Raw genomic sequence first — 54603 nt, 5'->3', positions numbered from 1 at the left:
CATGATATTAAGCAATTGTTTGAAGAACATGGCATTCAGCCTGACATCCGTTTTGAATTAATGGATGAAAGTGCTATTTTATCGATGGTTACGCATCACTTAGGAATTAGCATTTTACCTGAAATGCTTTTGGATTCGATCCCTCAGGAGCTGCGTGCGATTCCGTTTCAAGTAGACAGCTACCGTTCAATTGGTCTAGCTACTCGTTATCATCTTTCACCTGCAGCCAAAAAATTTGCTGAAACAACGCAAGCATGGCTGCAGGATTCGGATAAGTAGGAGATTATTTATAGAGCAAAATCGGTTAATTCATAAGACTCTTAGGAACTAAGCGCATCTTTGTGCTATAATAAAGCTATACAATTACCTATTAGTCATCATTGATGACTAATTTTTTTTGGAGGATAATATGGAAGATTTATTACAATTAAAGAACAAGAACTTTGTTATTATGGGAGTTGCCAACGACAGAAGTATTGCTTGGGGTGTTGCAAAAGCCCTTCATCAAGTAGGAGCAAACTTAATTTTTACATACCGTAAAGAACGTTCACTAGGAAAATTGAACAAGCTGTTAGAAAAAAATGAAATTCAAGCGACATTAATTGCAGAATGTGATGTAAACAGCGACGAAAGCATTGAAGCAGCTTTCAAAAAAATCGGAGAAGAAGCAGGCACAGTTCACGGAGTGATTCACTCTGTTGCGTTTGCTCACTCAGAAGATTTAAACGGTGAGTTCATCAATACATCAAGAAGCGGATATGCATTTGCTCAAGATACAAGCGCTTATTCATTTATCGCCGTAGCGAAAGCAGCAAAACCTCTTATGACAGAAGGCGGTTCTCTTGTAGCGATGAGCTATCTTGGTGCAGAGCGCGCAGTTGAAGGCTATAACGTAATGGGCGTAGCAAAAGCAGCGCTTGAGTCTTCAGTAAAATACTTAGCATTAGACTTAGGGAAAGACAATATCCGCGTAAATGCGATTTCAGCAGGCCCAATTCGTACACTTGCAGCGAAAGGCATTTCTGACTTTAACCAAATTCTTCACCATGTTGAAGAAAAAGCACCTCTTAAGCGTAACGTAACGCAAGCAGAAGTTGGCGACATGACGGTTGTATTACTGAGCCACCTTTCACGCGGCGTAACGGGAGAAATCGTACACGTAGACGCTGGTTACAATATTGTAGGTTAATTCCTAGACACCTTCTTAAATGAGAAGGTGTTTTTTTGTGCCAAGTTCAGAAATTTAATGCCTTTTACTCTATTAAAATGATCAGTTCTTTTTATTCACAATTGAACTATATAGCTGTAAAGCGTACTTTTTTTATAACTGTCAATATGAATACATAAGAAATCAAAACGCCCATATTTAAGAAAAGATAAGCTCTAAATCAAAGAATGAACATATGATGTGGCAAAGGAAAAGGAGTTGAAGAAACATGCATCAAGGACAGCAGCATTATGTTCCATGGGAACAATGGCACAAACAGCATCCGCACGGCACGTGGAATCAATGGCATCAGCAACATCCCCACGTACCTTGGGAGCAGTGGCACAAACAGTATCCGCACGGCACATGGAATCAATGGCATCAACAACATCCATACACACCTTGGCATCAGTGGCATCATCAGTATCCGCACGGCACGTGGCATCAGTGGCACCAGCAAAATCCATATGTGCCTTGGAATCAATGGCACCAGCAGCACCCACACAGTTCGTGGAATCAATGGCATAATATCTATCATCAAAGCTAATCAGCTTTTTACCATAAAAGGTCCGGTTCTCCTTAGGAACTGGACCTTTTGTGTGTAGACGTGAATGACGCAGTAAGCTTGATTTTCAGCCCTATATACGAGCGACGATGATGAAGAATACGTTTGTTCGATAGGGTAGGGGGTACACAAATACAGCGAGTCAAAGACCAACATTCATAAGGTCTAAGCTGTATAAAATGGACTAGTTCGCGGTAAAGAAACTATGTAAATAAGAAAAATTAAATATAATTTTCTTACTTGACAATATACCTATAGGGGTATAGTATAAAGCGTGTAAACAACATCAATTCAATAGCAAGGCGGTGATTGTTATGCTCTATATAGCAGTGTTGTTGCTTGCTATTTTATTTATTGCATACAGACGTTATTATCCTGTTAAAGGGATACAGTGCATGCGTGAATCTGAAGGGAAAGAACTTGGGCGAACGGTTGTAGATATTCGCCATTACCATGAAGTTCATGATTCTAAGGGGTTAGTTATTCCGTATGCTTACCTTAAACGCTTTTATTCAGAAATTCCACAGGGCAGCGTTCATCTAATTGCCGGAGATAGAGTGGAATTAAATGTAGGCGTAAGGTTCTTACGAAAAAGAGGTTTTCAAGTGCGCAGCTATGAGTTAGCAGCGTGTAAGTGTAAAAGTAAAGGAAAGAAAGGGGTATTCGATTATGGAGTATAACCAACAAGTGAAAAATCGCCTGCGCCGAATTGAAGGGCAGCTAAAAGGTGTGCTCAGCATGATGGAGCAAGAAAAAGACTGCCGAGACGTCGTGACTCAATTATCCGCTGCAAGAAGTGCTATTGATCGCACAATGGGAGTCATTGTGAGCAGCAATCTTGAACAGTGCGTCAGAGAGAGCCTTCAGCAAGGAGAGCCAACGGAAGGTTTAGTGAAAGAAGCTGTACAGCTGTTAGTGAAAAGCCGCTAAGTGTCATCACCTTATTAAAGTTGACGAATATCATTATTTAGTATAATATACCCTTACAGGTATATGTATATAAAAAGGAGAGATAAATACTATGAAAATTGATCAAGTTTTAGATGCAAAAGGATTAGCTTGTCCAATGCCAATCGTAAAAACAAAAAAAGCAATGGATACTTTAACAACAGGCCAAGTATTAGAAGTGCAAACGACAGATAAAGGTGCTAAAAGTGATTTAACAGCGTGGGCAAAATCAACAGGACACGAGCTTATTGATTTTAAAGAAGAAGGCAGCATATTTATCTTTTACATTCAAAAAGGCTAATTTTTTTTAGAATTAAATATACCCCATAGGGTAATAGGAGGGGCAACATGACTGAACAAAAGAAACGAACAACGATTGTATTATTTAGCGGGGATTATGATAAAGCAATGGCAGCTTATATTATTGCCAACGGAGCGGCTGCTTATGATCATGAAGTGACGATATTCCATACGTTTTGGGGATTAAATGCGCTGCGTAAAGAAGAAATGGTACCCGTGAAAAAAGGATTTTTAGAAAAGATGTTCGGCAAAATGATGCCGCGCGGTGCGGATAAAATGGGCTTATCTAAAATGAACTTTGCAGGTATGGGACCTAAAATGATTAAAAACGTAATGAAAAAGCATAATGCTCTAACCTTGCCGCAGCTTATTGAAATGGCGCAAGAACAAGATGTGAAGCTAGTAGCTTGTACGATGACGATGGATCTTCTAGGATTACAGGAAAAAGAGCTGCTAGATAATATTGAATATGCGGGCGTAGCGGCGTATTTAGCCGATGCAGAAGACGGAAACGTAAACTTATTCATTTAGACAAATCAAAGAACTACATTGTCGTCTGTCGTTCTGGAGGCAGAAGCGGAATGGCAGCTCGTTTTCTTGAGCAGCAAGGCTACAGTGTAACGAATATGACCGGCGGAATGATGGAGTGGAAAGGGGAAACGGTCTAATTTTTTTAGAGAAAAATATACCCCTACTAGTATTTAAACCAAGGAGGAAAAAGAAATGATGCAAGCAAACTTCGCATTAGATGCAAAAGGACTAGCGTGTCCAATGCCAATCGTAAGAACAAAGAAGAAAATGAATGAATTAGAAGCAGGTCAAGTGCTAGAAATTCAAGCAACGGATAAAGGCTCTACGGCGGACTTACAAGCGTGGGCAAAAAGCACAGGTCATGAGTATTTAGGTACAGAGACAGAAGGTGACGTTCTTCATCACTTTCTTCGTAAAGGCGGCGCCGAAAAAAACGTAACGCCAATTCCTGAAATTTCATTAGAAGAATTTGCGAAAAAAGTAGAAAGTGATGAACACCTTCATATTTTAGACGTTCGTGAAGTAGAAGAATATGATGAAGCTCATATTCCAGGCGTTGTTCATATTCCGCTTGGTGAAGTAGAAAAACGTTCGATTGAATTAAATAAAGAAGATGAAATTTATATTATTTGCCACTCTGGAAGACGAAGTGAAATGGCAGGGCAAACGATGAAAAAGCAAGGATTTAAAAACTTAATTAACGTGGTTCCTGGTATGCGTGACTGGACCGGTAAAGTAGAATAACCAATGAATCATAGTGAATTAAAAAATTTTGATATTTTATATACCTAAGGAGGTATTTTAATATGACAGTGCATGCACTTACTGCAAAAGAAGTTACATCTAAAATTATCAATAAAGAAGCGTTATTTATCTTGGACGTTCGTAACGAAAGTGATTTTAGCGATTGGAAAATTGAAGGTCATTACTTCGATCATTTAAACGTTCCATACTTCGATCTTTTAGACGGAGTAGAAGAAATCTTAGAAAAAATCCCTTCTGATAAAGAAGTAGTAGTTGTTTGTGCCAAAGAAGGTTCATCCGTGATGGTAGCTGAAATGCTTTCAGAAGCTGGTCTGACAGTATCGTACCTTAAAGGCGGTATGAAAGCGTGGAGTGAATATTTAGAGCCTGTTAAAGTCGGGAATTTAAAAGACGGCGGAGAAATTTATCAGTTTGTTCGTATCGGTAAAGGATGCTTATCTTATATGATCGTATCGAACGGTGAAGCTGCTATTATTGATGCGACGCGTATGGCGGATGTGTATATTAACTTTGCCAAAGAACTTGGTGTCACAATTAAGCATGTGTTTGATACTCACCTTCATGCAGATCACATTTCAGGAGGAAGAGTCATTGCTGAAGCAACAAATGCAGCTTACTGGCTGCCTCCAAAAGATGCAGAAGAAGTGATTTTTGACTACAAGGCGTTAGAAGAAGGCAGTGATGTCGTGATTGGTAACACAACGATTACGATTCAGCCTCTTTATTCACCGGGTCATACGATTGGATCAACTTCTTTTATCGTAGACGATCAATACTTGCTTTCAGGTGATATTTTGTTCATCGATTCAATTGGACGTCCTGATTTAGCTGGTATGGCTGAAGACTGGGTAGGCGATCTGCGGGAGACACTTTATAAACGCTATAAAGCATTATCAGGTGAGCTAATCGTATTGCCAGCTCATTTTATGATTATTGATGAGCTAAATGACAACGGCAGCGTGGCTGAAAAGTTAGGTACTTTGTTTGCTAAAAATCATGGATTAAATATTGAAGACGAAGCAGAGTTCAGACACTTAGTAACAGATAATTTACCGCCGCAGCCAAATGCGTATCAAGAAATTCGTGAAACTAATATGGGAAAAGTAAGCCCAGATGAAGAAAAACAGCGTGAAATGGAAATTGGACCAAACCGCTGTGCGATTCGCTAAGTAAAAAATTCAACCTAAATAAAGGAGAGAGAGAAATGGAATCAACTAAAGTACTAGATGCAAAAGGGCTGGCATGTCCAATGCCGATTGTTAAAACGAAAAAAGCAATGAATGAGCTTGAAGCAGGTCAAGTGTTAGAAATTCATGCAACGGATAAAGGTGCAAAAAATGACCTTGCAGCCTGGGCAAAATCTGGCGGTCACGAGCTTCTTCATACAGAAGAAGGCGACGTTTTTAAGTTTTGGATTAAAAAAGGATAAGAAATAATGGACGAAAAGGGTATCTCTTGTAAAAGGTACCCTTTCCTTATATGAAACGGAGCGACTATAGATGGATCTTACATTTATCATCACGCTTTTTCTTATTGGATTTATTGGGTCGTTTATTTCCGGTATGGTAGGTATTGGCGGGTCTGTTATTAATTATCCGATGCTGTTATATATCCCTCCATTAGTAGGAGTAGGAGCATTAACGGCTCATCAAGTCTCAGGTGCAGGAGCTGTTCAAGTGTTCTTTGCGACAATAGGCGGCGTATGGGCGTATCGAAAAAGCGGATTTTTAAACAAATCATTAATTTTATATATGGGCAGCAATATTCTAATCGGCAGCATGCTTGGAAGCTACAGCTCACATTATATGAGTGAACAAGGATTAAATGTTGTATATGGAGCTTTAGCTCTTATTGCGGTTATTATGATGTTTATTCCAAAGAAAAATTTAGATGAGATAAAAGAAGGCGAACTTCAATTCAATAAAGGATTAGCTTCTATTTTATCACTGCTTATCGGAGCCGTAGCAGGCGTGTTAGGAGCAGGAGGAGCCTTTATTTTAGTTCCTGTGATGCTCGTGGTACTTAAAATTCCAACTCGAATTACTATCGCAACTTCACTAGCCGTTACCTTTATTTCTTCCATTGGTTCGACGGTTGGAAAGCTGATAACGCATCAAGTCCCTTTTATACCTGCACTTATTTTAGTTGCTGCAAGTCTGATTGCTTCTCCAATCGGTGCGAAAATTGGGCAAAAAATGAATACAAAAGTGCTTCAGTGGATCCTTGCCGGTTTGATTTTAGCAACGGCAATTAAGATTTGGTGGGGGCTAATATAAAAAAGCTATGGATTCCCATAGCTTTTTTATATTGTTCCATTACTTTCCACATACGTTTCAAGCGCAGGATGAAATTCTTTTTGATAGTGGTTAGACGGACATACTTTCACAACAGTAGAGCGAAGAGCATTGGATTTTGATGTATTTAACACTTGCTTGCATTTAGGGCATCGTTCATTAAACAGAAAATGAAGCCATTTCACTTTTCATCACTCCTGTACTAAAACCTTTAAATCGTATCGAGTTAATAAGGATTATAAAGGGTTTTATAAGGTAGGTCAATGAAAAGGAAAGGAATCTTACAAAATAGTTTACTGAGATAAATATATTTGCATAAAAAATTAAGAATTTATAGAATTTATTGTTTATTTATTTGATTTTTATGTTATCCTTTTTAACATACATTAAATACAAGGCCATAATTATCGTACGACCTTTGATTTGTATTACAAATAGTGAATGAGAAAAATATGTACCGAAAGGAGAACGTGGCATCAAGAAGAAATGAATAGTCAGAGAGCAAGCAGATGCTGGTTGTCTATTAAAAAGGCATCTCCCAAGGCTTCCGCTTTAATTTTTCTGACTATTCGAATAATTAATTTGTTATTAAAAGTTTAAAATCTAGAAAAGGAATGATCATCAATGAAAGATAAATTTGCCCAACGAGCTAGTCTTGTAAAATCCTCTGAAACGCGCGAAATTTTAAAAGTAACGGAACGACCAGAAGTGATTTCATTTGCAGGAGGACTTCCAGCGCCGGAGCTATTTCCCGTTGAAGCAATGAACGATGCGTGCCGCGCCGTATTAAATGAAGACGGAGCCGCTTCACTTCAATACAGTACAACAGAGGGGTATATCCCTTTACGAGAAGCAATTTCTAAACGAATGCAGGATATCGGCATTGAGTCCACGGTTTCGAACATTTTAATTACGTCCGGATCTCAGCAGGCAATCGATCTTACCGGAAGACTGTTTCTTAATGACGGAGACGTGGTAATCTGTGAAAGCCCAACGTATTTGGCAGCTATTAACGTATTCAAATCCTACAATGCGACGTTTGTAGAAGTGGACATGGACGAAGACGGAATGATTATGGAAGAGCTAGAGAAAAAGCTTCAGGAAAATCCACAGGCTAAATTTATCTATACAATCCCAGATTTCCAAAACCCTACAGGGCGCACATTAACGCGAGAAAGACGTCAGCGAATGATCGAGCTTGCGAACGCATACGACGTTCTAATTGTAGAAGATAATCCGTACGGAGGCGTTCGATTTGCAGGAGAAACGCTGCCGCCAGTTAAGCATTTTGATACAGAAGGCAGAGTTATTTATATCAGCACATTTTCTAAAATCTTTGCACCGGGTCTTCGGATCGGCTGGGTGTGTGCAGATGAAGCTTTTATTGATAAGTACGTAGCGTTTAAGCAAGTGGCTGACTTGCATACGGACAGCTTTGCTCAGCGCGTAACGGCTAAGTACATGGAGCTTTATGATATCGAAGAGCACATTCAAAAAATTAAAGCCGTATACAAAGAGCGATGTACCCAAATGTTATCGTGCATCGAAGAATTTTTCCCGGAGAATTTGTCTTACAGTAAGCCAGAAGGCGGATTGTTTATTTGGGTGGAACTGCCCCAAGGAATTGATTCAGCGCATATCTTTTCAGAATGTCTAAAAAACAACGTAGCCTGTGTTCCGGGAACTCCTTTCTTTCCAAACGGAACAAGAAACAATGCGCTGCGCTTGAATTATTCTAATATGTCTGCTGAACAAATCGTTGAAGGCATGAAGCGCATGGGAGACGTATTGCATCGTGAATTGACAAGGGAAACGACTGTTTTATAAAAAGAATGGAAAAATCAAATAAAGCAATTTTATTGATTCATGAAATATACGGTGTGAACAATCATATGAAGTTTATGAAAGAGAAATTGTCTAAGTTAGAGGCAGATATTATCTGTCCTAACTTATTATCTAAAGACGCTCCTTATAGCTATGAAGAAGAACGAATGGCTTATCAAAACTTTGTTCAAAACATTGGTATTGATGAGGGTTCAAGACAAATTACTAACATGTTAATTCAACTAAAACAGGAATATGAAGAAGTAGGAGTTATAGGCTTCAGTGTAGGAGCCACAATATCGTGGCTATGCAGTGAAAACAATTTGTGTGACTTTGTGATAGGCTGTTACGGATCGCGTATTAGAGATTATGTAAATAGAAGCCCTGTTTGCCCAACTCTTCTTATTTTTCCTGCTGAAGAGCAAACATTTGATGTAGACTCTTTAATAAATTCATTAGAGCAAAAAAGAGATCCTCTTTTGGAAATTAAAACGTTTCATGGATTTCATGGTTTTATGAATCCTTTTTCACAAAACTTTAATAAAGAATCAGCTGACCAAGCCTTCCAAACCATAAGTGATTTTCTCGAAAAAAACTTAGCTGATAACTAGGGTTATACTGAAAGTGATACCTTACAATAAGTAGAAACTGACCCTTTTTCAGTGCGTATACATGTATTAACATTTTCTTTAGACGTATCGAAAAGGGGCGAGGTTATGCTAAAGTCAGTTGAAATTGTAGGAACAGCAGTAAAGCTAGTGCCGCTTGAAAAAATGCATGAGCAAGGACTCTATGAAGCTGCAAAACCGAAAGAAATTTGGGAGCACCTCCCGGTGAAAGTTCATAGTCTAAATGATATAAAACAGCTGATCAAAAGTGCTTTAATAGCCAAGCAAGAAGGAAGAGAGCTTCCTTTTGCTGTATTTGATATAGTGTCACATTCGATTATAGGAAGCACGAGGCTTTTAGATATATCACTTCCAAACAAAAGCCTAGAAATAGGGTGGACATGGTATCATCCATCCGTGTGGCGCACCCGGGTTAATACGGAGTGTAAGTATTTATTATTAAAACACTGTTTTGAAGAGCTGAAGCTTCACCGCGTTCAATTCAAAACGGATGTACGAAACAAGCGGTCCAGAGTGGCTATTAAACGCTTGGGTGCCACGCAAGAAGGCATCAGCAGAAAACATATGGTTTTACCTGATGGATACGTACGAGATTCGGTTATCTTCAGTATAATTGACGACGAGTGGCCGTTTGTCAAAAAGCGACTAGAAGGTTTTTTACATGCAGCCAGTCAGGGAAATAAAGAAAATGTCAGCAATTAATCGTTAAAGAGCTTCTTTAATAATTTTTTTATAGTAAAGAACAGATAAAATACCAAAAATAGAGTACAGGGCAGTATAGACAATCATCACGATGATCATAGGCGTCCAAAGTTCAGTTCCAAACAAGAACCAGCCGGATTGCACGGCAAAATAACTGTGAAGCAAGCCGATGACTAACGGTATGCCGAAATTAAAGAGCTGCTTTATTTTAATGCCTTTTAATAAATCTTTTTCGGTGAAGCCGAGCTTTCTAAGAATTGTATAGTTTGGCTTTTCATCTTCACTTTCGTCCATTTGCTTAAAGTAAAGAATACACCCTGATGTGATTAAAAAGGCTAGTCCTAGAAAAGCAACAATGAACATGATTAGACCCATATTTTGTTTTTGACTCACTGTCATTTCTATACGCGAGTCATTTAAGCTATTATCGCTGAATTTCATCTCTCCGAAAAGCTGATTTGCTTTTGGTAAGTCATCTTCTTTTGATATGTCTATTCCAGTGTAGAGAGAAGATTCTTTTTGAATAGAAGGATCCGCATCCTTTTTTAGCTCATTAAATACGTGATTGTCTACAATCGCAGTAGGCAAACCGCCGCCTGTAAAATAAATAGGTAGAAGAAACTTTCGGTTTAATCCTACAAACTTTTGTGGAATTACTTTTTGCTTTCCTTTTAGCTCAATACGCCCCGAATCTTTAAAGGCCATTGTTTTTTGAAGCATATTATTATAGCCGGTAAACAAGGTTTCGTTTTGAGCTAGATTTATGCCATTAACTGATTTTTCACTGATCATTGGAATCGTCATAGCGGACGAGTCCACCATTGGACTTTTTAGTTCATTTTCTAAGATGTTTTTTACGTTTGCTTTTACTTGAATGACGTCGATCTTTTTTTCCGTGTATGCTATTTTCTTTCGATCCAGTGCGGCTTTAAACGAAGCAGCGTCTTTTGAATTATTGATAGCAAAATCGTTAGGTACATAGTCTCCAGCCGACTTTTCAGCAGAGTAATAAGAGATATAGCTCAAGCACAACAGGCCAATGGCAAGAGCCGATACAGTTGTAATAACCGTTAGTAATAACGCGTTTGATTTCATTCGAAACATAATCGAAGAAAGAGATAATACATCGTTAATTGACAAATAGCCTTTTTTGCTTTTTCGCATAAGATTTAATAAAAATCGAACCGAGCCTTTATAAAACAAGTAAGTACCTATGATAACTGAAGCTAAAATAGATATCATTGCGATTGCTAAAGCATTCATGCTGGTAAAAGAGCCGTCAAATAATTTGGCGGAAATGTAATAGCCTGAAGCGATAAAGGTAATGCCGAGAATCCCAATAATAATTTCAGCTATACTGATTTTTTTTATTTTGCCTTCTGTCGATGAAGTGACTCGGAATAAAGCTAAAATAGTTTGTCTTTTAATAAAAAGGTAGTTCATCGTCATAATCAGCAAATAGATAGCGCCAAACACAATCAGCGTTTGAATCAAGGCTTCTTCAGAAAAATGAAGCTTGGCAATGCCTTTTGTATCGGTGATTTTAAACAAAATCATAATGACCGCTTTTGAAAACGAAAACCCAATTAAAATGCCGACAATCAGTGAGGCAAAATACAGCATAAAATTTTCAACGGTCAAAATACGGAAAATTCTTGTTTTGGTCATGCCAATTAGCTGAAATAAGCCAATTTCTTTGCTGCGTCGTTTGATGAATATCGTGTTTGCATATAATAGAAAGATAGAAACGATGGCTACAAGTAAAACAGAAGCGGCCCGAACCGCTGCGCCTCCTTTAATGGAACCTTTGGTTGCATCAAGAGCCGGATCATACTGCAGCGTTACAAAAGCAAAATATAAAGCAGCGCTGAAAACCAGTGCAAAAACGTATAAATAATAGTTTTTTACATTCTTTTTGAAGTTGCGGAAAATCAGCTGATTAATGTTCATGTTGAACTCCGCCTAGCACGCCTTGAGTTTTCATAATATCGTCAAAAAAGGCTTTTTGCGTTTGATCGCCTTTGTACAGCTGCGTATAAATTTGTCCGTCTTTTATAAAAATGACTTTGCTGCAGTAGCTGGCTGCCACTGGGTCATGCGTTACCATAACAATACTTGCGCTTCTTTTGTCATTAAGCTCGGTCAGTTTGTTTAACAAATCGCTTGCCGCTTTTGAGTCAAGTGCACCGGTTGGTTCGTCAGCAAAAATCATGCTTGGCTCATGAATAAAGGCTCTTGCAGCGGAGGTACGCTGTTTTTGTCCCCCGGAAATTTCACTTGGATATTTGTCTTTCAGCTCATAGATGCCGAGCTGTTTGGCTAGCGCGTCAAATTTTTTGTGAGCTACTGCTGAAGGAGTTTTCGCAACGGAAAGAGGCAAGAGGATATTTTCTTTCACTGTCAGCGTATCGAGCAAGTTATAGTCTTGAAAAATAAAGCCTAAATGTGTTTTTCGGAAGTTTGCTAACTGCTTTTCTTTCATTCTGCTAATTTCATTTCCTTCAATTTTGATGGTTCCTCCGTTGATTTTATCAATGGAGGAAAGCACGTTCAGAAGCGTCGTCTTTCCTGAGCCTGAAGCGCCCATAATTCCTACAAATTCTCCTTTCATAATGGTAATATCTACGCCTTTTAATACTTCTTGTCTATTAAATTTATTTCCGTAGCTTTTATGAATATTAGTTGCTTCTAATATGTTCATATGTATTCACTCCTTTAATCTGATACGTTTATTATAGAAAAAGGGCTTTAGCTTTTCCTTTGATTCACCGAACAAATAACGAAAGCATGTGACATTTTTGTCACATGCTTTTCATATCCACAAAATCATTTGATTTAGGAAAGGCAAGCGTAAACGTCGTGCCTTCGTTAAGAACTGACCGCACGCCAATGTGGATAAAAAGAGCATTCGCCGCTTTTTGAGCTAGATACAGACCCATGCCTGTGGCACGGCTGTCTTCGTGCTGCGTAGTTGAGGTGAAACCTTTCTCAAAAATGCGCGGCATATCTTGAGGAGAAATGCCCCGTCCGTTATCTTTTACCTCGATGTATACTTGACCATGGTGCTCGTAGCTTCTAATCATCACATCAGATTCTTCACTGTACTTGACTGCGTTTGTTAATAGCTGCCTCATAATAAACGAAAGCCACTTTGCGTCACAAAGTACACGTTCTGCCTGTAGGTCCACATCAAACCCAATATTTTTTTGCATGCACCAAGCTTGCAGCGTTTTGATTTCAGTGAAAATAAGGGACTCTAAATCCAGATGTTCAATATACATATCATTTTCGATAAAGAAAATGCGCTTTTGATGCAGCTGTTGATCAAGTAAAAAGTGAATACGGAGCCACTCGAACGTCAAGTTTGCTTTAACTTCTCGATTTTCTAAGCGTTCAATTATTAAATGCATCGCAGTTAACGGCGTTTTAATTTCGTGAATCCAAGCTAACAGTTCATCTTTTTCCTGCGTCACGTGCAGCTGAGTTTGCACGCCATCTTTTTTCGCTTGTTCTAATTGTTGCATCAGATTTCGCTGAACAATCTTTTCAAACGGACGCAGCGGATGAGAAAAAGTAGAAGAATCAAAGAAGTCTTCTTCATCTTTTAGCTTTTGATAAAATTTTGTTTCTTTGTGATAGCGGAAGACGCAGAAAATAAGAAAGATAATCGATGATAAAAACACGATATAGAGAATCGAAGACAGAGGAATAGATTCATCAATATACGCGATAAATAGCATGAAAAAATGTATGATAAAAAAGAAAAGAATCCAGCTTAGACGCTCGCGAATAAAGAGTTTAATCATAGCGTTCCTCTTCAATGGCTACGTAGCCTTGGCCGACTTTTGTTTCAATAAAAGTTCCCAGTCCAATTTCATCCAATTTTTTTCGTAGGCGATTGACGTTTACCGTCAGCGTGTTGTCACTGATAAATCGTTTATCTTCCCACAAACTATTAATCAGTTCATCTCGGCTTACAATCGTATTCTTTTTATGTATTAAGCATTTTAAAATAAAGATTTCATTTTTGGTCAAATCGATAGCTGTAGATTCGGTTGATACTTTATTTTTTTCATAATCAATCGTAGCTCCTTGCCAAGAAAGAAGGTTTACTTGTTCAACGCTGTAATTATACACGCGGCGGAGAAGAGCCTGTATTTTTGCTACAAGCACATCAAAATGAAACGGCTTTTGCACAAAGTCGTCTGCTCCAAACTGCATAGACATTACCATATCAGAAGGATGATCACGTGAAGATAGGAAGATGATAGGGATTTTCGAATGAGAACGAATCATTCTGCACCAGTGAAATCCGTCATACTTCGGCAGCTGAATATCCATAATAACCAAATCAGGTTTTACCTCGCTGAACTCCTGCATAACGTTACTGAAATCACGGATGCCGTAAACATCATAAGACCATTGCTCCAACCGCTCTTTCAGTTCGTTAAACAGCGTTACATCGTCTTCAATTAAAAGAAGTTTAAACAATAACACGTACCACGCTTTCTGTTTTTATACTTATTTTATAGCAATATCCTTTTATTTACCATATGTGATAGTAGATTCACCGGCGTTCTTTTTAAAATGTGAAAGAATAGCTTTCGACGAGCATAGTTTATAAACATATATTGAACTCTAGTGAAAAAAGGAGAGCTGTTATGAAAGCAATGGTATGTACAAAGTATGGTAAACCAGATGTTCTTCAGCTTCAAGAAGTGGAAAAGCCTATTCCAAAAGAGAATGAAATACTGATAAAAATTCATGCCACCACGGTCACATCGGGCGACTGCAGAGTGAGGAGCTTTAATAGTCCACTGCTGTTGTGGCTTCCAATGCGAATAGTTTTGGGATTACGGAAGCCTAGAAAATCAATACTAGGCGTAGAGCTGGCCGGAGAAGTAGAGGAAGTCGGAAAGAACGTAACGCGGTTCAAAAAAGGCGACCAGCTGTTTGCAATGACAGGTATGAAGTTCGGAGGATATGGGGAATATATCTGCTTACCAGAAAAGGGGACAATAGCCGTAAAGCCAGAGAATGTAACCTATGAAGAAGCCGCCTCTATTTCTTTCGGCGGCACGACGGCTCTGCATTTTTTTAGAAAAGGAAATATTCATGCCGGGCAAAAAGTGCTTATCTACGGTGCTTCAGGTGCCGTAGGAACTGCCGCTGTACAGCTTGCTAACTATTACGGAGCTGAAGTGACAGGCGTGTGCAGTGCTAAAAATAGGGAACTAGTAAAGTCTTTAGGAGCAGACCTCGTCATCGACTACCAAAACGAAGATTTTACTGAAAAACAAGAAAGATACGATCTTATCTTTGATGCGGTTGGGAAAATCACAAAAAATCAGTGCAAGGAAGCGTTAGCCTTAAATGGACGCTTTGTTTCGGTCGAAGGGCAAGGAATTGCCAAAGTGCAGACGAAAGATTTATTACTTCTTAAAAAACTGATGGAAGAAGGACAGATCCAATCAGTGATTGATAGATGCTACTCTTTAGAACAAGTTCCAGAAGCTCATGAGTATGTAGAAACCGGACATAAAATAGGGAGCGTAGTCGTTACGTTAAAAAAGTAAAAAAGAGAATCTCTATAAAAGATCCTCTTTTTTATGATATTAAACTTTACTCTCCGCCTTTAATCCAAAGTTCAAGAGGAAGCCCTACAAGGTTCTTTCCGATCCATTCTCTGGCAATATTATTAGAAGGGCCCATAGCAATGCCCGCTCTGGCATCTCGGAACAAACGTTCAATAGGGCCTTTTTTATAGCCGTATCCGCCGCTTACATCCAATGCAATTCGCGTTGCTTTGTTGGCTACTTCTGAAGCGTGCACTTTAAATTCAGTCAGCGGGAGGGTAAGGACACCTTGTGCTTTTTGTTCAGCTTGTAAAATATCAAGCTGTTCTGCCAAGTCAATTTGCCATGGTTTTGTGCTTTCAATGAGGACTTTTGCTTCGGCAATCTGCTGGCGAATGACTTGATAGTCGCTAAGCTGGTTATTAAAATCGCGGTGAATCGTTCGCGTTGCATGGTTAACCGCAAGCTCTAGCGCATGTTCCGCTACTCCAAGCCAAGCAGAACCAAGGCCAATTAAATAAATAGGGGAAACGCCGTTTAAGACGATTTCTTTCCCTGTTTCTTCACTGCCTAGAAGATCTTCTTTTGGCACGTGTACATTTTTATAAGAAATCGGACCGCTGTGATTACCGCGAACGCCCAGCGCTTCCCATGGACTTGCGGTGATGCCCTCTGATTTTCCATCTACAATAAAAAAGCTAATATCCGTTGCTTCTTGTGCTTCAGGGCTGCGTGTTTGAACGATATAAAAATCAGCTTGCCCGGCGCTCGTAGTAAATGATTTGTCAGCATTAACTACATAATCTTCGTCATTTCGCTGCGCTTGACTGAAGTTGTACCACCAGTGTCCTCCTGAGGCTTTTTCACTTGTAGAGTACGTACCAATCAGCCCTTGGTCAATTGGTTGTAACCAGCGTTTTTTTTGATCATCGTTTCCGTACAGCGTAATAGTTTGAACCGCTCCGACATGCATCACGTAAACTAAAGCAGTGGAAGCACAAGCTTTTGCAATTTCTTCAGCCACAATTGCAAAAGCCACGTGATCAAGCTCTAAGCCGCTGTATGCCTTTGGTACAAGAATGTTTCCCCAGCCTGCTTTAATAAGCGCTTCTAAATTTTCTCGTGGAAAAACGCCTTCTTCATCTGTAAGGGCTGCATTAGGCCGGATCACTTCATCTACAAGAGAAGCGATTTTCTCGCGGATGGACGCGTAATAAGCGCGCGTTGATTGATTATATACAGGACGTGCAGAAATTTCGACTGACATAACATACCTCCAAAAATTTTAATGTTTGTTACGATAAACTATTTACAATGCGCCCGCTTTTTCTTTTAGTTCCTGTTCTTTTTGTCTTACGAGCGGAATGATGGTTTCGCCAAACGTTTTGATTTCTTCTTCATAATGTAAAAAGCCTGTCAAAATAATGTCCACGCCGATTTTTTTTAGTTCGATAATTTGATTGGCGACTTGTTCGGCTGTTCCGATAAGGCCAGTTCGAAAGCCATCATTGTACTGAACTAAGTTTTCAAATGAAGAGTTTGCCCACATGCCTTCACCTTGAGGAGAAGCTTTGCCCGCAAATTTCACTTGACTTTCAAACCCTTCAACGGCTTCTTTATCCGCTTGTAGAACAATTTCTTTTAGCACTTGTTTTGCTTTTTCTTCTGTTTCACGGACAATGACAAACCCGTTCACGCCGAATTGAATATCACGGCCGTTTGCCTTTGCTTTTACATCTTCAATTTGGTTTTTTAAGTTTTCAATCGAGTTGCCGTTCATGAAATAAACGTCTGATACTCGGCCTGCCATTTCACGGGCGGCTTTAGAGTTTCCTCCTTGAAATACTTTTGGCGGCTGAAGAGGCTTTGGTTTTAGCGGTGCGTCATTTAATCGGTAAAAGTCTCCTTTGAACGTAGTCGTTTCGTTTTTCCATAGTTCTCGAAGCACGTTAATAAATTCTTCAGAACGGCGGTAGCGCTCGTCATGATCTAGCCATGGTTCGCCGTAGCCGTTAAATTCGCCTTTAAACCAGCCGCTTACAACGTTCACAGAGACGCGTCCGCTGCTGATATGATCAATAGTCGAAATGATTTTAGCAAATACGCCGGGATGCCATAGCCCCGGAAGAACCGCTGTAATAATGTTGATTTTTTTAGTAGTGGCAGCCAGTGCAGAAGCGAGAGTCGCAGCTTCTAGTTGATTTTCAGCTCCGTAGCTTGCAAAAAATCTAGTTTGCAAGAGAACATAATCAAAGCCCACCTGCTCGGCAATTTGCGCATACCGGCTGTTTGCTTCAAATGACCACTCTGTTTTTTGAGGAATGTTGGAAATGACAAGGCCTCCGCTTACGTTCGGGGCCCAATAAGCAAATTGCAAACTCATATGTAACGCCTCCTTAGTTAAGTAGTGAAAATAAATGAGCTGGGTAAAACATTCATCTCCTTAAATGCCAAAGGCTCTTATCTCGCTTCAAATTGAAGAGAAGATAAGAGCCTTCAGTAGCCTGACAGGCGGTACGGATGCTGAATGTACATATAGTTATATCACCGGTTATTCCGATAGTCAAAGTGAGTTTTAAGAAATTTAAAAAGAATGAAATCGTAATTAAGTTTAACTAAAGAAGTAAGAGATCATCTATTTTAACTAAAAACAAACTTGACTTATAGGAATAGTGAGTATACTATTCAAATATGCTAAATAAATGAGAGGTCAACAGCTATTTTCTCTAAATAAATAGCCGTTTAAAAATAATCGACCAGACGACTGGAGATGCTTTGAACAATCAAAGCATCTCTTTTTTATTTGTCGTAAAAAGGAGGAAGTATACGTTGAGTAAAAAAAGAAAGCTAATGCTAGGAGCAAATATTAAAGGACTTGGAAATACGACGGATGGATGGAGACATCCGGACGTAGAGCCTGATGCGAGCATTAATATTGAGTTTTACAAGAGGCAAGCGCGTATATTGGAAAAAGGACTGTTCAGCTTTGTCTTTATTGCGGATGGGTTAGCAATATCAGAAAAGTCCATTCCTCACTTTTTAAATCGTTTTGAGCCCATTACGCTGCTGTCAGCTATTGCTGCTTCTACGAATCACATCGGTTTAGTTGGGACGGTTTCAACAAGTTTCAGTGAGCCTTTTACCATCGCTCGTCAGCTGATGTCTCTTGATCATATCAGCGGCGGGCGAGCGGGATGGAACGTAGTCACTTCTCCGCAAGAAGGGGCAGCGCGCAATCACAGCAGAGGATATCTTCCTCTTCACAGCGAACGATACGAAATTGCAAAAGAGCATCTCGACGTAGTAAAAGGGCTGTGGGATTCGTGGGAAGATGATGCTTTTACCTATCAAAAAGAAACCGGCCAGTTTTTTGATCCAAAGAAAATGCATACGCTTGGATTTAAAGGCAAGCACTTTCAAGTTCAAGGGCCGTTAAATATTGCTCGTTCAAAGCAGGGACATCCTGTTGTGTTTCAAGCGGGTTCATCAGAAAGAGGAAGAGGATTTGGCGCAGAAAATGCGGATGCGATTTACACCAATGCACATACACTAGAAGAAGCGCAGGCATTCTATCAAGATATGAAAAACAGAGCAAAAAATCACGGGAGAAATCCTGAAGAGCTTCTCATTTTTCCAAGTATTGATTTAATTATAGGAGATGGCGAGGAAGATGTAGAAAGAAGATATGGAGAGCTTGCCGCTTTCATTCCAGTTGATCATGCCATTACATATTTAGCTCGTTTTTTTGATGATTATGATTTTCATCAATTTGACGTAGACGCACCGTTTCCAGAGTTAGGGGATATAGGAGCAAATGCGTTTCAAAGCACTACAAATAAAATTAAACGAGCGGCGGCTGCTCGAAAGTTAACGTTAAGACAAGTGGCACTTGAAACGGTTTTACCGCGTTCGCCGTTTTCAGGAACACCTGAGCACGTAGCGAATGAAATGCAAAAATGGCATGAGCAGGAAGCAGCGGATGGATTTGTGCTTCGCCCGTTTATGAGCGATACGTTTCATCAGTTTGTGGAAAAAGTGGTGCCGATTTTACAAGAGCGTGGCCTTTACGACACTTCATATGAAAGCAGTACGCTGCGCGGAAATTTGGACCTTTCCGTTCCACATAATCGATATAGTCAAACAAAGGAGGAGTATGTGTATGACAGTCAAATTAATCAGTGAATACAGCATAACAGAAAGCTTAAAAAAGCAGGTAATTGAGTGGAGAAGACATTTTCATCGCTATCCTGAATTATCGTTTCAAGAACACCGAACGTCTCAGTTTGTTGAAGATACGCTTCGTTCGTTTGGAAGCTTTATCATTACTCGTCCTACCCCAACAAGCGTGGTGGCTAGATTAGTAGGAAAAGAAGAGGGAAAAGTGGTTGCGATCCGGGCGGATATGGACGCGCTGCCGATTGAAGAAGAAAACACGTTTGCATTTGCCTCGGTTCATAAAGGCGTGATGCATGCATGCGGACATGACGGTCATACGGCTATTTTATTAGGAGTAGCTTCTGTTCTTTCTCAGTTAGGAGATGAATTTAAAGGAGAAATCCGCTTGATTTTTCAACACGCAGAAGAGCTGCTGCCAGGAGGGGCACAGGAGCTTGTTAAAGAAGGCGCGATGGAAGGTGTGGATTATGTAATTGGCACGCATTTGAATTCTAGTCTTCCCATCGGAGAAATCGGCGTGCTTGCAGGTCCTATGATGGCTTCGCCTGACATGTTTAATATATCGATTAAAGGAAAAGGAGGACACGCCGCAGCGCCTCACGAAGCAGTTGATGCTATTGTTGTAGGAGCACAAATTGTGACGAACCTTCAAACGATTGTTTCAAGAACGACCAATCCAATTGATAAATTAGTCGTATCGGTTACACAATTTCACGGAGGAACTACGCACAATGTACTTCCTGATAAAGTGGAGCTTAACGGTACCGTTCGCAGCTTTGACGCAGCTCTGCGAGAAAAAGTTCCGGCACAAATTGATCAAATTGTAAAAGGACTAACAGAAGCCTACGGTGCAGAGTACACGTTTACGTATGAAAAAGGCTATCATCCCGTCATTAATTCTGAAGAAATTACAAGGTTAATTGAAGAAACAGCTATCGAAGAATATGGAGAAGAACGTGTAAAGACGCTGTCTCCTAAAATGGGAGGAGAAGATTTTTCAGCTTATCTGCAGGAAACGGAAGGAGCATTTTTTAACATCGGAGCACGAAATGAAGAACAGGGCATCGTATACCCTCATCATCATCCGAAGTTTACGGTAGATGAAGACTCGCTTGAAATTGGAGTAAAGATGTTTTTGCGCATAACAGAAAAGCTATTGGCTCGTTAAAAAAAGAACAAGAACCTATTTGGTTCTTGTTCTTTTTTATGTATTCTTATTTCGTATCCTTATAATTCGTCGCAAATCCTGCTGCAATTAAACCAATCAAACCCAGCACTCCTACAATAACGGTTATGACCATTACGTTCACCTCAGTCGCTCTTAATAATACGCTTTCATTTGTTTAATTTTACCATGAGTCTTCATATGAAAGAAGCTTTTCTTTTAAAGACTCTAGCTTTTTAAATTTTTGATCATAGCTTTGCCGTTTTAACATGTCGTTGGTTATTATCAGCGCATCTTCTTTACGCCCTGCATACAAGTAGGCTTCAATGACTTCGTCGAATCCTTCTGAGTAAGGGAATTCTTCATATTTTGCTAGTTTAAATGAGGCGTCGTAGTGTGTCGTTGCTTTTTCGTATTGCTTTAGTTTTAAAAGCATACGCCCATTTGCTAAATGTAAATCTGCTCGTTCTAAATCGGTAAGGGTATGGAGTTCAATCCCTTGGTTGCGTATATCAAGGGCATCTTCATAGCGCTTTTTTTCTTCTAGCTCAAACGCTTTCTCATAAAAATGGTCAAACTTCGTTAGGGGTCTTCTTGATTTATAGAACTTGTAAATGCCGTATAGGATCAAAAGCAGTAACCAGAGCAATTTGTTCAACTCTCTTTCATCTCTGTATGTATAATATTTATATTAAAGGAAATTAAATTCAGTTGATAGATTTATTGAAATAAAGACGTTTGAGGGGGAATACGATGGTCATCAACCAGCGAATCTATAATGTAAAAGGACTTCAGTACATCATTCGCTCAGCTGCCACTAGCGATGCAGATGAATTGTCTCACCTAAGAGTTCAGCTAGACGGAGAAACGGAAAACTTAGATCGTGAGCCAGGAGAAGGGTATATGAATAAAGAGGACTTTGAAGAGCTTATTAGTCGTGACACGGAAAGTAAACGAAACTTATTTTTAGTAGCGGTTGTACATAATGAAATTGTCGGATTTTCAAGGTGCGAAGGTAATGAGTTGAAACGATTTGCCCACAAAGTAGAGTTTGGCGTATGCATCGCACAAGAACGTTGGGGATACGGAATTGGCAAAGAGCTTTTACAGCAGTCTATATTATGGGCAGATAGCGCGGGCATGAAGAAAATGACGCTGAATGTGCTAGAGACCAATAAAAAAGCGATTGATTTATATACAAAGTTCGGGTTTGAAATAGAAGGGGTATTAAAAAATGACAAGCTGCTGTCAGACGGCAAGTTCTATGATACGGTTGTGATGGGGCGCTTTGTATAGCTTTTTTTGCGTCCTTATTCTATCGATATTTAAAGAAAAAAACACCTTCAAGCATACTGCACTTGAAGGTGTTTTGCGTGTTTTCCGTTTTTACTAGAATGATGGTTAATGATAGACCTCGCTTTTTTTACTAAAGCTTTTATTGCTTTCAAATCCTTGTTCTTCTTCTTTTTCGACATCTGTGCCAATAGGCTCCCACTTAATAAGAATTGTCGCGATCAATCCAATAACGGGAACGATTGTAAGGACGAGAAACGTCGTATAGATCCCGCCAATTGAAAGGACAACCGGAAATAAGTAAAAACCTAAAATACTGCCGATACGCGTTGTTCCTTGCCCCCATCCAGAGCCTAGTCCTCTCAGTTCAGTCGGGTAAGAAAGAGTGGCCATTGTCATTCCTTGCGCTCCGGGGCCAAAAGATTGACCAAAAATAAATAAAGCAATAAATAAAATCGGCAGCGCAATAAAATGTGTATCGCCTGTGAGCCCCATCAGGACTAAGCTTAAAGAGCAAATGGTATACCCTGTAATGGCAAGTTTTCTTATGCCGACTTGTTCAGTTAGCCTTGATTGTGTAAAGCCGCCAATAATACCAAATAAATTAAAGAAAAGAGTACCGATAATTGCATAAATCATTCCTTTGCCAAAAATAAGCGTGGAAATGGTTGGGATATAGAAGCCAACGGCAAAGTACTGCATACTTTGAGTAGCCGTAATGATGGAAGCTAGAAATGTCCGAGCCCGATACTTTCCTTGGAAAATAGCTTTGTAAGACAGTTTTTTTGAACGAGATAATGGTTTTTCTTTTGCATTTTTAGCCACCGTGACTTGTATGTCATAGGTTTTCTCTAATACCTTGACAGCTTCTTTAAGGGGAAGGTGATGAGCGGCCCACATCGGGCTTTCATCCATGTAGCGGTAGCGCAAAATTAGCACGATTAGTGCAGTAACAGCTCCAAATCCTACTGACCAGCGCCAAATATCCTCATGCTGCCCGAGCAGATAAAAAGGCAGAACAACAAGTCCAGTAACAGTTGCGGCCACGTACCACAGGGGACACCACAAGTTCACGTATTGACCTTTTTTCTTTAAATTGCTGAACTCCGCAATAAAGCTGAGCGCTACCGGAACATCTAGTCCTACGCCTACACCCATTAAAAATCGAAAGATAAATAACCAAACTAAATCAGTTGCTAAAGCAGCGCCAAGAGCGGAGAACACCATAAAAAATAAATCAATTAAAAACATTTTGTTGCGGCCGAATTTGTCGGTGTAGTATCCTCCTACAGTAGCTCCTAACAAAGCGCCGAGGGCCATAATAGCTGTAAGACTTCCAAGGCCGGCAGGAGAAAGGTTAAACTGTTCTTTTAACTGATCAGCTCCAATTCCAAGACTGGTAAAGTCATAGGCATCGACAAAAATGCCGCCTAACGCTACTAAAATGATTTTCCAGCTTTTAGAGGTAACTGGATTTGAATTAACAAAGTTGATAATGTCTTGACGCGATTGAATTACATGTGTGTTGCTGCTTCCCATTTCTTAACCTCCAATCTGCATGTAACGAATGTTAAAAAGGACGATCGCCAATAATAGCCGCGCGCTCAGCTTTTCGGATATGAGGATAATAGTCCGATACAGCATAATGCTGTGTTGCACGGTTATCCCAAAAGGCAATTGAATTTACTTCCCAACGAAACCGTACTTGGTATTCTGGAACATGAGCTTGCCTAAACAAAGATTGAAGTAACTGTTCGCCTTCAGAATGTTCTAAACCTACAACATGAGTAGTAAAGGATGAATTGACAAAAAGCGTTTTACGACCTGTTTCAGGGTGAGTACGTACAATAGGATGTTCAACCGCTGGAAACTCTCGTTGAAAAGCCTTCAGTTCATCTGGTTGTAATAAATGAGCAAAAGAAGGAGTGAAGTCATGAATAGCCTTCAAATTTTCAATTTGTTTTTTTATGGACTCAGGCAAGTTGTCATATGCTGCAGCCATATCTGCCCAAAGCGTATCGCCGCCCACAGGAGGCACTTCAATTAATCGAAGTACTGAAGCTTTAGCAGGGCTTTCGCGGAATGTGACGTCTGCATGCCAAACATTTTCAGATCCTCCTTGTTTCTGATTTCTAGAGAATTGTACAATTTCTTTCGCTTGCTCTTGTGAAGCAGGTTTGTAAAAAGGGTGTACTTCAAGATCTCCCCATAGCTTTGCAAAAGCAAGATGTTGTTCGCTTGTAATTTCTTGATTGCGAAAAAAAAGCACTTTCCATTCTAAAAAAGCCCGATTTAATTCTTCTTGCACTTCTTTTGCAAGAGGATTGGATAAATCTAGACCTTCGATTTCAGCACCGATAATCGGTGTGAGGGGCTTGATGGAAAAGAAAGTATAAGGCTTTTCTTCAACACCATCTGGCAACCGTTTTAACAAACGAGGACCTTCTTTTACCTCGCGGTTAAGAAACTGAAGTGGCCTTGGGTAGCTAGAAAGATTATTAGACACTGTGTTCATCTCCTTATGCTTGTTCTCTTATCTTTGAAATGAAAAACTGTCGCAGTTCCATGAACTTTTCGTGATATTGAAAAGTTCCTTCTTCGTAACGTCCCGACTGTAATGGATTTTGCGTATCTAAGACGACTCTTCCGGGCTTTGGGTGCATCACAATGATTCGAGTTGCGAGTTTAAGAGCTTCTTCTACATCATGAGTAATAAAAAAGATGCACTTTTTTGTTTGGTTCCAAATGGTTAATAAATGTTGCTGCATCGCTTCCCGCGTTAGCGCATCAAGAGCACTAAAAGGCTCATCCATTAAAATAACTTTAGGGTCTGTCGCGAGTGTTCGAGCAATGGCTGCTCGCTGCTTCATTCCTCCTGACAACTGATGGGGAAGTTTTTTAGAAGCAGACGTTAGATCAACCAGCTGCAGGTAATTTGCAACAAGCTGTTTACGTTCTTCTTTGGCGACTTTTTGCATCTTCAATCCAAATTCAATGTTTTTTTCAATAGTCAGCCAGGGAAATAGATTAGGATGCTGAAAAACAACGCCAACGTCTGGATTAGGCTTGGTCTGTTCATCTCCATGAATCATGACTGTACCTGTTGTAGGCTGTTGGAAGCCTGCTAGAATATTTAAAAGTGAAGATTTGCCACATCCAGATGGCCCTAATACACAAACAAGCTCATGCTCATATAAAGAAAGATTAATATTTTGTAGTATGAGATGCTCACGTTTTGTTTGAGCATAAGCGAAATCAACGCTTTTTACATCGACGACTTTAGGCTTATGGACACGTTTAGGTCTTTCTTCAACAGCAACACTAGTTTTCAAATGTATCACTCCTTTTGACCGAGAAAGTATCCCTCGACTGACCGCAAGAGATACTTCCCGCTACTATTTAGAAAAATTATTTAGCAGTGCTTGTTGATACGTTTTTAAATCGGGAGAAGAAGGAATATCTTTTTGAGCTTCTAGAAAATCTCCTGTATCTTTTAACACATGCGCCAACTTACCATTAGATTGAAAGTATGCTTTTTGATCTGATTTATTTAGCCAGGTTAGCTGCTGCATCGTTTTTAAGCTTTGTTTTGGTGTTAAGTTCAATTCTTTAGCCAATAGTTCTGCTGATTTTTCTGGATTTTTGTGATAATAGTTAACGGATTCATTTAAGATCGAAATATATCCTTTCACAATATTCGGATATTTTTTAGCGAAATCCTCATGAACAATTCCAAATTCTCCTGTAATGCTTCCTTGCTTGGCTACTTCTTTGGATGAAATCAACACGTTTCCGTCAGCATGAATTAAATTTGTTTGCAGAGGCTGCCATACATACGCACCGTCAATATCACCGCGATTCCAAGCGGCTAAAATATCGGGAGACTGCATGTCTAATAGTGTGATATTTTCTTTTTTAAGATCAATGTTTTTGTTTTTTAACGCACTTAGTAAGCTGTAGTGGGCCGTTGAACTAAAAGTAGTGGCAATTTTTTTTCCTTTTAAATCCTCTAAAGATTTTATGTCCGCACCTTTTTTTACTACTAATGCTTCACTTTCGCCGATAATATCATGTAAATAATACACTTTGTAAGGAAGTTTATTAGCCACTCCTATTGCGCCGGGCGGTGTTCCAACGAGTCCAAAATCAATGCTTCCTCCCGCAATGGCATTGTTGATATCTCGGCCTGACTCAAATTTAATCCATTTAATTTGAGTTTCTGGATATTTCTTTTCTAATGAGCCACGGGCTTTTGCTAACAATTCTCCATTAGGTGAAGCTTGATAGCCTAAACGTATTTCTTTCGGTACATCATTTTCAGAACCAGATGTAGTGCTCGAACAGCCGGAAACGACTAATATAAAGCATAGCAATAAACCAAGTATTCCTTTTTTCATCCATGTTCCTCCTAAGTAAGCTCTATTTTCCTACCCATGAAAAGGCTAAGCGTTGGTAAAAGCGAATAATGCTATCAATAAGTATAGCGATTAGACCCATGATAATAATGCCCACAAAGACAATATCACTTCGCATATATTTGCTTGCATCAAGTACCATCCAGCCAATTCCTGAAGTAGCTGCAACCATTTCAGCAGCGACTAACGTTGCATAGGTGATTCCAATGGACGTGCGTAGTCCTGTCACAATATCCGGCAGAGCAGATGGAAGAATGATGTGAATAAATACATTAAACTTTGATGCACCTAATGTTAGTGCCCCGTTAATTCGGTCCTGCGGTACGCGTTGTACGCTTGCAACTGTTGCGATAAATAGTGGAGCGAAGGCACTTAAAAACAGTAGTGCTACTTTAGATCCTTCATCAATTCCTAACCATAAAACAAGAAGTGCATAGTAAGCTAACGGAGGAAGCGGACGATAAAATTCAATAATTGGATCAAAAATTGCCAGTATGTATTTAGAGTAGCCACATATAATCCCAAGCGGAATAGCTGTAAGCAAAGCAAGCAGCAAGGCTGTAAATAACCGATACAAGCTTGCAGACAAGTGAGTAACAAGAGATGTTCCTTTGTATCCTTCTACTACTAAACTAATAAATGAATGCAAAACGCTCTGAGGCGTAGGTAGAAAAATTGGATCTACCCATTTAAGTGTACTTAAAAGCGTCCAAAGCAGGAGGATCATAAGTACACTCAGAAAAGATAGTCCTTTTACTTTAAATGATTTAGTTGCCGCCAACGTGTTTTTCACTTTATCCCTCCTTTTTAAGTTTTTCTAAACAAAAAAGACTCTCATCTTTTAAAAAGAATGAGAGCCTCCAGTTGACTGGTAGGTTTTTAAATCCTATATGTTTAGTGAGATTAATTTACCAAAAAATTCATAGAGTTGTCAATAAGAGATAAAAATAATCGAAATAAATTCTAAGAATAACATAATCATTGACAATCCTAGCATAAACTTTTAATATATAATTAAACAAAGTGAATTACTTGGTATTAGTGATGCTGTACGAAAAAACGCGCCTACTAGGCAACTGGAGGCCAGACCATTGTGGTGAAACAAATGGACTGGTCTCCTTTTTATATTGAATGGGTATTATGGAAGAGTTGAATTCTGGAACAGAATAGTTGGTATAGATTTAGCGATGAGGAAAATAGTCGAGTGGATAATAAGTAAGGTTTTTCTTAATAAGGTTTTTGAGAGCGTAAACATTTTAAGAGGGGGATCCGTATATGACTGCCGACTTTCATTTTCATACTGATGTATTAATTATTGGAGGAGGCCCTGCTGGTGCATGGGCAGCTCTGCAAGCAGTTAAAGAAGGTGCAAAAGCTGTACTTGTTGATAAAGGATATTGCGGAACGAGCGGAGCAACTGCGCCTTCTGGTACAGGAGTTTGGTATGTAAAGCCTACTTCTGATGAACAGATGAAAGCAATGAAAAGCAGGGAAGCGCTTGGGGGATATTTAGCCGAAAGAAGCTGGATGAAACGAGTGCTTGATTGTACGTTTGAACAAGTAAATGAATTAGCTCATTTTGGCTATCCGTTTCCAGTAGACGAAAAAGGGATTTCTCAGAGAACGACGCTTCAAGGGCCTGAATATATGAGGTTAATGCGGCGGCAGCTTCAAAAAGCAGGGGTTCAGATTTTGGACCATAGCCCGGCACTGGAGCTTCTTGCAGATGAACACGGTGTGGCAGGCGCTTGCGGAATCAATAATCAAACGCAAGAAACTTGGAGAGTGGAGGCTGCTGCGGTTGTGATTGCAACGGGAGGGTGTGCATTTCTAAGCGGAGCACTCGGTACAAATGTTTTAACAGGAGACGGTTACTTATTAGCTACAGAAGCAGGTGCGGCGCTTTCCGGCATGGAGTTTTCAAATGCTTATTCGATTTCGCCAGCTTTTTCTCCAATCACAAAATCTGCATTTTATAAATGGGCTACATTTTATTATGAAGACGGTACAGTGATTGAAGGAGCCGGTTCTCATAAAGGACGTTCCATCATTGCCAGAACGTTAATGACCCAGCCCGTTTATGCAAGGCTGGACAAAGCGGATGAACGTATTCAAAAAGCAATGCGCTTATCACAGCCAAATTTCTTTTTATCATTTGATCGTCTTCATATAAATCCTTTTACTCAAATGTTTCCAATCACCTTGCGCTTTGAAGGAACCGTTAGAGGAACAGGAGGTATTCACATTGCAGATGAAACGTGCAGAACCGACATTCCAGGTTTATATGCAGCCGGAGATGCGGCAACGCGCGAATTAATTTGCGGAGGATTTACCGGAGGAGGCAGCCATAATGCAGCGTGGGCTATCTCTTCAGGCTGCTGGTCAGGAAAAGCAGCGGCAGCATTTGCTGTTAAGCAAGGGCGAAATGCCGCAAATCGACATGCAAAAGGCTTATCAGAAGCGTCAGGAATCACAAAGTCAGTAGCTTCTTCTGATTCAGCTGATACGAAAGAAATGATAGCATCGGTTCAGCGCGAGGTCTTTCCATATGATCGAAACTGGTTCCGTTCAGAAGCAAGACTGCAAGATTCTCTGACGAGGTTAAATGCCGTATGGAATGAGTTGAAGAATGGAGTGTATGATAAAGAAAGAAACCTCGTGAGAAGTCGAGAGCTTGCGGCCATGACGGCAACGGCGCGATGGATGTATACAAGTGCATTAGAAAGAAAAGAAACGAGAGGAATGCACCGGCGTGACGATTTTCCGTTTATGGATTCGAAGCAACACTACCGTATTCTAAGCGGAGGCGTACAGGAAGTCTGGGCGAGACCCTTAGGTGCAAAATCTTCTAATCACGTAAAGGGGGTTATTTAATGATCGAGCTTCTTAGTGAAGACCGATGTATTAACTGCAATCTTTGTGTATCCGTTTGTCCAACAAATGTCTTTGACCGCTCGCGAATGGGAGGTGCTCCTTCCATAGCTCGTCAATCCGATTGTCAAACTTGCTTTATGTGTGAACTGTACTGTCCGGTAGATGCTTTATATGTGATGCCTTTAGCTGAACAAACTGTAGAAGTAAACGAACAGCATGTAATAAACCAGCACCTGCTTGGAAGTTACCGGGAAGCTGTAGGCTGGGGAAAAGGAAGAAAATCCACCGCTTCTTCCGATCAGTCACATATCATCTTAAATAAGAAATAAAGAAAAAAGAGCGGGCAAAGCCGCTCTTTTTTCTTTACTTTTGCGTTTCACGAACCCATTTGACAATATCATCAATGACATAAGAAGGAATGTTGGCTGAAACAGCATATTCATCGGGCGTGCTTTTTTCACCAGTTCCTTCTGTGAAAAAGTGGTTGAGCATTGGATAAAGCTTAAAAGAAGTGTTAGAACGCTGAGATAAGCTTTGTTTCCAGCCTTCAAAATCTTCCGTCGTTACTTGATAATCACGCGCTCCTTGTAAAAAGAGCAGAGGCGTATCCTGAGATTTTGCGACTTCTGCAGGTTGCCAGTGAGCTAAGTCATACCAAAAATAAGGCGTGCCAAGCAGGAATTCTTTTGGCGGCTGAGCTGGTGAAAAGCTTGGATCTTGTAAAATGGCAAACTGCTGGTGGAAAAAAGCAAGCTGCTCTTTCGGAAGCTGATTCAGCGATACAAGATAGGCAAATTGTTCAAGCATTAACTCTGGAAGTGTGCGGCTCGGTGCAGCAAGTAAAATAGAGCCGCGCACGCTTTTATCCGGCGTGTGATTTAAAATCCTGGGCATCATCATGCCGCCTTGACTGTGTCCTAGTATAAAAATATTGCGGCTGTCGATGCCTTTTTGTTTCGCCATTGCTTTGACTGCGAGTACGGCGTCATCCGTTGTTTCATTGTCGACGTTTATTTTACTTTCACCGGACATTTTAGCTGCATGTTCGTATGTACGCTTGTTGTAGCGTAAAACGGCGATTCCTTGAGAAGCCAGTCCTGAAGCAAGATCTCGAAACGGCTTTAAGCTCATAAACGTTTCATCTTGATCAGAAGGACCTGATCCATGAACTAAAATGACAACGGGTACATTTTGATGCTTTGAGCGTGTTGGAAGAGTGAGCGTTGCTGGAAGTTCGTAAGGTGCTTTGCCGATTGAAAGCTGTTTTTCACTGTAATTCTTAGGGATGTCATAAGGCGGTGTAGAAAACGAAAACTGGCGCTCCTCCGGTACGATTCGCCAATCATCAATTTGCCGATTTTGACTAAATCGAACGGTTAAAGTAGCTGATACGTGTTCAAATTCAATTGGAATTTCTATATTTCTATGAACGGTATTGACCTCACCTTGTACAGATATACCAATCTTTTTTACAGAACCAAACTGAGCCGTTAGAGCTGACCACCATGTTTTTAGGTTGTCTTCACTCATTTTGGACTGCAGGCTGCGGGAAAAGTAGCGCTTAGCTTCTTTTGCTTTGCCGTTCGCTACATTCGTTAAAAATGCGTTTGCTCGTTTGACTTCAATTTTTGCTGAATGATGAGCCGCATTTGCCACTGCTTCAGCTTGAACAGATGAAGTGGACATAGGGAGTACTTGAAGCCCGAGTGCTAAAGAAACAGCGAGTGGAAGGGCAGCTTTTACTTTTTTCATACATCATCCTCCTTGGCGATTCTTGTACTCTATCAGTATACCAATTTTAGGTAAAAAGAGTCATGTCATTCTAAGATAAAAAAAGCCGATGCGTTATGAATATGGTAAAATAAAGAAGTTATATTATTTAGAAAATTTAAATATCTAAAAAAGGAGGCGCTTTTATGAACTATGATCCGCATTATCATCCATATCCATCATCCCGAGTTCCCGTCTATGCTAAAAAAGGAATGGTAGCTACATCTCAGCCGCTTGCAGCGCAGGCAGGCCTTGATATCTTAAAAAAAGGCGGCAATGCAATTGATGCAGCAATCGCGACAGCTGCAAGCCTCACAGTGTTAGAGCCCGCGTCAAATGGAATCGGAGGAGACGCATTTGCGCTTGTTTGGACCAATGATCAGCTGTACGGACTGAATGCTAGCGGCCCTTCTCCTCAGTCTATTTCCATTGATGCGTTAAAGGAAAAAGGATACAGAGATATTCCTAAGTACGGAATGATTCCCGTTACGGTTCCCGGTGCTCCGGCTGCTTGGGCTGCTTTATCGAAGCGATTTGGCAAACTGCCTCTTTCTCAAGTACTGCAGCCTGCTATTCAGTACGCCAAAGAAGGATTTCCGCTAGCGCCTACTCTCACGAAACAATGGAAACAAGCGTACGATACGTTCAAACGAATACATACAAGCGAAGAATTTGAGTCATGGTTTCAAACGTTTGCCCCAAATGGACGAGCACCAAAAGCAGGAGAAATGTGGTCATCCATCCACCATGCCCGTACGCTTCAGCTCATTGGCGAAACAAATGCAGAAGCGTTTTATAAAGGCGAGCTTGCGGATCGTATTGATGCATTCAGTAAAAAACACGGCGGCTTTTTATCAAAAGAAGATTTGGCTGCTTATGAGCCTGAGTGGGTGAACCCGATTTCCGCTCACTACCGTGGATATGATGTGTGGGAAATTCCTCCGAACGGTCAGGGGCTTATTGCGTTAATGGCATTAAATATCGTAAAAGGTTTTGAGCTTCAAGAAAAAGATGCTGTGAATACGTATCATAAACAAATAGAAGCGATAAAGCTTGCGTTTGCGGACGGGGAAAAATACATTACGGAAGAAGCAAAAATGAGCGTGTCTGTTAGTGAGCTTCTGTCTGATACATATGCAAGCTATCGTCGAAGCCTTATAAAAGAACATTCCCTGCAGCCTGAAGCGGGAGAACCTGTTGGAAGCGGAACAGTGTATTTAGCAACTGCTGATGAAGAAGGAAACATGGTTTCATTTATTCAAAGTAATTATATGGGCTTTGGTTCTGGAATCGTTGTGCCAGAAACGGGAATTGCCTTGCAAAACCGCGGCCACAATTTTTCAATGGATCCTGATCACGATAACTGTCTTGCTCCTAATAAAAAAACGTTTCATACCATTATTCCAGGGTTTCTCACCAAAAATAATGAGCCCGTAGGACCGTTTGGCGTGATGGGAGGCTTTATGCAGCCGCAGGGACATATGCAAGTTGTCATGAATACAATTGACTTTCATCTTCATCCTCAAGCCGCTTTAGACGCGCCAAGATGGCAGTGGAAAAAAGATAAAACGGTGCTTATTGAGCCGGCTTTTCCATCCCACGTGGCACAAGCGCTTGAACGAAAAGGACATAAAATTGAAGTAGCCGTGGATTCAATGGCATTTGGGCGCGGACAGATTATTTGGAGAGATCCTGAAAGCGGCGTGCTATGCGGAGGAAGTGAATCACGAACGGATGGATTTGTAGCTGGATGGTAACGTTTAAAAAAACACAATAGGTGGAGGAAGAAGCCCGTACTGATTAGAGTTGGGCTTTTTTCATGTCTCAACCACATGTATAAATCTCTTCAAAGAACTTAAAACTAAAACAAACATTTACGTATGTATGGATAACGTGAACTTAGGGGTTATGTACGGGGAATTTACATTAGACGCTGCTGCGTATCTTTATAAATTAACATAAGCAATAATTGAGCGTGGTGAGAACAGCCGTCTCAAGCTGCCAACTGACATGAAGGTAGGCTAACAACACTTGGTGAAAGGAGCGAAAAGGTGATGAGAAATAAAAAGTTTGAAGTGAAATTTTTACGTGTAATACTACTTATCGCCCTGGGGATTCTCCCTTTTTTATTTAGAAAACCACCGATTAAAGACTGGCTGCTGGCCTATGTATTTAACGCCTTGACAAATGGTATTATTGATAAATTTATTATAACTCACGGCCTTCTTCGATATCCAACTCGCTTATTGAAAAAACAGTTTAGAATTAACGTGTTGTTCGATTTTTTGCTGTATCCTATGATATCCGTCATGATTAATCAAGCTACGTATTACGATAAAGGGTTAAAAGTTTTATATAAAATTATGCTTTTTACGATCCCGATGTTTTTTATTGAATTATGGGCTGAAAAACGAACGAAGCTTATCGAATGGAAAACTGGCTGGATGTGGTACCACACCATTGCTAGCGTGACGTTAAAATCGTATCTTAATCGAATGCTGATTGGATGGATTCGAAAAGTTGAAAAGAAGCAGGAAGAAATAAAAATACAATAACAGAGGTTCTAAAAACGATGTTAGAGAGGTGAACAAAGGTGCATATTTCTATCCTTCTATGGCTGATTTTTCAAAATATCCAAAAGAAAACGTGGAAAAAAATTCACGAGCTTTATGCTGGGGGATTATACGTGAGTTTTTTTAATATTCTTTATTACTTTCTCTGTAACGATAAATTGCTTTGGGATTTTAAATCTTCCCATCTTTCACTAAAAGAACTGCGCGTGCTGCACCTTATCTTCATTACACCTCTTATGATTTGGTCGTTTTTAGCTACGTATCCGCCCACACTCGTCAAACAGGTGAAGTATATCGCAAAATGGGTATGTACAGCTTCATTTGTAGAATGGATTGGACTCAGGTGTAAAGCCATTACCTTTAGGCACGGCTGGCATTTAGGGTGGTCAGCACTTATTTACATAATGATGCTTATCTTCTCGAGATGGTTTCAAAAAAAGCCTTTTGCGGTCTTGCTGCTCTCGGTTTTAGCAACAGTGGTCCTCAGCGTTATCTTTAAAGTTCCAGTGAGCAAACGGATGCTAAAACATCCGCTGAAACGAATATTGACTCGGCCTTTAAAAGATCATGTGACTCAAGCTGTTGCGAATAAAGTAAAGCGAAAATGCCTGCTTCTCAAGCTGTTCTCGTAAGTTCCTGCTCTCTGTAAAGAGCAGGTTTTTTAGCTTACTGGAGGAATAACGTCCGTCAGCAGCAGAATAAAAAAAATCAGGCCCACTCCGGTAAAGCTTAAAGAAGCAAGAAAATAAGCCGTCCAGCGCAAACGAAACGGATTATGTTCGATATTGGCTCCAGACATTAGCCTCATGGAATGAGTTTTATAGTGAGAATGAGCGCTGTTGCTTCCGCTGCTTGAAAACCAAAAAGTCAAAACTGAAAACAAAAGTCCGCTAAAAAACATAAGCGCAATAAAGCGAATAGACAAAAAAGATGAGCACGCATAGGTTAATCCAGCTTCAATAAGCAGGGGAATAACAAAAACAAGCTGAGTTTTCTTCAAAAAATCCCTCCCTTTTTTCTCTTTGTCTACTTTTCACTATACAATAATTTACATTTATAAAAAGTCTCAAAAATGCTTTTATTATGATATAATGGTAATAAATGTATGATTGAAAAAGTATTCAAAGTTCGTATGCATCACGATTATAAGCTCTTTTATAATGATGAGACTTACTATATACGCTGCGCTTAGCTTCAAGTGCGTAGAATAAAAGTGAGGAGTGTGTATGGAGTTAGGAGAGACTGTGATTGCGATACTAGCAGCGGGGGCATTTTTGTTATACGGCACGTTAGAGCTTTGGTTTGCGCCTCGTAATTCTTCTTTTTTTAAAGGGTGGAAGCAAAAACTAGCCGTCATTTTACCGTTATATGCGGTTACATTCGGCATATGGTTCGTGTTTTTTTCGTAACAAAAAGTCTTACAAAAAGGAGGAATGAAAGATGGAAATCAATTCATACCTCACTCGGTTTTCATGTATGCTGATGCTCATGTTTGGAGGATTATTTATTATACGGTATGTAAAAACAGGTGACCTTTATTTAGATCAGCTTCTTGTCTTTGGAGCGGGTTTTGTTCTGTTTATCGGCTCACTTATTTGGAAAAGAAAACATCAGCAGCAAGGAAATAGAAAAGCTTGTTAATTCTATAAAACTGTGACAGTATAAAACAGATAAAAAATGTAATCTCGTGACCGTACTATTGTTTACGAGCTGGTGGAGGAAAAGAAAATGAATGTACCTAATTGTCCAAGCTGTCAATCACAGTATACATATGAAGATGGAAGCCTGTTTGTCTGCCCGGAATGTGCGCATGAATGGGGACAAGATGAAAAAACAGAAAGCACGGAAGAGCAGCTTACTGTAAAAGATGCAAACGGTAATCTTTTAAAAGACGGAGATTCAGTTACCGTCATCAAAGACTTAAAAGTAAAAGGAAGCTCATCGGTTGTAAAAATCGGTACGAAAGTAAAAAGCATTCGTTTAGTAGAAGGCGATCATAACATCGACTGCAAAATTGACGGATTTGGAGCGATGAGCTTAAAATCTCAGTTTGTGAAAAAAGCATAACGATAAAAAAGTCAGGATGAAGAAGACTTTCATCCTGACTTTTTTTTATGCATTTTAACGGGTAAGGTGAAATATATAGACCATTTTGTCTATTTTAGAAGGAATTTAGCCCAATGTCCCGAACTTACATAAAGTGTATGAAATTTGGATATTAATGGAATGGTTGTCCGTTTCATGAAGTCAAAGGGGAGGGAGAAATGTGAAAAAGTTTTTAGCGTTTCAAATTTTAATTGCATTAGTAATCGGAGCTGTCATCGGGCACTTTTTTCCGGATTTCGGAATGGCTTTAAGGCCGGTAGGAGACGGGTTTATCCGCCTCATTAAAATGATTGTGGTGCCGATTGTCTTTTCAACCATCGTCATAGGTGCTGCGGGAAGCGGCAGTATGAAGCAAATGGGGAGTCTAGGGTTAAAGACGATTATTTGGTTTGAAATCATTACTACCATCGTATTAGGAATTGGGCTGCTGTTAGTGAATTTGCTAAAGCCCGGAGTAGGCCTCGATCTTTCTCATCTTGTTAAAAAAGATATTGGTGAATTGTCTCAGTACACCGACAAAGTCGTAGACTTTAAACAAATGATTTTGAACATCATTCCAACAAATATCGTAGATGTGATGGCAAAAAATGATTTGCTAGCCGTGATTTTCTTTGCTATTTTATTCGGTGTTGCCGCTTCAGGAGTTGGTAAAGCATCCGAACCTGCAATGAAATTTTTTGAATCTACGGCTAAGATTATGTTTAAATTAACGCAAATTGTTATGGTCACAGCGCCTCTTGGTGTACTAGCGCTAATGGCTGCATCTGTAGGGCAATACGGCATTGCACTTCTGCTTCCAATGCTAAAGCTAATTGGAACCGTCTTTTTAGGTCTTTTTATTATTTTATTTGTTTTATTTCCGCTTGTTGGGTTTTTATTCAAATTCAACTACTTTGAAGTATTCAAAATGATTTGGGATTTGTTTCTTATCGCGTTTTCCACAACAAGTACAGAAACGGTGCTGCCACAGCTGATGGAGCGGATGGAAAGGTACGGATGTCCTAAGCGAGTCGTGTCGTTCGTTATTCCGTCGGGCCTGTCGTTAAACTGTGATGGATCTACTTTGTATTTATCCGTTTCATGCGTCTTTTTAGCACAGGCTTTTAACATCGATATGCCATTATCTCAGCAATTATTTATGATGCTTATACTGGTGATGACAAGTAAAGGAATTGCGGCTGTCCCGTCAGGTTCACTTGTCGTGCTTTTAGCAACAGCCAACGCAGTAGGTCTGCCGGCTGAAGGAGTGGCAATTATTGCAGGAGTGGACCGCATTATGGATATGGCAAGAACAGGAGTCAACGTCCCAGGCCACGCCATTGCCTGTATCGTCGTCTCGAAATGGGAAAAAGTATTCCGCACCCAAACGCCAATCCCGCCCGGATCTCACACGGAATCTCTATAAAACCAACCTCCGCTTTAGTCTATAGAGCGGGGGTTTTTTGTTAAAGTTTCAAAGGGGCAGATTAGATTTTCCATACTCATTCCTCCACAAAAAAGGGGCAGCAGCCGCTTTCGTTTAGAAAATCCCCTGTGCCGTTTTTTAATCACAGGGGATTTTCTCCATAAATGTTCACAAATTGTTCACTTACGAAGAAGGAAGATAAAAAGCTATACTAAGCCAAGTAAAAAACATGAAAAGGATGAGGAAAGTGCCAACAACTAAAAAAGAAAGTATGTATTTTGGAATGATGATGTGCGGAGGGATGGTGCTTGTGATGACGGTGTATAACATGTTAATGAATGACGTCATCGGGCATATCACGCTTGCAGAAGGTATTTTGAACTTGGTTATCACGTTTGTAGTCGCAATGGCTGTCGAAACTTTTTTCGTCGGTCCCGTAGCAAAAAAAGTAGCATTTTCACTGCCGTTTGATAAATCGAAACAGTTAAAAGTCGTGTTGATTTTGTCATCATGTATGGTGATCGGAATGGTGCTTTGCATGTCTGTATACGGGTTAATTACGATGTCACTTACAAAAGGTTTAGACGGAGAGCCGCTTCTTTCAAGCTATGCATTGATCGTTATGAAAAACTTTATCGTGGCATACCCGCTTCAGCTTCTCATCATGGGTCCTTTAGTTCGCGGACTGTTTATGAAATTTGTGAAAAAGAATCCGGCAGCTGCTTAAGCCAAAACCCTAAGAACGCCTATTTTCTTAGGGTTTTGTTATGCAAAGCTGTTTGGTAAGAAGAGAAGAAAGTCACTAAATGAAAAGTGATTTGGCGTTATTTATTTAGAAATACTTACTCTTTAAAACGTTTCAAAGTAATGCTCTCGGGTACACACAACATTAATGAGGAGGAGATAGTATGGAAGCAAAAGCAAAGAATGTTGTGGGAATATACGAAACGGAACAAGAAGCAGTTCATGCCGTAGAGAGTTTAAAAAAAGAAGGGTATGCATCGGAGGAAATTTCTATCATCGGCAAACATAAAAAGACCAAAAACGTTCAGAAAGAAACGAATACAAAAGCAGAAGGAGCAGCAACTGGAGCACTTACCGGAGGTACGCTAGGGAGCTTGACCGGAATATTAGCAGGTGCCGGCGCTCTTGCCATACCGGGAATAGGTCCAATTGTGGCGGCTGGTCCGATTGTAGCTACATTAACAGGTGCGGCAGCTGGTGCGAGCGTAGGAGGTCTGTCTGGTATTTTAGTAAGTATGGGAATTCCAAAACAGCAGGCCGAACAATATAATGATTCAGTCAAAGAAGGCAGCTTGCTTGTTTTAGTAGACAAAGAAGACTCAGATCATGATGGAAACCCGAAAGCTCCTTTAACCGGAATGATTTTATAGAACGTATGATATGTAGGAGAAATCTGTCGCAGTGCGGCAGATTTTTTTATGCACTGATTTAAACACATTAATTGAACAATAATATTCCATAACAGTTAAAAATATCAAAATATGTCATGGTGTATCGAATAATAATATGCCTTAAATTATAATGTAATATTATTGTAACAATAATGTATTTATTGTTTTATTTTGGGATTAAAATCTTGATGAAAGCTTTAATAGAAGGATTTACGCGCAAATTTCATCCAATAATTAACTGTTAATTATTATACGTAGTAGAATAATTTTCTAATTTATTTTCAGAAATTACTTTTTAGCAAATTATTCATGTTTGAAAGAGGGCTAAAAAGTATATTTCAAAAGTATGTTTACTTAAAAAGTTAAGCAGGTTCATTAGTAGCATCATTCATTTAGCTAAATTTCGAAAGGAGCTGCTAAAAATGAGTATTCAAAAAAGTACAGATAGTTCTAGTTTAGCAGAAGTGATTGATCGAATTCTCGACAAAGGGATTGTCATCGATGCTTTTGCCCGAGTATCACTCGTAGGAATTGAAATTTTAACGATTGAAGCACGAGTCGTTATTGCAAGTGTCGATACGTGGCTTCGCTACGCAGAAGCCGTTGGGTTATTAACCGACAAAGTAGAGGAAGAAGGGCTGCCTGGCCGAACAGAGGAGCGAGGAGCAGGGCTTAGCTTTTAAGTCTTTTAATCGTAAGAAAATTCATTAAATAAATAATAATAATAAGAGAAAAGAGGATGAAACATGTCAACAACTGATAACAATATGCAAAGTGAAAAACAAGAAAATCAGCAGCAGGAAGAAAAAACGCAAAACTCTTTAAATCTTGCTATTTTAGGAGGCGTAGTAGGAGCGGGAATTGGACTTCTTTCAAGTCCTCAAACGAGTAAAAAAGTACTCAGCCGCTTAGGACAATCAGAAATTGTACGTGCGACAGGACAAGAGTTAAGAAGAAACGCACAGGATATTCTAACGCAGCAAGCGATGGGAGCATTAAGGCAGACGGCTACAGGCTATCTTGAAAAAGACAATTTAAGCAAGCTGCTGGCACCTAAAAAGAAAAAAGATGATGCATCAAATGAACAGGGCGATTCGCAGGAAGAAGTCAGCCAAAGCACAGAAATGGAAACGTCTCAGTACGAAGAGCTAAAAGAAGAAAATAAAAATATGAACGACCAGCTGCAGCGCATTGAAGAGATGCTAAACAAACTCATGGACGCGAAGAAGTAAGATATCCGTCCTGAAGGGGAATTTCATGGATAAAAAAGATGTGGAGAAAGCAGCCTTAAAAGCAGGAAAAAAGATCATCGATCATACGCCTGAACCGGTTAAGGAAAAGGTAGAAGAAAAGGTTAAAGAAAAAGCGAAAGAAAAATTTGTCGAAAAAACTGAAGGGAAACTGCAGGAAAAAGCAAATGAAGCGTCAGAAAAACTGCAGGAAACAAAAGAAAAAAATGCCCAAAAGGTACACGGCAAAGGGGAAGACGCAAAAGAAAAGCTCCAAGACGTCTTACTATCAGTAAAAGATAAGCTTAGCGATGTGAAAGAAGCTGGAGAAAACTTTCAAGAAAAAGTTTCTTCTTCAGACAATAAAGAGAAGTCAAAAAATAAGCGGAAAATAAAAGGCGTAAATCAGATTAAAAAAGCAACGGATATTAAAAGCTCTACTAAGATTAAAAGTTCTAATGATATTAAATCATCTACAGATTTAAAAACAATGGGATCATAAGCGAAAGGAGAAATGAGATATGTCTATTCAAAAAAGTACTAATAGTTCAAGTTTAGCAGAAGTCATTGACCGTATTTTAGATAAAGGAATTGTTATTGATGCTTTTGCAAGAGTTTCTGTTGTAGGAATTGAAATTTTAACGATTGAAGCGCGAGTGGTTATTGCCAGTGTTGATACATGGTTACGCTATGCAGAAGCAGTAGGGCTTCTTCGTGACGACGTAGAAGAAAACGGTCTTCCTGAACGTTCAAATTCAAGTGAAGGGCAGCCGCGTTTTAGTATTTAATATGAAGTGGTATGGAACCTTCCTTTTTTGAGGGTGGTTCCAGCTTTTAGATCTAACTATTGGAGGCTACTAAAAATGGAAATTAAAAAAATTATGCAAGCCGTGAACGACTTTTTCGGTGAACACGTAGCTCCTCCTCATAAAATTACCTCGGTGGAAGCTACTGAAGATGAAGGTTGGAGAGTTATTGTTGAAGTCATTGAAGAACGAGAATATATGAAAAAATACGCCAAAGATGAAATGCTCGGAACGTACGAGTGCTTTTTAAATAAAGAAAAAGAAGTCATTTCATTCAAACGACTCGACGTCAGATATAGAAGCGCCATTGGCATTGAAGCATAAACGATAAGATGGCAGGAGGAACGTAAAAATGACCGTCTTAACAGACAAAAGGAAAAAAGGCAGTGGAGCTTTTATACAAGATGACGAGACAAAAGAGGTTCTTTCAAGAGCGCTGAGCTATTTAAAATCCGGCTATTCCATTCATTTTACAGGTCCTGCCGGCGGAGGCAAAACCTCTTTAGCGCGAGCGCTTGCTAAAAAGAGAAAGCGTCCTGTAATGCTGATGCACGGGAATCACGAGCTCAACAACAAAGATTTAATTGGCGATTTTACGGGATACACGAGCAAAAAAGTAATCGACCAGTACGTTCGTTCTGTCTATAAAAAAGATGAACAAGTGAGTGAAAACTGGCAGGATGGCCGATTGCTTGAAGCTGTAAAAAATGGCTATACGCTGATTTACGACGAATTTACTCGTTCTAAGCCTGCGACGAATAATATCTTTCTATCGATATTAGAAGAAGGCGTGCTGCCGCTGTATGGAGTAAAAATGACCGATCCTTTTGTGCGCGTGCATCCCGATTTCCGCGTCATCTTCACAAGCAATCCAGCTGAGTATGCCGGCGTATATGATACGCAAGATGCGCTTCTCGACAGGTTAATTACCATGTTTATTGATTATAAAGACATCGACAGAGAGACAGCGATTTTAACGGAGAAAACGGACGTAGAAGAAGATGAAGCGCGCACAATTGTAACGCTCGTAGCAAACGTGCGAAACCGCTCTGGAGACGAAAACAGCAGCGGACTTAGCCTGCGGGCTTCGCTTATGATCGCTACCCTTGCCACGCAGCAAGACATTCCTATCGATGGAAGTGACGAAGATTTTCAAACGTTATGTATCGATATTTTGCATCATCCGCTTACCAAATGTTTGGATGAAGAAAATGCAAAAAGCAAAGCCGAAAAAATCATTTTAGAAGAATGTAAGAATATAGACACTGAAGAAAAGTAAAGGAGCTTGAAAACATGAGTGAAACAAACGAAACAGGTATTTATATTTTTAGCGCCATTCAAACGGATAAAGACGAAGAATTTGGCGCCGTGGAAGTAGAAGGAACAAAAGCTGAAACATTTTTGATTCGCTACAAAGACGCGGCTATGGTAGCAGCTGAAGTACCGATGAAAATTTATCATCCTAATCGCCAAAATTTATTAATGCATCAAAACGCAGTAGCAGCGATTATGGACAAGAACGATACGGTTATTCCAATCAGCTTTGGGAATGTATTCAAATCAAAAGAAGACGTAAAAGTTCTTTTGGAAAACCTTTATCCGCAGTTTGAAAAGCTGTTTCCAGCGATCAAAGGAAAAATTGAAGTCGGTTTAAAAGTAATTGGGAAAAAAGAATGGCTTGAGAAAAAAGTAAACGAAAATCCTGAACTTGAGAAAGTATCAGCATCCGTAAAAGGAAAATCAGAAGCAGCCGGTTATTATGAGCGTATTCAACTTGGAGGAATGGCTCAAAAGATGTTTACTTCCCTGCAAAAAGAAGTCAAGACAGATGTATTTTCTCCGCTTGAAGAAGCAGCGGAAGCAGCAAAAGCAAATGAGCCAACGGGCGAAACGATGCTTTTAAACGCGTCTTTCTTAATTAACCGAGAAGATGAAGCGAAGTTTGATGAAAAAGTAAATGAAGCGCATGAAAACTGGAAAGACAAAGCCGATTTTCATTACAGCGGTCCTTGGCCTGCTTATAATTTTGTGAACATTCGCCTAAAAGTAGAAGAGAAATAACGTGCTTCACAAATTAGTAACCGCACCCATTAACCTTGTAGTGAAAATCGGCGAAAAAGTACAGGAAGAAGCTGATAAACAGCTATATGACCTTCCGACGATTCAGCAAAAACTCATTCAGCTTCAAATGATGTTTGAGCTTGGTGAAATTCCGGAAGAAGCGTTTCAAGAAAAAGAAGATGAATTGTTAATGAGGTACGAAATTGCGAAACGCAGAGAAATTGAACAATGGGAAGAGCTAACACAAAAAAGAAATGAGGAATCCTAGATGGGAGAATTACTGTATTTATACGGTTTAATTCCAACAAAAGAAGCAGCAGCCATAGAGCCGTTTCCATCTTATAAGGGGTTTGACGGAGAACATTCACTGTACCCAATTGCGTTTGATCAGGTGACGGCTGTAGTTTCTAAGCTGGATGCTGACACCTATTCAGAAAAAGTGATTCAAGAAAAAATGGAGCAGGATATGAGCTGGCTGCAGGAAAAAGCATTTCATCATCACGAGACGGTAGCCGCTTTGTACGAAGAATTTACGATCATTCCATTAAAATTTTGCACCATTTATAAAGGTGAAGAAAGTCTGCAGGCAGCTATTGAGATTAACAAAGAAAAGATAGAGAATTCACTGACGCTGCTTCAAGGAAATGAAGAGTGGAACGTGAAAATTTACTGTGATGATACGGAGCTTAAAAAAGGGATCAGCGAAACGAATGAAAGCGTGAAAGCGAAAAAACAAGAAATTAGTCACTTATCACCAGGAAGACAGTTTTTTGAAAAGAAAAAAATAGATCAGCTGATTGAAAAAGAATTAGAACTTCACAAAAACAAAGTGTGTGAAGAGATACATGACAAGCTAAAAGAATTATCGCTTTATGACTCTGTTAAAAAGAATTGGAGCAAAGACGTAACGGGCGTAGCTGAACAGATGGCGTGGAACAGCGTGTTTCTTCTCCCGTCTCTGCAGATTACTAAGTTCGTAAACGAAATAGAAAAGCTTCAGCAAAAGCTTGAAAATAAAGGCTGGAAGTTTGAAGTGACGGGACCATGGCCGCCCTATCATTTCTCGAGCTTTGCGTAAAGTGAGGAATTAACATTATGTCTCTTAAACAATCCATGGAGAATAAAGATATTGCTCTTATTGATATTTTAGATGTCATTTTAGATAAAGGAGTCGCCATTAAAGGAGACTTAATCATTTCCATAGCTGGCGTCGATTTAGTGTATTTGGATTTGCGGGTGCTTATTTCTTCGGTTGAAACGCTTGTGCAAGCAAAAGAAGGAAATCGCAAACCAATCACTTCTGAACAATTTGATAAACAAAAGGAGGAATTAATGGATGCAACCGGTCAGCCAAGCAAATGGACGAATCCACTTGGATCCTGATCAAGCTGAACAAGGCTTAGCGCAGCTTGTGATGACAGTTATTGAGCTATTGAGGCAAATCGTTGAACGTCATGCCATGAGGCGGGTGGAGGGTGGAACGTTGACGGACGAACAAATTGAAAACTTAGGAATTGCACTAATGAACTTAGAAGAAAAAATGGACGAGTTGAAAGAGGTGTTCGGTCTGGATGCAGAAGATTTAAATATTGATCTTGGACCGCTAGGCAGCCTGCTTTAAGCGGTCAGTAGGAGGAACAGTATGGCAGTCGAACATAATATGCAGTCAAGTACGATTGTAGATGTGCTCGAAAAGATTTTGGATAAAGGAGTCGTTATAGCGGGGGACATCACCGTAGGAATTGCAGATGTCGAGCTATTAACGATAAAGATCCGCTTGATTGTGGCTTCGGTTGATAAGGCAAAAGAAATCGGCATGGACTGGTGGGAAAATGATCCGTATCTCAGTTCAAAAGGAGCCAATAACAAAGCGCTCGAAGAAGAAAATAAAATGCTGCATGAGCGGTTAAAAACGCTTGAAGAAAAAATAGAAACGAAACGTTAAAAACTGTACGCTACTTAAAAAATGGAGGGATTTACAATGGCAACTGAAACAAAATTAGATAACACACAGGCAGAAAACAAGGAAAATAAAAATGCGGAAAACGGTTCAAAAGAAAAGAACGGTTCAAAAGCAAGCAAAACAACAAGCAGCGGGCCAATCAAACGAGCGGTAGCAGGAGGCATCATCGGTGCAACGATTGGATATGTATCGACTCCTGAAAATCGAAAAAGTCTCCTTGACCGCATTGATACAGACGAATTAAAAAGCAAAGCATCTGATTTAGGAACAAAGGTAAAAGAAAAATCAAAAAGCAGCGTGGCCAGCCTGAAAACATCTGCGGGAAGCTTGTTTAAAAAAGATAAAGATAAATCAAAAGATGATGAAGAAAACGTAAATTCTTCTAGTAGCGAAACAGAAGACGATAACGTTCAAGAGTACGACGAGTTAAAAGAAGAAAATCAAACTCTTCAAGATCGCTTATCACAGCTTGAAGAAAAAATGAACATGCTTGTTGAGCTTAGCCTCAATAAAAATCAAGACGAAGAAGCGGAAGATACAGATTCCGACGAAGAAGAGAGCGATGAGAACGAAGAAAACGAGCAGGACGATGAAAACGAAGAAGAAACATCTAAGCCACGTAAAAAGGATAAAAAAGAAGCTGAGCAAGAAGAGGAAGAAGAAAGTGAAAGTGACGAAGACAGCGAGGAAGAAGAGGAAGATTCTCGCTCAAACAAAAAAAATAAAAAAGTAAAAACAGAAGAAGAAGACGAAGATGAAAGCGAAGAAGAAAAAAAGGAAGCGAAACCAAAAAAGTCAACAGCTAAAAAATCAAAAAATACAAAAGCAAAGAAAAACACGGACGAAGAAGATGACAAACCAACATCTCTTTCTAGTGAAGACGATACAACAGCCTAAGACGTAAAGGAGGAAAGAAAGACATGAGTACAGGCCCTTNAGCGAAGAAGAAAAAAAGGAAGCGAAACCAAAAAAGTCAACAGCTAAAAAATCAAAAAATACAAAAGCAAAGAAAAACACGGACGAAGAAGATGATGAAGCAACATCTCTTTCTAGTGAAGACGATACAACAGCCTAAGACGTAAAGGAGGAAAGAAAGACATGAGTACAGGCCCTTCTTTTTCAACTAAAGACAATACGCTTGAATACTTTGTGAAAGCTTCTAATAAACACGGCTTTTCACTTGATATTTCATTAAATGTAAACGGCGCTGTGATTTCCGGTACCATGATTTCAGCAAAAGAATACTTTGATTACTTAAGCGAAACGTTTGAAGAAGGCAGTGAAGTGGCTCAGGCGCTAAGCGAACAATTCTCTTTAGCAAGCGAAGCGAGCGAATCAAACGGAGAAGCAGAAGCTCATTTTATTCATTTGAAAAATACAAAGATTTACTGTGGAGACAGTAAATCTACTCCTTCTAAAGGCAAGATCTTTTGGAGAGGGAAAATAGCAGAAGTAGACGGGTTTTTCTTAGGAAAGATTTCTGATGCAAAATCAACGAGTAAAAAGAGTTCATAAAAAACGGCGGGGTGATTGCCCCGCCGTTTTTTAGTGATGTGATGAGATGTGCAGCTTCTTTTTTCGATACATGAGCGGAGTCATCTTCATTTCTTTTCGAAACTGATTAATAAAATAGCTTGTACTATTAAACCCTACTTGATAGGCGACTTCCGTCACATTTGCTTCTGCTTGCTGCAGCATAACTAAGCTTTGCTGAATTCGATAGTTTAATACATAGGTCAAAGGCGATTTTTTTAACATTTTCTTAAAATATCGACAGCATTCAGAACGGCTCAATTGTCCGGCTTTGGCAATATCATCGAGCGTAATCTTTTCAGCAAAGTGCAAATGAATCCAATTGAGCATTTGCTTCATCCGCTGATTTTTGATCATTTCTTTTTCATTGTATTTCAGCTGCAACCCGTTAAGAATTAAATTTTTCCACAGTATGCTGAGTTCAGAGGCAATCTCTATTTCATAGTGGTGTGGCTGCTTATGAATCCATGTGTGTATCTTATGTATAGACTCTAACACGTTATTTCCCCAGGCTTGCTTTGGACTGATGAATAAATGTGATAGATTCGTTGCATGAATGTAGGGATAAACGTAATTTGTAAAAAGCTCTTGCGGCACAAGAAAATGAGGAGAAACATTTAAACAAATGTACACGCAGCCGGATTTGTTTATATCTTCAGTCATATGGAGACATCCGCTGTTAATAAACAGTCCGTAGCCTTGTTTTACAGTCACTGTTTTTTCATTTATTTGAAAAGACGCATCACCTTTTATAACCAATACAAATTGAAGCTCATCATGCCAGTGAAGAGGGATGTAGCCGTTTATGTGATCGCCGATCGTCGTTTGATAACATGCTACTGGTAGCTCAACGGTGCGATGGGTCGTTAGCTCTTTTAAGTTTTCATCAATTTTAAAATGGGCTGCTGGCATACATGGTCACCTCAATATATTTATATTTTTTAATGCAATATGCGTATTTTCCGCCCCGTTTTTCACTTATTATAACACTATTCTTATAATAAAAGTGAGGGATGAAAGATGAACGATCTCAGCAGAAAAAAAGGGTTCTTCTTTGTAACAACTGGAGCTATATGTTGGGGGATGGGAGGAACGGTCGCTCAAAAGCTTTTTCAAGAATTTGAAATCAGTGTAGACTGGCTTGTTTCAGTACGGCTGCTCATTGCGGGTTTTTTGCTGCTAATGATTTCATGTATAAAAAGTAATCGTTCTCACATACTTGGAGTATGGAAGAACCGAAAGTCAGCTTTTCAGCTCGTCGTTTTTGCCATAGTTGGTATGCTTGCCGTTCAGTATACGTATATGGCTTCTATTAAGCATGGAAATGCAGCAGTAGCTACGCTGCTGCAGTATTTATCACCGGTGATGATTATCATCTATTTGCTTTTGCGCAAGCAGTCTATATTTACGCGACAAGACGTCATCACTGTTTTGCTGGCACTGGGGGGCTGCTTTTTTTTATTAACAAACGGCTCTATTTCTCAGCTGTCTGTTCCTGTATCTGCCGTTGTTTGGGGAGTGCTGTCAGGCGTAGCGGCTGCTTTTTATACGCTGTATGCGGTGCCGCTGATTAAAAAGTACAGTTCGCTTGTCATCGTTGGCTGGTCAATGGTAATTGGGGGAAGCGTAATGAGCTTTATTCATCCTCCTTGGGAAGCGTCAAGCTTATCACCAATAACCTGCGGATATATTTTATTTGTCATTATTTTTGGCACGATGCTTGCTTTTTGGTTTTATGTAGAAAGCCTGCAAAGTCTTTTACCTAAAGAAACGAGTTTGCTTGGAAGTTTAGAGCCTTTAGCCGCTGTTATTACAACCGTTGTTTGGCTGAAAGAGCCTTTTGGTTTTTATCAATGGATTGGCACAGCTTGTATTATTGGATTAGTTCTATTACTCACACGAACGAAACAAACATCTTCTGAGACGACACTTTCAGCATAAATGGGGGCTTGCTAAAAGAAGAAGCAAACAAATGTCACTTTGCCGCCGAATCTGTAGAAACTCGTTTGACTTTTAAAATCTTTACATATTGAATAAACACTCTTTCTTTTGTAGAGACATTTAATTTAGCAAGTCTTGATGCGTCATCTCGGTTTTTAGCAGATTCTATCACAAAAGTTCCTTTGATTTTGGCTTCATCTTTTAGAACGGAATACTGTATTTCAAATCGTTTTGCTTTCGTTTTCTGCATAGTGATTGATAAGCTCCTTTGCCTGATAGATTAATGTATTGCTATGAAATAAGCTTCGATAAAAAGGAAGAAAAGAACGTAACATATACTACTAAATGAAATGCAGAGCGGCAGTGACTTTTATCACACCACAACCTAGTATTTCATCTTTTTACCAAAAAAGATAGGGTGTTTTACCGTCGTTGCTTATAAAATCTTTTATTCTTTCTGCTTGACCTAGAGTTAACTCTATGGTTTATCTTGTAGTAGTATCATTTCAAGGAGGGGCTTTATATGAAGTATCATACAATTGCTAATACTGACTTACACGTATCAAATTTAATTATGGGAAATATGCGTTTAACAGAGCTTTCTTTACAAGAAGCAGAGAAGCTAATCCGCACAGCGATGGAAGAAGAAATTAACTTTTTTGACCATGCTGATATTTACGGTCCTGATTATGTAGGACAATGCGAAGAGTATTTTGCAAACGCTATACAAATGAATTCAAGTCTTCGTGAGAAAATGGTGATTCAAAGTAAATGCGGCATTAACTCAGCGAAAAATTACTATGACTTTTCAAAGAAGCATATTATAGACTCTGTTAACGGCAGCTTAGAGCGTTTGAAAACAGATTACTTAGATCTTTTATTACTTCATCGCCCAGATCCGCTAATGGATCCTGAAGAAGTAGCAGAAGCGTTTAATGAGCTTCAAAGCAGCGGAAAGGTACGTCACTTTGGTGTGTCGAACCACAACCCAGCGCAAATTCAGCTGCTTGAAAAATACATCGGCCAAAAGCTTGTCGTAAATCAAGTGCAGTTCAGCATCGCACATACGCCAATCATTGACTCTGGTATTTCTTTAAATATGGGCATCGACCAAGCTGTGAACCGCGACAGCAGCGTGCTTGAATATTGCCGTTTAAATGATATAACGCTTCAAGCGTGGTCGCCATTCCAAAACGGATTTTTCGAAGGACCTTTCCTAGGCGATAAAGAGAAATTTGGAAAGCTAAACGAAGTGATTGATCGCATCGCAAGTAAATATAGCGTGACGAATACAGCGATTGCCGTTGCGTGGATCACAACTCATCCTGCAAATATTCAAGTAGTGCTTGGTACTACAAATATTCAGCGTATGAAAGATGCAAGTAAAGGTTCAGAAATCAAGTTAACGCGCGAAGAGTGGTACGATATTTATAAAGCCGCTGGCAACATGGTGCCTTAAGCGCTGCAGTTCTTAAAATAAAGCAGGTAACTCCGTTCGGATATGGAACGGAGTTACCTGCGTTTTACGATAAGTAACTACTGGTTAAGCTAGAAAAAGATTTAGCAGCAGCTCAATTATTTTTGTGACGCCAAGACCTAACAAAAAGGCAATAAAACCGCCAATTACAATGGTAAGCATCATGCGAGCAGTATTCATCGTATTCATCCTTTCAGGTTTAAATATATGTTGCTTGCTGCTTGTACAAAAAATCTGCAGCATAAAGAGCTCAATGAAGAAGACTATAAAAGAATAAACCCTCGAGATAACTAGAGGTCAAGACAAACTCATCATGTTTTTCTGAGAAGTTTAAGGTGTAGGAGGAAGCAGTATGACGTATACCATTTCACAAGTTGCAAAGAAATTGAACGTGACAATTTATACCATTCGCTATTATGATAAAGAGGGGCTTTTTCCGTTTTTAGATCGTACAGCGTCAGGGAATCGTATTTTTAAAGAACAAGATATTGAATGGATCGATTTAATTTGCTGTTTAAAAAGCACAGGTATGCAAATCAAGGACATTCGAACGCTTATTGAAAACTGTACGCTTGAAAATGCCGTGCTTGATAAAAGTCTGCAAATGCTGATGGATCATAAAAAAGCGGTACAAAAAGAAATCGAAGAAATCCATCACAAGCTTGAGACGGTTGATTATAAAATTAAGCACCTGCCGGAAATGTACGAGCGAATTGTTAACAAGCCTTCAAACTAAACAACAAAGGAAGCATAAAAATGATCGAAAAAGTAGTACCTCTCACTGGAGAGAATATGCAGCAGTGCATTAACTTGTATATGAATGTATTTACAAAAAAACCTTGGAATGAGCCTTGGACAGAGAAATCAGCTAGAGAAAGGCTGACTGATTTACTGAACACACCTAAATTTATGGGTTATTTATTTTATGACCAAGGAGATTTGATTGGAATGATTGCAGGTCACGCGAAAAAATCATACAGCGGTATGACCTTTTACGTGGCCGAGCTTTGCGTCAGCGCAAGCGTGCAAGGAAAAGGATATGGTTCAGCTATCTTAAGCCGGTTTGAGAATGAACTTCAAAGACACGATATCAACAGCTTGTATCTCTTGACGGCGACTGGAGGAGCTGCACAGGCGTTTTATGAAAGAAACGGCTATACTGTAAATGATCAGCGCGTTGTCTTGAAAAAAACGTTTGTTTAATGTTTAGCATTTACATAGAGCAGGAAGAGAGTTGCGGAGTGACTCTCTTTTTAATTAATCTTTTTATCTATTAATATGTAGAAGAAAAGGAACTATGAACAAGAAAAATAAGATGATGGGAAGAAGTGGACAAGAAACGGCAGATTAAAAAATCCATTTTTTTACGTTAGTCTTATTATTATCCGGTTCATAAGCACATTTAAAAACAGTGCCCATTATGTGGACACTGCTTTTTCATAATAAAGTGGAAAGCTAGCTTTTGGTAAAAAAATTAGTGGAAATGAAGCTGTTCATCATTATTTCTAATGATTAGCAACCGCCGAATCCTCCCCAGCAAGCACAGCCGATGATGATTAATAAAATGAATAATACGATGATTAAAGCAAAGCCACTGCCAAACCCGCCGCCGCCGCCGTAACCGTAACCGCCATAACCACAGCCACCATAGAAGCCCATATATTTCACCTCCAAGTTCTGAGTACATTTTTAACATATGCCTGAAATGCAAAAGTGCTCCAAAAATATCCAATGATTTCAATGAAAATAAAAAAAGATAAGAAAATAAGATGGACACGGTACTTTTTTTCACTTTCTACATAGGATGAATCATCCCAAGATCTCATATATGAGCCCCCATGTTATAACGAAGCAGGCTAATACCACTTCCTCCTTAGCCTGTGTACATAATGAAAAAGAAGCCGAAGAATTTTTTCTTCGGCTTCTTATTTTTTACTATGAAATAAACACGTTAGTACTTTCCGTATACCATTCTAAGTCAGGATCCGCTTCTTTTTGTATGTATTAGGTACTAAAGAGAAATCAAGCTCATTTTCATATAAACCTAGTAATTTGCTTTTTTTCGTAATTCTTTTCCCTTATTTTCAGCATAACCAAGATATTTGCCCAAGACAGCGAATAGGTAAATGCATATTCATGGGTGAAAGCAAAAACAAAAAAACGGAGGTTTCTCTTATGAATTCAGAAATGCATTTTTTACCTACTATGTATTCTCAAGATCATCATCAACTTCAACACGCAGATGAAAGGTTTATTGGCAGACCGTTTGGTTTCGGACGCCCGTTTGGCTTTGGCAGACCATTCGGCTTTGGCTTTGGGGGTCCATTTTTAGGAGGATTAGCAGGAGGGCTAGTAGCAGGCTCACTGTTATCACCATATGGCTATGGTGGCTACGGCTACGGTTACGGTGGTTATCCGTATGGCGGTTACGGCGGCTACGGCGGTTATGGCTTTGGCTGCGGCTGTTAAACGCAAGTAAAAGAAAAATCTCAGAAGAAGTATTTTTTACATCATTCTTTTCTATAAAGAAGTCTGTTTTGGAACGTAAGGATTTATATCCATCCGCAGTTAATCAGAGCGTGCACCCCACTTAATATAAAAAACCATCTGGTGATTTTCCAGGTGGCTTTTGCGTGGAGTTTTTTATGTAGTGAAGAAGTTATATATTTACGCACTTACTGGAGGTCTGTGTCTAAAGCAGAAGATCACAACATGATGTTTATCAATACTTTAGTCGTGCACTTTATATGCTCATGGTATTAAGAGTCATGATTAATTCTATTGTATAGAAGATTAGTTTAATGAATGGCTTCTTTAATCACTTGACCTCTACGTTAATAACCTGCTTACTATTCTCGAAAAGCTTAACCCACATACTTTCATCCTGCTGCATGCAAAAATTAGCTTATATTGGGCATAATACAGAGAAGAAAGGAGGCGTTTCCATGGATTTATTATCTGGAAACCCTTATTGGCAGACAACTGTAGCGAAGCCGCCTGTATACCCATCTCTAGAGGAAGATATTGAGTGCGATGTTCTTATTATTGGAGGAGGAAGTTCAGGTGCACAATGTGCTTACTATTTATGTGAGCAGGGGCTTGATGTTGTGGTTGTTGATAAACGTAAAGCAGGGCATGGAAGTACAATTGTAAATACCTCTCTTATTCAATATTTAGGAGATAAATTGTTTTACGAATTAGTCAACACGTTTGGAGAAGAAAAAACAGTCCGTCATTATAAGCTGTGCGAACAGGCTATTACAGATATTGAGGAAGCAGCTAAAAAGCTTCCGATTAATGCAGAATTTATAAGAAGAGACAGCTTGTATTACGCAAGTTATGAAGAAGATATCACGAAGATAAATAAAGACTATTTTTATATGCAAAAACATGGATTTGAAGCTGAAATCTTATCAGAAGACCAAATTGAAAAAGACTATGGATTTAAAAAACGAATGGCAATGCTTATTAAAAATGATGCAGAGCTGAACCCTTACAGCTTTACACTCGGTCTGTTAGAGTATGGAAAACAGCATGGGGTTCGGATGTTTGAAGAAACAGAAATTGTCGGTCAAAAGTTAGAAAAAGATGAAGCTGTATTTTTCACTAAAAATAAATCACAAATCAAAGCTAAATATGTCATTATGGCAGGAGGCTATGAAAATCAAGAATTTAAGAGAGAGAAAAAAGCTGTACTCACAAGTTCCTATGCTATCGTTACGACTCCTGTAAAGGATTTTACAGGATGGAAAAATCGAAATTTAATTTGGGAAACCGCTCGACCGTATATTTACATGAGAACAACTTCCGATAATCGGGTCATTATAGGCGGTCTTGATGAAAACACGATTGTGCCGCAAGAACGTGATGCCAAACTCGTTCATAAAAGAGACAAACTTTTAAAAGAGTTCAATAAGCTTTTTCCTCATCTTCAAGTTGAAGCTGATTATTACATAAGCGCTTATTACGGAGGCACTCATGACGGGCTTCCCCTTATCGGAATATATGACGAAATGCCTAACTGTTACTTTCTAAGCGGATATGGAGATAACGGAACGGTGTATAATATGGTGCTAGCTAAAATCATAGCAGAACATATCACAACGAAGAAAAGCAGTGATTTAGAACTTTACATTCAAACGAGAAAAGTTTAATATGTTAGAAAATGGAAGGTTTTTAAAAAGCCTTCTTTTTTTACATATATTTCTTGAAGTAGAGGAGAGACATAGTATGATAGAGGGTCACGCTATTTATTTACGCCCGTTAACTGTCAGCGATGCGCATGACAGCCTTCGGTTGCAAAAGGACAATCGCGGCTTTTTTGAACAGTTTTCTATGATTCGAGAGCATTCTTTTTATACGTTGGAAAGCCAAGTAGAAAAAATTCAGCGTCATGAAGAGAATAGGAAAAACGATGAAGAATACTATTTTGGTCTTTTTCAAAAAGAGAATAATAAGTTGATTGGCACCATTAGTCTTTTTCAAGTGCTGCGCGGATCTTTACAAAGCGCGTTTATCGGCTATTTTCTAGATCAGCATCATAATGGAAAAGGGTACGCAACAGAAGCTGTAAAAGTACTTGTTGGCTATGCGTTTGAAGAGCTGCATCTTCACCGCATTGAAGCCGGCGTCATGCCACGTAATTTGCCTTCTCAGCGCGTACTCGAAAAAGCAGGGTTTCATAGGGAAGGAATTGCTAGAAAAAATGTAAATATTAATGGCATATGGGAAGACCATCAAGTCTTGGCTATCCTTAACCCTAATGATGAAATAGAAGAAATAAACGAGTTCTTAAAATTTTGATATACGTTTTTACATTTAAAATTTATAATGAGAATAAGAGAATAGAACAGTCTATATTTAAATAGTAGGTGACTAAGGTAATGGAAGAGAGGAACATCAATGAAAAAGCCGTTTGGGATGTATTGCAGATGGCTAGCGAAGTAGTCGGAAGCAGGACGCTGTTTGTAGGGATTTTCGACGAACAATTTTCAGTTATGAAAGCCTTTAATAAAGAAGGGGGCAGCCTTGTAGAGGATGGACTGACGCTGCCGTTAGAG

69 protein-coding genes and 1 pseudogene (2 of these 70 running past the window's edge) are annotated in these 54603 nt (G+C 39.5%); 52 read left to right on the top strand and 18 right to left on the bottom strand.

Going from position 1 to position 54603, the window contains the following annotated elements:
• The 12 genes and pseudogenes from ACFX4N_RS11295 to ACFX4N_RS11240 form a co-directional block, all read left to right on the top strand.
• Positions 1-279: the 3' end of a LysR family transcriptional regulator gene (locus ACFX4N_RS11295; RefSeq protein ID WP_013058046.1), read on the top strand. Its footprint begins 594 nt before the window's first position; the window shows 279 of its 873 coding nt (coding positions 595-873); the start codon falls outside the window, past its left edge; its stop codon occupies positions 277-279.
• Between the two features lie 130 nt (positions 280-409).
• On the top strand, positions 410-1189 hold the full coding sequence (fabI, locus tag ACFX4N_RS11290; RefSeq protein ID WP_013058045.1) for an enoyl-ACP reductase FabI: 780 nt from the start codon (positions 410-412) through the stop codon (positions 1187-1189).
• A gap of 247 nt (positions 1190-1436) precedes the next feature.
• Positions 1437-1754: a hypothetical protein gene (locus ACFX4N_RS11285; protein WP_013058044.1), complete on the top strand. Its 318-nt coding sequence runs from the start codon at positions 1437-1439 to the stop codon at positions 1752-1754.
• 332 nt (positions 1755-2086) lie between these two features.
• Positions 2087-2452 (top strand): hypothetical protein, encoded by a 366-nt coding sequence (locus ACFX4N_RS11280; protein ID WP_041816586.1) that lies wholly within the window; start codon positions 2087-2089, stop codon positions 2450-2452.
• Entirely contained in the window at positions 2442-2702 is a 261-nt protein-coding gene (locus ACFX4N_RS11275; RefSeq protein ID WP_192100263.1) for a metal-sensitive transcriptional regulator, read from the top strand. Before ACFX4N_RS11280 ends, ACFX4N_RS11275 begins: the two co-directional genes overlap by 11 nt.
• 91 nt (positions 2703-2793) lie before the next feature.
• Entirely contained in the window at positions 2794-3021 is a 228-nt protein-coding gene (locus tag ACFX4N_RS11270) for a sulfurtransferase TusA family protein (RefSeq protein ID WP_029323069.1), read from the top strand.
• Between the two features lie 47 nt (positions 3022-3068).
• Positions 3069-3551: a DsrE/DsrF/DrsH-like family protein gene (locus tag ACFX4N_RS11265; RefSeq protein ID WP_013058040.1), complete on the top strand. Its 483-nt coding sequence runs from the start codon at positions 3069-3071 to the stop codon at positions 3549-3551.
• Positions 3536-3688: pseudogene (locus tag ACFX4N_RS11260) on the top strand (rhodanese-like domain-containing protein); the annotation flags it as partial. The gene ACFX4N_RS11265 and the pseudogene ACFX4N_RS11260, both read left to right, overlap by 16 nt.
• Positions 3689-3743: 55 nt before the next feature.
• The gene (locus ACFX4N_RS11255; protein ID WP_063672142.1) at positions 3744-4295 is read left to right on the top strand and encodes a sulfurtransferase TusA family protein; all 552 of its coding nucleotides are present in this window, start codon (positions 3744-3746) and stop codon (positions 4293-4295) included.
• A gap of 62 nt (positions 4296-4357) precedes the next feature.
• Positions 4358-5485, top strand: a complete 1128-nt coding sequence (locus ACFX4N_RS11250; RefSeq protein ID WP_192100264.1) for an MBL fold metallo-hydrolase — start codon at positions 4358-4360, stop codon at positions 5483-5485.
• Positions 5486-5520: 35 nt separating this feature from the next.
• The gene (locus tag ACFX4N_RS11245) at positions 5521-5745 is read left to right on the top strand and encodes a sulfurtransferase TusA family protein (RefSeq protein WP_013058035.1); all 225 of its coding nucleotides are present in this window, start codon (positions 5521-5523) and stop codon (positions 5743-5745) included.
• Positions 5746-5815: 70 nt separating this feature from the next.
• A complete protein-coding gene (locus ACFX4N_RS11240; protein ID WP_192100265.1) occupies positions 5816-6592 on the top strand; it encodes a sulfite exporter TauE/SafE family protein in 777 nt (258 codons plus the stop codon).
• 26 nt (positions 6593-6618) lie between these two features.
• Here ACFX4N_RS11240 and ACFX4N_RS11235 read toward each other — a convergent pair whose 3' ends face one another.
• A complete protein-coding gene (locus tag ACFX4N_RS11235) occupies positions 6619-6795 on the bottom strand; it encodes a hypothetical protein (protein ID WP_171843222.1) in 177 nt (58 codons plus the stop codon).
• Between the two features lie 439 nt (positions 6796-7234).
• Here ACFX4N_RS11235 and ACFX4N_RS11230 point away from each other — a divergent pair, with 439 nt between their 5' ends.
• The 3 genes from ACFX4N_RS11230 to ACFX4N_RS11220 all read left to right on the top strand — a co-directional run bounded on the left by ACFX4N_RS11230 (position 7235) and on the right by ACFX4N_RS11220 (position 9765).
• Positions 7235-8437 (top strand): aminotransferase-like domain-containing protein, encoded by a 1203-nt coding sequence (locus ACFX4N_RS11230; RefSeq protein ID WP_057273598.1) that lies wholly within the window; start codon positions 7235-7237, stop codon positions 8435-8437.
• A 5-nt stretch (positions 8438-8442) separates the two neighbouring features.
• Positions 8443-9045 carry a dienelactone hydrolase family protein gene (locus ACFX4N_RS11225; RefSeq protein ID WP_192100266.1) on the top strand — a complete coding sequence of 201 codons (603 nt, stop codon included), beginning with the start codon at positions 8443-8445 and terminating at the stop codon, positions 9043-9045.
• Positions 9046-9150: 105 nt separating this feature from the next.
• Positions 9151-9765, top strand: coding sequence for a GNAT family N-acetyltransferase (locus ACFX4N_RS11220; RefSeq protein WP_057273596.1), 615 nt, complete (start codon positions 9151-9153; stop codon positions 9763-9765).
• 3 nt (positions 9766-9768) lie between these two features.
• Here ACFX4N_RS11220 and ACFX4N_RS11215 read toward each other — a convergent pair whose 3' ends face one another.
• The 4 genes from ACFX4N_RS11215 to ACFX4N_RS11200 all read right to left on the bottom strand — a co-directional run bounded on the left by ACFX4N_RS11215 (position 9769) and on the right by ACFX4N_RS11200 (position 14256).
• Positions 9769-11715 carry an ABC transporter permease gene (locus ACFX4N_RS11215; protein WP_057273595.1) on the bottom strand — a complete coding sequence of 649 codons (1947 nt, stop codon included), beginning with the start codon at positions 11713-11715 and terminating at the stop codon, positions 9769-9771.
• The gene (locus ACFX4N_RS11210; protein ID WP_029323043.1) at positions 11705-12466 is read right to left on the bottom strand and encodes an ABC transporter ATP-binding protein; all 762 of its coding nucleotides are present in this window, start codon (positions 12464-12466) and stop codon (positions 11705-11707) included. The genes ACFX4N_RS11215 and ACFX4N_RS11210 overlap by 11 nt, the downstream gene beginning before the upstream one ends.
• 100 nt (positions 12467-12566) lie before the next feature.
• A complete protein-coding gene (locus tag ACFX4N_RS11205) occupies positions 12567-13571 on the bottom strand; it encodes a sensor histidine kinase (protein ID WP_057273594.1) in 1005 nt (334 codons plus the stop codon).
• On the bottom strand, positions 13564-14256 hold the full coding sequence (locus ACFX4N_RS11200; protein ID WP_013058026.1) for a response regulator transcription factor: 693 nt from the start codon (positions 14254-14256) through the stop codon (positions 13564-13566). Before ACFX4N_RS11200 ends, ACFX4N_RS11205 begins: the two co-directional genes overlap by 8 nt.
• A gap of 170 nt (positions 14257-14426) precedes the next feature.
• On the opposite strand from ACFX4N_RS11200, the gene ACFX4N_RS11195 reads away from it, so the two are divergent.
• A complete protein-coding gene (locus ACFX4N_RS11195; protein WP_057273593.1) occupies positions 14427-15341 on the top strand; it encodes an NAD(P)-dependent alcohol dehydrogenase in 915 nt (304 codons plus the stop codon).
• 46 nt (positions 15342-15387) lie between these two features.
• Here ACFX4N_RS11195 and ACFX4N_RS11190 read toward each other — a convergent pair whose 3' ends face one another.
• Entirely contained in the window at positions 15388-16608 is a 1221-nt protein-coding gene (locus ACFX4N_RS11190) for an acyl-CoA dehydrogenase family protein (RefSeq protein ID WP_057273592.1), read from the bottom strand.
• Positions 16609-16650: 42 nt separating this feature from the next.
• Complete coding sequence (sfnG, locus tag ACFX4N_RS11185; protein ID WP_377261395.1) at positions 16651-17724, bottom strand: dimethylsulfone monooxygenase SfnG; 1074 nt, start codon at positions 17722-17724, stop codon at positions 16651-16653.
• 446 nt (positions 17725-18170) lie between these two features.
• Between sfnG and ACFX4N_RS11180 the strand changes: the two genes are divergently transcribed.
• Both ACFX4N_RS11180 and ACFX4N_RS11175 read left to right on the top strand, forming a co-directional pair.
• Positions 18171-19523, top strand: a complete 1353-nt coding sequence (locus ACFX4N_RS11180) for an LLM class flavin-dependent oxidoreductase (protein WP_057273591.1) — start codon at positions 18171-18173, stop codon at positions 19521-19523.
• Positions 19501-20685 (top strand): M20 family metallopeptidase, encoded by a 1185-nt coding sequence (locus ACFX4N_RS11175; protein ID WP_057273590.1) that lies wholly within the window; start codon positions 19501-19503, stop codon positions 20683-20685. The genes ACFX4N_RS11180 and ACFX4N_RS11175 overlap by 23 nt, the downstream gene beginning before the upstream one ends.
• A 181-nt stretch (positions 20686-20866) precedes the next feature.
• Here the strand turns inward: ACFX4N_RS11175 and ACFX4N_RS11170 are convergent, their stop codons facing one another.
• Positions 20867-21331, bottom strand: coding sequence for a hypothetical protein (locus ACFX4N_RS11170; RefSeq protein WP_192100267.1), 465 nt, complete (start codon positions 21329-21331; stop codon positions 20867-20869).
• A 104-nt stretch (positions 21332-21435) separates the two neighbouring features.
• Between ACFX4N_RS11170 and ACFX4N_RS11165 the strand changes: the two genes are divergently transcribed.
• Positions 21436-21978 (top strand): GNAT family N-acetyltransferase, encoded by a 543-nt coding sequence (locus ACFX4N_RS11165; RefSeq protein ID WP_098547631.1) that lies wholly within the window; start codon positions 21436-21438, stop codon positions 21976-21978.
• Between the two features lie 105 nt (positions 21979-22083).
• Here the strand turns inward: ACFX4N_RS11165 and ACFX4N_RS11160 are convergent, their stop codons facing one another.
• The 5 genes from ACFX4N_RS11160 to ACFX4N_RS11140 form a co-directional block, all read right to left on the bottom strand.
• Positions 22084-23514: an MFS transporter gene (locus ACFX4N_RS11160; RefSeq protein ID WP_057273587.1), complete on the bottom strand. Its 1431-nt coding sequence runs from the start codon at positions 23512-23514 to the stop codon at positions 22084-22086.
• Positions 23515-23545: 31 nt separating this feature from the next.
• On the bottom strand, positions 23546-24481 hold the full coding sequence (locus ACFX4N_RS11155; protein WP_192100268.1) for a TauD/TfdA family dioxygenase: 936 nt from the start codon (positions 24479-24481) through the stop codon (positions 23546-23548).
• A gap of 13 nt (positions 24482-24494) precedes the next feature.
• On the bottom strand, positions 24495-25307 hold the full coding sequence (locus ACFX4N_RS11150; protein WP_029323022.1) for an ABC transporter ATP-binding protein: 813 nt from the start codon (positions 25305-25307) through the stop codon (positions 24495-24497).
• Positions 25308-25370: 63 nt separating this feature from the next.
• Complete coding sequence (locus ACFX4N_RS11145) at positions 25371-26372, bottom strand: taurine ABC transporter substrate-binding protein (RefSeq protein WP_013058015.1); 1002 nt, start codon at positions 26370-26372, stop codon at positions 25371-25373.
• A 22-nt stretch (positions 26373-26394) separates the two neighbouring features.
• Complete coding sequence (locus ACFX4N_RS11140; RefSeq protein ID WP_377261391.1) at positions 26395-27183, bottom strand: ABC transporter permease subunit; 789 nt, start codon at positions 27181-27183, stop codon at positions 26395-26397.
• A gap of 482 nt (positions 27184-27665) precedes the next feature.
• Between ACFX4N_RS11140 and ACFX4N_RS11135 the strand changes: the two genes are divergently transcribed.
• Positions 27666-29264, top strand: a complete 1599-nt coding sequence (locus tag ACFX4N_RS11135; protein WP_192100269.1) for an FAD-dependent oxidoreductase — start codon at positions 27666-27668, stop codon at positions 29262-29264.
• Positions 29264-29593, top strand: a complete 330-nt coding sequence (locus tag ACFX4N_RS11130) for a 4Fe-4S dicluster domain-containing protein (protein ID WP_013058012.1) — start codon at positions 29264-29266, stop codon at positions 29591-29593. The genes ACFX4N_RS11135 and ACFX4N_RS11130 overlap by 1 nt, the downstream gene beginning before the upstream one ends.
• 34 nt (positions 29594-29627) lie before the next feature.
• Here the strand turns inward: ACFX4N_RS11130 and ACFX4N_RS11125 are convergent, their stop codons facing one another.
• A complete protein-coding gene (locus ACFX4N_RS11125) occupies positions 29628-31016 on the bottom strand; it encodes an alpha/beta fold hydrolase (protein ID WP_057273583.1) in 1389 nt (462 codons plus the stop codon).
• Between the two features lie 164 nt (positions 31017-31180).
• Between ACFX4N_RS11125 and ggt the strand changes: the two genes are divergently transcribed.
• The 3 genes from ggt (at position 31181) to ACFX4N_RS11110 (ending at position 34239) form a co-directional block, all read left to right on the top strand.
• On the top strand, positions 31181-32791 hold the full coding sequence (ggt, locus tag ACFX4N_RS11120; RefSeq protein ID WP_377261388.1) for a gamma-glutamyltransferase: 1611 nt from the start codon (positions 31181-31183) through the stop codon (positions 32789-32791).
• 297 nt (positions 32792-33088) lie between these two features.
• A complete protein-coding gene (locus ACFX4N_RS11115) occupies positions 33089-33589 on the top strand; it encodes a CBO0543 family protein (protein WP_063672106.1) in 501 nt (166 codons plus the stop codon).
• A gap of 131 nt (positions 33590-33720) precedes the next feature.
• Positions 33721-34239: a hypothetical protein gene (locus tag ACFX4N_RS11110; protein WP_231101760.1), complete on the top strand. Its 519-nt coding sequence runs from the start codon at positions 33721-33723 to the stop codon at positions 34237-34239.
• Positions 34240-34268: 29 nt separating this feature from the next.
• Here the strand turns inward: ACFX4N_RS11110 and ACFX4N_RS11105 are convergent, their stop codons facing one another.
• Positions 34269-34607, bottom strand: coding sequence for a hypothetical protein (locus ACFX4N_RS11105; protein WP_013058007.1), 339 nt, complete (start codon positions 34605-34607; stop codon positions 34269-34271).
• A 226-nt stretch (positions 34608-34833) separates the two neighbouring features.
• On the opposite strand from ACFX4N_RS11105, the gene ACFX4N_RS11100 reads away from it, so the two are divergent.
• The 20 genes from ACFX4N_RS11100 (at position 34834) to gvpU (ending at position 46107) form a co-directional block, all read left to right on the top strand.
• Positions 34834-35016, top strand: coding sequence for a hypothetical protein (locus tag ACFX4N_RS11100; RefSeq protein ID WP_063672104.1), 183 nt, complete (start codon positions 34834-34836; stop codon positions 35014-35016).
• 31 nt (positions 35017-35047) lie between these two features.
• A complete protein-coding gene (locus ACFX4N_RS11095) occupies positions 35048-35248 on the top strand; it encodes a hypothetical protein (protein ID WP_013058005.1) in 201 nt (66 codons plus the stop codon).
• An 87-nt stretch (positions 35249-35335) separates the two neighbouring features.
• Positions 35336-35674 (top strand): zinc ribbon domain-containing protein YjdM, encoded by a 339-nt coding sequence (locus ACFX4N_RS11090; protein ID WP_013058004.1) that lies wholly within the window; start codon positions 35336-35338, stop codon positions 35672-35674.
• A gap of 199 nt (positions 35675-35873) precedes the next feature.
• Positions 35874-37118 (top strand): glutamate-aspartate/proton symporter GltP, encoded by a 1245-nt coding sequence (gene gltP / locus ACFX4N_RS11085; protein ID WP_013058003.1) that lies wholly within the window; start codon positions 35874-35876, stop codon positions 37116-37118.
• 247 nt (positions 37119-37365) lie between these two features.
• Positions 37366-37845: a DUF2798 domain-containing protein gene (locus tag ACFX4N_RS11080; protein WP_013058002.1), complete on the top strand. Its 480-nt coding sequence runs from the start codon at positions 37366-37368 to the stop codon at positions 37843-37845.
• A gap of 181 nt (positions 37846-38026) precedes the next feature.
• On the top strand, positions 38027-38512 hold the full coding sequence (locus ACFX4N_RS11075) for a YflT domain-containing protein (RefSeq protein ID WP_013058001.1): 486 nt from the start codon (positions 38027-38029) through the stop codon (positions 38510-38512).
• Positions 38513-38955: 443 nt separating this feature from the next.
• Positions 38956-39216: a gas vesicle structural protein GvpA gene (gene gvpA, locus ACFX4N_RS11070; RefSeq protein ID WP_013058000.1), complete on the top strand. Its 261-nt coding sequence runs from the start codon at positions 38956-38958 to the stop codon at positions 39214-39216.
• A gap of 63 nt (positions 39217-39279) precedes the next feature.
• A complete protein-coding gene (gene gvpT / locus ACFX4N_RS11065) occupies positions 39280-39765 on the top strand; it encodes a GvpT/GvpP family gas vesicle accessory protein (protein ID WP_377261384.1) in 486 nt (161 codons plus the stop codon).
• A 25-nt stretch (positions 39766-39790) separates the two neighbouring features.
• Complete coding sequence (gvpQ, locus tag ACFX4N_RS11060; protein ID WP_057273576.1) at positions 39791-40264, top strand: gas vesicle protein GvpQ; 474 nt, start codon at positions 39791-39793, stop codon at positions 40262-40264.
• A gap of 19 nt (positions 40265-40283) precedes the next feature.
• Positions 40284-40550 carry a gas vesicle structural protein GvpA gene (gene gvpA / locus ACFX4N_RS11055; protein WP_013057997.1) on the top strand — a complete coding sequence of 89 codons (267 nt, stop codon included), beginning with the start codon at positions 40284-40286 and terminating at the stop codon, positions 40548-40550.
• A 75-nt stretch (positions 40551-40625) separates the two neighbouring features.
• Positions 40626-40892 (top strand): gas vesicle protein GvpO, encoded by a 267-nt coding sequence (gvpO, locus tag ACFX4N_RS11050; protein WP_013057996.1) that lies wholly within the window; start codon positions 40626-40628, stop codon positions 40890-40892.
• Between the two features lie 28 nt (positions 40893-40920).
• A complete protein-coding gene (gvpN, locus tag ACFX4N_RS11045; protein ID WP_013057995.1) occupies positions 40921-41847 on the top strand; it encodes a gas vesicle protein GvpN in 927 nt (308 codons plus the stop codon).
• A 14-nt stretch (positions 41848-41861) separates the two neighbouring features.
• Positions 41862-42629 carry a GvpL/GvpF family gas vesicle protein gene (locus tag ACFX4N_RS11040; RefSeq protein ID WP_013057994.1) on the top strand — a complete coding sequence of 256 codons (768 nt, stop codon included), beginning with the start codon at positions 41862-41864 and terminating at the stop codon, positions 42627-42629.
• Position 42630: 1 nt separating this feature from the next.
• Positions 42631-42897, top strand: coding sequence for a gas vesicle protein GvpG (locus ACFX4N_RS11035; RefSeq protein ID WP_013057993.1), 267 nt, complete (start codon positions 42631-42633; stop codon positions 42895-42897).
• Positions 42898-43707 carry a GvpL/GvpF family gas vesicle protein gene (locus tag ACFX4N_RS11030; RefSeq protein ID WP_057273575.1) on the top strand — a complete coding sequence of 270 codons (810 nt, stop codon included), beginning with the start codon at positions 42898-42900 and terminating at the stop codon, positions 43705-43707.
• Between the two features lie 17 nt (positions 43708-43724).
• Positions 43725-44012 carry a gas vesicle protein gene (locus ACFX4N_RS11025; protein WP_013057991.1) on the top strand — a complete coding sequence of 96 codons (288 nt, stop codon included), beginning with the start codon at positions 43725-43727 and terminating at the stop codon, positions 44010-44012.
• Positions 43966-44250: a gas vesicle protein K gene (locus ACFX4N_RS11020; protein ID WP_013057990.1), complete on the top strand. Its 285-nt coding sequence runs from the start codon at positions 43966-43968 to the stop codon at positions 44248-44250. The genes ACFX4N_RS11025 and ACFX4N_RS11020 overlap by 47 nt, the downstream gene beginning before the upstream one ends.
• Before the next feature lie 21 nt (positions 44251-44271).
• On the top strand, positions 44272-44574 hold the full coding sequence (locus ACFX4N_RS11015) for a gas vesicle protein (protein ID WP_013057989.1): 303 nt from the start codon (positions 44272-44274) through the stop codon (positions 44572-44574).
• 36 nt (positions 44575-44610) lie between these two features.
• The gene (gene gvpT / locus ACFX4N_RS11010; RefSeq protein WP_377261381.1) at positions 44611-45489 is read left to right on the top strand and encodes a GvpT/GvpP family gas vesicle accessory protein; all 879 of its coding nucleotides are present in this window, start codon (positions 44611-44613) and stop codon (positions 45487-45489) included.
• A gap of 201 nt (positions 45490-45690) precedes the next feature.
• Positions 45691-46107, top strand: coding sequence for a gas vesicle accessory protein GvpU (gvpU, locus tag ACFX4N_RS11005; protein WP_013057987.1), 417 nt, complete (start codon positions 45691-45693; stop codon positions 46105-46107).
• A gap of 30 nt (positions 46108-46137) precedes the next feature.
• On the opposite strand, the gene ACFX4N_RS11000 is transcribed toward gvpU, so the two are convergent.
• Positions 46138-47037 carry an AraC family transcriptional regulator gene (locus ACFX4N_RS11000; protein WP_029322980.1) on the bottom strand — a complete coding sequence of 300 codons (900 nt, stop codon included), beginning with the start codon at positions 47035-47037 and terminating at the stop codon, positions 46138-46140.
• A gap of 108 nt (positions 47038-47145) precedes the next feature.
• Here ACFX4N_RS11000 and ACFX4N_RS10995 point away from each other — a divergent pair, with 108 nt between their 5' ends.
• Complete coding sequence (locus ACFX4N_RS10995) at positions 47146-48066, top strand: EamA family transporter (RefSeq protein ID WP_057273573.1); 921 nt, start codon at positions 47146-47148, stop codon at positions 48064-48066.
• A 34-nt stretch (positions 48067-48100) separates the two neighbouring features.
• Here ACFX4N_RS10995 and ACFX4N_RS10990 read toward each other — a convergent pair whose 3' ends face one another.
• A complete protein-coding gene (locus ACFX4N_RS10990; protein WP_013057984.1) occupies positions 48101-48316 on the bottom strand; it encodes a hypothetical protein in 216 nt (71 codons plus the stop codon).
• A gap of 273 nt (positions 48317-48589) precedes the next feature.
• On the opposite strand from ACFX4N_RS10990, the gene ACFX4N_RS10985 reads away from it, so the two are divergent.
• The 3 genes from ACFX4N_RS10985 to ACFX4N_RS10975 all read left to right on the top strand — a co-directional run bounded on the left by ACFX4N_RS10985 (position 48590) and on the right by ACFX4N_RS10975 (position 50746).
• A complete protein-coding gene (locus ACFX4N_RS10985) occupies positions 48590-49525 on the top strand; it encodes an aldo/keto reductase (RefSeq protein ID WP_053487497.1) in 936 nt (311 codons plus the stop codon).
• Between the two features lie 370 nt (positions 49526-49895).
• The gene (locus ACFX4N_RS10980; RefSeq protein ID WP_057273572.1) at positions 49896-50279 is read left to right on the top strand and encodes a MerR family transcriptional regulator; all 384 of its coding nucleotides are present in this window, start codon (positions 49896-49898) and stop codon (positions 50277-50279) included.
• Positions 50280-50299: 20 nt separating this feature from the next.
• Positions 50300-50746 (top strand): GNAT family N-acetyltransferase, encoded by a 447-nt coding sequence (locus ACFX4N_RS10975; RefSeq protein ID WP_057273571.1) that lies wholly within the window; start codon positions 50300-50302, stop codon positions 50744-50746.
• A gap of 309 nt (positions 50747-51055) precedes the next feature.
• Here the strand turns inward: ACFX4N_RS10975 and ACFX4N_RS10970 are convergent, their stop codons facing one another.
• Positions 51056-51202 carry a YjcZ family sporulation protein gene (locus ACFX4N_RS10970; RefSeq protein ID WP_057273570.1) on the bottom strand — a complete coding sequence of 49 codons (147 nt, stop codon included), beginning with the start codon at positions 51200-51202 and terminating at the stop codon, positions 51056-51058.
• Between the two features lie 516 nt (positions 51203-51718).
• Between ACFX4N_RS10970 and ACFX4N_RS10965 the strand changes: the two genes are divergently transcribed.
• The 4 genes from ACFX4N_RS10965 to ACFX4N_RS10950 all read left to right on the top strand — a co-directional run.
• The gene (locus ACFX4N_RS10965) at positions 51719-52012 is read left to right on the top strand and encodes a hypothetical protein (RefSeq protein ID WP_035439060.1); all 294 of its coding nucleotides are present in this window, start codon (positions 51719-51721) and stop codon (positions 52010-52012) included.
• 476 nt (positions 52013-52488) lie between these two features.
• Entirely contained in the window at positions 52489-53697 is a 1209-nt protein-coding gene (locus tag ACFX4N_RS10960; protein WP_029322968.1) for an NAD(P)/FAD-dependent oxidoreductase, read from the top strand.
• A 76-nt stretch (positions 53698-53773) separates the two neighbouring features.
• Complete coding sequence (locus tag ACFX4N_RS10955; protein ID WP_013057975.1) at positions 53774-54346, top strand: GNAT family N-acetyltransferase; 573 nt, start codon at positions 53774-53776, stop codon at positions 54344-54346.
• An 80-nt stretch (positions 54347-54426) separates the two neighbouring features.
• Positions 54427-54603, top strand: partial view of a GAF domain-containing sensor histidine kinase gene (locus ACFX4N_RS10950; RefSeq protein WP_057234974.1) — the 5' end (the start) only. The gene runs 960 nt beyond the window's last position; the window shows 177 of its 1137 coding nt (coding positions 1-177); it begins with the start codon at positions 54427-54429; its stop codon lies off the right edge, out of view.

The sequence above is a fragment of the Priestia sp. YIM B13551 genome (assembly GCF_042787905.1).
Lineage (GTDB): Bacteria > Bacillota > Bacilli > Bacillales > Bacillaceae_H > Priestia.
This window is presented reverse-complemented; position numbering and strand designations above follow the sequence as displayed.

Excerpts from the sequence above, each read along its gene's own strand:
- fabI (WP_013058045.1), top strand. The coding sequence starts at position 410 with ATGGAAGATTTATTACAATTAAAGAACAAGAACTTTGTTATTATGGGA.
- ACFX4N_RS11285 (WP_013058044.1), top strand. The coding sequence starts at position 1,437 with ATGCATCAAGGACAGCAGCATTATGTTCCATGGGAACAATGGCACAAA.
- ACFX4N_RS11280 (WP_041816586.1), top strand. The coding sequence starts at position 2,087 with ATGCTCTATATAGCAGTGTTGTTGCTTGCTATTTTATTTATTGCATAC.
- ACFX4N_RS11275 (WP_192100263.1), top strand. The coding sequence starts at position 2,442 with ATGGAGTATAACCAACAAGTGAAAAATCGCCTGCGCCGAATTGAAGGG.
- ACFX4N_RS11270 (WP_029323069.1), top strand. The coding sequence starts at position 2,794 with ATGAAAATTGATCAAGTTTTAGATGCAAAAGGATTAGCTTGTCCAATG.
- ACFX4N_RS11265 (WP_013058040.1), top strand. The coding sequence starts at position 3,069 with ATGACTGAACAAAAGAAACGAACAACGATTGTATTATTTAGCGGGGAT.
- ACFX4N_RS11255 (WP_063672142.1), top strand. The coding sequence starts at position 3,744 with ATGATGCAAGCAAACTTCGCATTAGATGCAAAAGGACTAGCGTGTCCA.
- ACFX4N_RS11250 (WP_192100264.1), top strand. The coding sequence starts at position 4,358 with ATGACAGTGCATGCACTTACTGCAAAAGAAGTTACATCTAAAATTATC.
- ACFX4N_RS11245 (WP_013058035.1), top strand. The coding sequence starts at position 5,521 with ATGGAATCAACTAAAGTACTAGATGCAAAAGGGCTGGCATGTCCAATG.
- ACFX4N_RS11240 (WP_192100265.1), top strand. The coding sequence starts at position 5,816 with ATGGATCTTACATTTATCATCACGCTTTTTCTTATTGGATTTATTGGG.
- ACFX4N_RS11230 (WP_057273598.1), top strand. The coding sequence starts at position 7,235 with ATGAAAGATAAATTTGCCCAACGAGCTAGTCTTGTAAAATCCTCTGAA.
- ACFX4N_RS11225 (WP_192100266.1), top strand. The coding sequence starts at position 8,443 with ATGGAAAAATCAAATAAAGCAATTTTATTGATTCATGAAATATACGGT.
- ACFX4N_RS11220 (WP_057273596.1), top strand. The coding sequence starts at position 9,151 with ATGCTAAAGTCAGTTGAAATTGTAGGAACAGCAGTAAAGCTAGTGCCG.
- ACFX4N_RS11215 (WP_057273595.1), bottom strand. The coding sequence starts at position 11,715 with ATGAACATTAATCAGCTGATTTTCCGCAACTTCAAAAAGAATGTAAAA.
- ACFX4N_RS11210 (WP_029323043.1), bottom strand. The coding sequence starts at position 12,466 with ATGAACATATTAGAAGCAACTAATATTCATAAAAGCTACGGAAATAAA.
- ACFX4N_RS11205 (WP_057273594.1), bottom strand. The coding sequence starts at position 13,571 with ATGATTAAACTCTTTATTCGCGAGCGTCTAAGCTGGATTCTTTTCTTT.
- ACFX4N_RS11195 (WP_057273593.1), top strand. The coding sequence starts at position 14,427 with ATGAAAGCAATGGTATGTACAAAGTATGGTAAACCAGATGTTCTTCAG.
- ACFX4N_RS11190 (WP_057273592.1), bottom strand. The coding sequence starts at position 16,608 with ATGTCAGTCGAAATTTCTGCACGTCCTGTATATAATCAATCAACGCGC.
- sfnG (WP_377261395.1), bottom strand. The coding sequence starts at position 17,724 with ATGAGTTTGCAATTTGCTTATTGGGCCCCGAACGTAAGCGGAGGCCTT.
- ACFX4N_RS11175 (WP_057273590.1), top strand. The coding sequence starts at position 19,501 with ATGACAGTCAAATTAATCAGTGAATACAGCATAACAGAAAGCTTAAAA.
- ACFX4N_RS11165 (WP_098547631.1), top strand. The coding sequence starts at position 21,436 with ATGGTCATCAACCAGCGAATCTATAATGTAAAAGGACTTCAGTACATC.
- ACFX4N_RS11160 (WP_057273587.1), bottom strand. The coding sequence starts at position 23,514 with ATGGGAAGCAGCAACACACATGTAATTCAATCGCGTCAAGACATTATC.
- ACFX4N_RS11145 (WP_013058015.1), bottom strand. The coding sequence starts at position 26,372 with ATGAAAAAAGGAATACTTGGTTTATTGCTATGCTTTATATTAGTCGTT.
- ACFX4N_RS11135 (WP_192100269.1), top strand. The coding sequence starts at position 27,666 with ATGACTGCCGACTTTCATTTTCATACTGATGTATTAATTATTGGAGGA.
- ACFX4N_RS11130 (WP_013058012.1), top strand. The coding sequence starts at position 29,264 with ATGATCGAGCTTCTTAGTGAAGACCGATGTATTAACTGCAATCTTTGT.
- ACFX4N_RS11125 (WP_057273583.1), bottom strand. The coding sequence starts at position 31,016 with ATGAAAAAAGTAAAAGCTGCCCTTCCACTCGCTGTTTCTTTAGCACTC.
- ggt (WP_377261388.1), top strand. The coding sequence starts at position 31,181 with ATGAACTATGATCCGCATTATCATCCATATCCATCATCCCGAGTTCCC.
- ACFX4N_RS11115 (WP_063672106.1), top strand. The coding sequence starts at position 33,089 with ATGAGAAATAAAAAGTTTGAAGTGAAATTTTTACGTGTAATACTACTT.
- ACFX4N_RS11100 (WP_063672104.1), top strand. The coding sequence starts at position 34,834 with ATGGAGTTAGGAGAGACTGTGATTGCGATACTAGCAGCGGGGGCATTT.
- ACFX4N_RS11095 (WP_013058005.1), top strand. The coding sequence starts at position 35,048 with ATGGAAATCAATTCATACCTCACTCGGTTTTCATGTATGCTGATGCTC.
- ACFX4N_RS11090 (WP_013058004.1), top strand. The coding sequence starts at position 35,336 with ATGAATGTACCTAATTGTCCAAGCTGTCAATCACAGTATACATATGAA.
- ACFX4N_RS11075 (WP_013058001.1), top strand. The coding sequence starts at position 38,027 with ATGGAAGCAAAAGCAAAGAATGTTGTGGGAATATACGAAACGGAACAA.
- gvpA (WP_013058000.1), top strand. The coding sequence starts at position 38,956 with ATGAGTATTCAAAAAAGTACAGATAGTTCTAGTTTAGCAGAAGTGATT.
- gvpT (WP_377261384.1), top strand. The coding sequence starts at position 39,280 with ATGTCAACAACTGATAACAATATGCAAAGTGAAAAACAAGAAAATCAG.
- gvpQ (WP_057273576.1), top strand. The coding sequence starts at position 39,791 with ATGGATAAAAAAGATGTGGAGAAAGCAGCCTTAAAAGCAGGAAAAAAG.
- gvpA (WP_013057997.1), top strand. The coding sequence starts at position 40,284 with ATGTCTATTCAAAAAAGTACTAATAGTTCAAGTTTAGCAGAAGTCATT.
- gvpO (WP_013057996.1), top strand. The coding sequence starts at position 40,626 with ATGGAAATTAAAAAAATTATGCAAGCCGTGAACGACTTTTTCGGTGAA.
- gvpN (WP_013057995.1), top strand. The coding sequence starts at position 40,921 with ATGACCGTCTTAACAGACAAAAGGAAAAAAGGCAGTGGAGCTTTTATA.
- ACFX4N_RS11040 (WP_013057994.1), top strand. The coding sequence starts at position 41,862 with ATGAGTGAAACAAACGAAACAGGTATTTATATTTTTAGCGCCATTCAA.
- ACFX4N_RS11030 (WP_057273575.1), top strand. The coding sequence starts at position 42,898 with ATGGGAGAATTACTGTATTTATACGGTTTAATTCCAACAAAAGAAGCA.
- ACFX4N_RS11025 (WP_013057991.1), top strand. The coding sequence starts at position 43,725 with ATGTCTCTTAAACAATCCATGGAGAATAAAGATATTGCTCTTATTGAT.
- ACFX4N_RS11020 (WP_013057990.1), top strand. The coding sequence starts at position 43,966 with ATGCAACCGGTCAGCCAAGCAAATGGACGAATCCACTTGGATCCTGAT.
- ACFX4N_RS11015 (WP_013057989.1), top strand. The coding sequence starts at position 44,272 with ATGGCAGTCGAACATAATATGCAGTCAAGTACGATTGTAGATGTGCTC.
- gvpT (WP_377261381.1), top strand. The coding sequence starts at position 44,611 with ATGGCAACTGAAACAAAATTAGATAACACACAGGCAGAAAACAAGGAA.
- gvpU (WP_013057987.1), top strand. The coding sequence starts at position 45,691 with ATGAGTACAGGCCCTTCTTTTTCAACTAAAGACAATACGCTTGAATAC.
- ACFX4N_RS11000 (WP_029322980.1), bottom strand. The coding sequence starts at position 47,037 with ATGCCAGCAGCCCATTTTAAAATTGATGAAAACTTAAAAGAGCTAACG.
- ACFX4N_RS10995 (WP_057273573.1), top strand. The coding sequence starts at position 47,146 with ATGAACGATCTCAGCAGAAAAAAAGGGTTCTTCTTTGTAACAACTGGA.
- ACFX4N_RS10990 (WP_013057984.1), bottom strand. The coding sequence starts at position 48,316 with ATGCAGAAAACGAAAGCAAAACGATTTGAAATACAGTATTCCGTTCTA.
- ACFX4N_RS10985 (WP_053487497.1), top strand. The coding sequence starts at position 48,590 with ATGAAGTATCATACAATTGCTAATACTGACTTACACGTATCAAATTTA.
- ACFX4N_RS10980 (WP_057273572.1), top strand. The coding sequence starts at position 49,896 with ATGACGTATACCATTTCACAAGTTGCAAAGAAATTGAACGTGACAATT.
- ACFX4N_RS10975 (WP_057273571.1), top strand. The coding sequence starts at position 50,300 with ATGATCGAAAAAGTAGTACCTCTCACTGGAGAGAATATGCAGCAGTGC.
- ACFX4N_RS10970 (WP_057273570.1), bottom strand. The coding sequence starts at position 51,202 with ATGGGCTTCTATGGTGGCTGTGGTTATGGCGGTTACGGTTACGGCGGC.
- ACFX4N_RS10965 (WP_035439060.1), top strand. The coding sequence starts at position 51,719 with ATGAATTCAGAAATGCATTTTTTACCTACTATGTATTCTCAAGATCAT.
- ACFX4N_RS10960 (WP_029322968.1), top strand. The coding sequence starts at position 52,489 with ATGGATTTATTATCTGGAAACCCTTATTGGCAGACAACTGTAGCGAAG.
- ACFX4N_RS10955 (WP_013057975.1), top strand. The coding sequence starts at position 53,774 with ATGATAGAGGGTCACGCTATTTATTTACGCCCGTTAACTGTCAGCGAT.